Consider the following 55694-nt stretch of genomic DNA (forward strand, 5'->3'; position numbering starts at 1 on the left):
GGCGCCCAAGGGCGGGCAGAGCGACCAGATCACCGCCAACGCCGTCCCCCGCCTCAACCAGGCCGCCGTCGCCGCCGGAACCGCCGACATCGACGCCGTCTCCGGCGCCACCTACACCAGCGCCGGCTACAAGAAGTCCCTCCAGTCCGCCCTGGACAAGGCGAAGGCCGCCGCGCAGACCCCCGCCGCCCCCGCCGACGCCCGCACCCTGACCGGCGCCGTCGCCCAGACCCAGTACGGGCCCGTGCAGGTCCGCGTCACCGTCAGCGGCGGGAAGATCACCGCCGCCGATGCCGTACAGGCGCCCAAGGGCGGGCAGAGCGACCAGATCACCGCCAACGCCGTCCCCCGCCTCAACCAGGCCGCCGTCGCCGCCGGAACCGCCGACATCGACGCCGTCTCCGGCGCCACCTACACCAGCGCGGGGTACAAGCAGTCGCTCCAGTCCGCGCTGGACCAGGCCGGTGGCTGACCCGGGCTCCGGGTCCGCGAGGACTCCCGCCGCGGTGCGCCGGGTGGAGGAGACGATGGGGACCGTCTTCTCCTTCGACGTCCGCGGCGGGGACCCCGGCGCCGTGCGGGCCGCGCTGGACGAGGCGGTCGTCGGCCTGCGCCGGGCCGACGAGGTCTTCAGCACCTACCGGGAGGACAGCGAGGTCAGCCGGCTGGCGCGGGGCGAGCTGACGGTCGCCCGGTGCGTGCCGGAGGTCGCGGAGGTGCTGGAGCTGGCGGCCGAGGCGGAGCGGGTCAGCGGGGGCTGGTTCAGCACGGCCTACCGGGGCCGCCTCGACCCGACCGGGATCGTCAAGGGCTGGGCGGTGGAGCGGGCCGCCCGGCGGATCGCGGCGGCCGGCGCCCACGGCGTCAACCTCAACGGCGGCGGGGACGTGCAGCTCCTCGGGACGCCCGGGACGGAACGGCCCTGGCGGGTGGGGGTGGCGGACCCGCTGCGTCCGGGCGGGCTCGCGGCGGTCGTCTCGGCCGCGGGCGCGGCGGAGCTGGCCGTCGCCACCTCGGGCTCGGCGGAGCGCGGCGCGCATGTCGTCGACCCGCGCACCGGGCGCTCCGCGGTGACCGACCTGGTCTCGGTGACCGTGGTGGCGCCCCGGCTGACCTGGGCGGACTGCTGGGCGACGGCGGCCTTCGCCATGGGCTCGCGCGAGGGCCTGGACTGGCTGGAGTCCCTGCCGGACGTGGAGGCACTGCTCATCACGGCGGGCGACGAGGTCCGCTGCACCGAGGGCCTGGCCGCCTGGCTCGGCTGAGGAGCGGGCGGCCGGGTCCGGTGGGGCGCGGGCGGGCTCAGGTCCCGTTCTGGGCGAGCCGCAGCAGGTGGTCGGCGAGGGCCTGGCCGCCCGCCGGGTCCCGGCTGATCAGCAGCAGCGTGTCGTCCCCGGCGATGGTGCCGAGGATGTCGTGCAGTTCGGCCTGGTCGATGGCCGAGGCGAGGAACTGCGCGGCGCCGGGCGGGGTGCGCAGGACCACGAGGTTCGCCGACGCCTCCGCGGAGATCAGCAGTTCGGCGGAGAGCCGCCGCATCCGCTCCTCCTTGACCGACCCGCCCAGCGGCGCCCGCGGGGTGCGGAAACCGCCCTCGCTGGGCACCGCGTAGATCAGGTCGCCGTCGGCGTTGCGGATCTTCACCGCGTTCAGCTCGTCCAGGTCCCGGGAGAGCGTCGCCTGGGTGACGTTCAGCCCGTCGTCCGCGAGCAGCTTGGCGAGCTGGCTCTGCGAGCGCACCGGCTGCCGGTTCAGGATGTCCACGATCCTGCGGTGGCGTGCGGTACGGGTCTGCGGCACCGCGGGGCCCGCGGTCTGCTCCTGCTCCTGCGCCTGGCTCATCGTCGTCTCATTCTCCGGATCGTCCGTCCCCGTGGGCCGCGAGGGCCTGGTCGAGGATGCCGGGCAGGGCCCCGAGGAAGGCGTCCACCACGTCGTCGCCGAGGATCAGCGGGGGCATCAGCCGTACGACATCGGGGGCGGGCGCGTTCACGAGGATTCCGGCGTCCTGGGCCGACTGCTGCACCGCGGCGGAGGCCGGCCCGGTGAGCACGATACCGAGCAGGAGGCCCGCGCCCCGGACGTGGTCGACGAGCGGGTGTCCGAGGGACTCGATCGCCTCACGCAGCGTCTCGCCCTGCCGCTTGACGTTCTCCAGCAGGCCCTGGTCCGCGATGGTGTCGAGGACGGCGAGTCCGGCGGCGCAGGCGACCGGGTTGCCGCCGAAGGTCGTGCCGTGGTGGCCGGGGCCGAGCAGGTCGGCGGCGCGGCCGAAGGCGACGGTGGCGCCGAGCGGCAGTCCGCCGCCGAGCCCCTTGGCGAGGGTGACGACGTCCGGGAGGACGCCCTCGTGGGCCTGGTACTCGAACCAGTGGCCGGTGCGGCCCACGCCGGTCTGCACCTCGTCGAGGACGAGCAGGGCGCCGGTGGCGGCGGTGATGGCGCGGGCGGCCTTGAGGTAGCCCGGGGGCGGCACGACGACGCCGTTCTCGCCCTGGATCGGCTCGATGACGACGAGGGCGGTCTCCTCGGTGACCGCGGCGGCCAGCGCCTGGGCGTCGCCGTAGGGGACGTGGGTGACGTCGCCGGGCAGCGGCAGGAACGGGTCGCGCTTGCCGGGCTGGCCGGTCAGCGCGAGGGCGCCCATCGTGCGGCCGTGGAAGCCGCCCTCGGTGGCGACCATGTGGGGCCGCCCGGTCAGCCGGCCGATCTTGAAGGCGCCCTCGTTGGCCTCGGCGCCGGAGTTGCAGAAGTAGACCTTGCCGTCGCGGCCGAAGTGGGACAGGAGCCGTTCGGCGAGGGCGACGGGGGGTTCGGCGACGTAGAGGTTGGAGACGTGGCCGAGCGCGGAGATCTGCCGGGTGACCGCCTCGACGACGGCCGGGTGGGCGTGGCCGAGCGCGTTGACCGCGATGCCGCCGACGAAGTCGAGGTACCCGGTGCCGTCGGCGTCCCAGACCCGGGCGCCCTCGCCGCGGACCAGGGGCAGGCGCGGCGTGCCGTAGTTGTTCATGAGCGCGCCCTGCCAGCGCGCGGTGAGTTCCTCGTTGGTCACGACTCCCCCTGTCCGTCCGGCACGACCATCGTGCCGATGCCCTCGTCGGTGAAGATCTCCAGCAGGATCGAGTGCTGGACCCGGCCGTCGATGACGCGGGCGGTGGTGACGCCGTTGCGTACGGCGTGCAGGCAGCCCTCCATCTTCGGCACCATGCCCGAGGAGAGCTCGGGCAGGAGTTTCTCCAGTTGGGACGCGGTGAGACGGCTGATCACCTCGTCGCTGTGCGGCCAGTCCTCGTAGAGGCCCTCGACGTCGGTGAGGACCATCAGGGTCTCGGCGCCGAGCGCCGCGGCGAGCGCGGCGGCGGCGGTGTCGGCGTTGACGTTGTAGACGTGTCCGTCGTCCTCGGAGCGGGCGATGGAGGAGACGACCGGGATGCGTCCGTCGGCGAGCAGCGCCTCGATGGCGCCGGTGTCGATCGCGGTGATCTCGCCGACCCGGCCGATGTCGACGCGTTCGCCGTCGATCTCGGGCCGGTGCCGGGTGGCGCTGATGGTGTGGGCGTCCTCGCCGGTGAGCCCGACGGCGAAGGGTCCGTGCTCGTTGAGGAGCCCGACCAGTTCGCGCTGGACCTGTCCGGCCAGCACCATCCGTACGACGTCCATGGCGTCCTCGGTGGTGACGCGCAGTCCGGCCTTGAACTCGCTGACGATGCCGTGCCGGTCGAGGGCGGCGCTGATCTGGGGGCCGCCGCCGTGCACGACGACCGGTTTGAGGCCGGCGTGGCGCAGGAAGACGACGTCCTGGGCGAAGGCGGCCTTCAGGTCCTCGTCGACCATGGCGTTGCCGCCGAACTTGACGACGACCGTCTTGCCGTGGTGCCGGGTCAGCCAGGGCAGGGCCTCGATGAGGATCTGGGCCTTGGGCAGGGCGGTGTGCTTGCGGGTCGGTCCGTTGCTCATGAGGAGTAGGCGCTGTTCTCGTGGACGTAGTCGGCGGTGAGGTCGTTGGTCCAGATGGTCGCGGTGGCGTCGCCGGCCGCGAGGTCGGCGACGATGTGCACCTCGCGGTAGCGCATGTCGACCAGGTCGCGGTCCTCGCCGACGCTGCCGTTCTTGCAGACCCAGACACCGTTGATGGCGACGTTCAGCCGGTCGGGCTCGAAGGCGGCGGAGGTGGTGCCGATGGCGGAGAGCACGCGGCCCCAGTTGGGGTCCTCGCCGTGGATGGCGCACTTGAGGAGGTTGTTGCGGGCGATGCTGCGGCCCACCAGGACCGCGTCGTCCTCGCTCGCGGCGTTGACGACCTCGACCTTGATGTCCTTGCCGGCGCCCTCGGCGTCCCGGATGAGCTGCCGGCCGAGGTCGTCGCAGACCGCCCGGACGGCCTCGGCGAACGCGTCGTACTCCGGGGTGACGCCGGAGGCGCCGGAGGCGAGCAGCAGGACGGTGTCGTTGGTGGACATGCAGCCGTCGGAGTCGATCCGGTCGAGGGTGACCCGGGTGGCGGCGCGCAGGGCGCGGTCCAGGACCGGGGCCTCCAGGTCGGCGTCGGTGGTGAGCACGACGAGCATGGTGGCGAGGCCGGGGGCGAGCATGCCGGCGCCCTTGGCCATGCCGCCGACGGTCCAGCCGTCCCGGGTCATCACGGACGTCTTGTGGACGGTGTCGGTGGTCTTGATGGCGATGGCGGCCTTCTCGCCGCCGTGCTCGGAGAGGTGGGCCGCGGCGGTCTCGACGCCGGGGAGGAGCTTGTCCATCGGGAGCAGGATGCCGATGAGGCCGGTGGAGCAGACGGCGACCTCGCCGGCGGCGACGGAGAGCGCCTCGGCGGCCTTCTCGGCGGTGGCGTGGGTGTCCTGGAAGCCCTGCGGGCCGGTGCAGGCGTTGGCGCCGCCGGAGTTGAGGACCACGGCGGAGAGCCGGCCGGCCTTGAGGACCTGCTCGGACCAGAGGACGGGGGCGGCCTTGACGCGGTTGGCGGTGAAGACGCCGGCGGCGGCGCGGCGGGGGCCGGTGTTGACCACGAGGGCCAGGTCGGGGTTGCCGTTCTCCTTGATCCCGGCGGCGATGCCGGCCGCCGTGAAGCCTTGTGCTGCCGTCACGCTCACGGCGCAACTCCGATCGTCGTCAGTCCGGTGGTCTCGTCGAGGCCCAGGGCGATGTTCATGCTCTGCACGGCACCGCCCGCGGTGCCCTTGGTCAGGTTGTCGATGGCGCTGATCGCGATGATCCGGTCCGCGGCGGTGTCGTGGGCGACCTGCACCACCACGGCGTTGGAGCCGTGGACGGAGGCGGTGGCGGGCCACTGGCCCTCGGGCAGCAGGTGGACGAAGGGCTCGTCGGCGTACGCCTTCTCGTACGCGGCGCGCAGCGACTCGGCGGTGACGCCGGGGCGGGCGGCGGCGGTGCAGGTGGCGAGGATGCCGCGGGACATCGGCGCGAGGGTCGGGGTGAAGGAGACGGTGACGGGCTCGCCGGCCGCCGCGCCGAGGTTCTGGATCATCTCGGGGGTGTGCCGGTGGACGCCGCCGACGCCGTAGGGCGACATGGAGCCCATGACCTCGCTGCCGAGCAGGTGCGGCTTGGGTGCCTTGCCGGCGCCGGAGGTGCCGGAGGCGGCGACGATCACGGCCTCGGGCCCGGCGAGTCCGGCGGCGTAGGCCGGGCAGAGCGCCAGGGAGACGGCGGTCGGGTAGCAACCGGGTACCGCGACGCGCTTGGACCCCTCCAGCGCGGCGCGGCCACCCGGCAGTTCGGGAAGGCCGTAGGGCCAGGTGCCGGCGTGCGGGGAGCCGTAGAAGCGCTCCCAGGCCGCGGCGTCCGTGAGCCGGAAGTCGGCGCCCATGTCGATCACCAGGACGTCCGGCCCGAGCTGTTCGGCGACGGCGGCGGACTGCCCGTGGGGCAGGGCGAGGAAGACCACGTCGTGTCCGGCGAGGACCTCGGGCGCGGTCGGCTCCAGGACCCGTCCGGCGAGCGGCAGCAGGTGCGGCTGGAGCGCGCCCAGCCGCTGTCCGGCGTTGCTGTTGCCGGTCAGGGCGCCGATCTCGACCTCGGGGTGCGTGAGCAGGAGACGCAGCAGCTCTCCGCCCGCGTACCCGCTCGCACCGGCCACCGCCACACGTACCGCCATGGAAAAACCCTCCTCCTGGATGGCATGACTATACGCATCCCTGCACGTTTATGCAATCCCGTTCGAGCCACGTTCGGGGCCGGAATGGCCGGGTCGCGTCGCCCCGCGCGGGGGTGGGGATCGGGCTACGGGTGGTCGGGGGGCCGTGGGGGCGCGGTGCGGGCGCCGGTGTGGAATGCGGCGGGGCCGGTGGGTAGGTCCGTGCGGGAGGGGGAAATCCGCTTTCCTCCGCCCCGGGCAAGGGTTAGCGTGCGCCCGGTACCGCGGCGGTGAGGAGGGGTGGGCATGGTCGGTCGGTCCGGCGGGCGTTGACGTTCGTGGCCCGCGTGGCCGGTCATCGCGTGCCGCCCCCGGTTGTGGCACGGAGAGCCTTTCCTCTCCGCCGGCCGGGAGGGCCGTGAGCCGGTCGCCGGCAGGCGGTCCCTTCTCCGGTCGTTCGAGGGGTCCTTGTGCCGCCGTCCTCCCCTTCCTCCTCTTTATCCGCCGTGCCTGATTCCAGCCGGGCCGCTTCGGCGGGGCTGTGGCGGGACGGTGACTTCCGCCGACTCTGGTTCGGCCAGACCGTCTCCCAACTGGGCGAGCACACGAGTCTGGTGGTCCTTCCGCTCTTCGCCGTCCTGACGCTCGACGCCGGGGCCGGCCAACTGGGCGCCCTGCGCGCGGTGGGGCAGACGCCGGTCCTGCTGCTGTCGCTCCTCGCCGGCGCGTGGGTGGACAGGTGGCGGACCCGTACGGTGATGGTGCTGACGGACGCCGGCCGTGCCCTGGCACTGGGCGCCGCCGCCGTGGCGGGCCTCCTCGGCGTGCTCGGCCTGCCGGCGCTGCTGGTGGTCGCCTTCGCCGTCGGGGCCCTGTCCGTGTTCTTCGACGTGGCCTACCAGACGTCTCTGGTACGGCTGGTGACCCGCGACCAGCTCGTGCGGGGCAACAGCGCGCTGGAGGGCAGCCGGTCCGCCGCGCAGATCGGCGGTCCGGCCCTCGGCGGCGCGCTCGTGTCCGTGCTGTCGGCGCCGGTCGCCGCCGCCGCGGGTGCCGTGTTCTTCGCGCTGTCGTTCCTGTCGATCCGGCGGATGCGCCGCCCCGAACGCCTTCCGGAACCCTCGGGGACTCCCCCTCGTGTCCGGCGGCGCGTCGTCGAGGGCCTGCGCTTCGTCGCCCGCGACACCTCGCTGCGCACGGTGTGCCTCGCCTCCGCCGCCTTCCAGTTCTCCTTCGCGGCGGTGATGACCGCCTATCTGCTGTTCCTCCCCCGGGACCTGCACCTGTCGGGCACCGCCGTCGGGCTGGCGCTCGCGGCGACGGGGCCGGGCGCGCTCCTGGGCTCGCTGCTCGCCGCCCGCCTCCCGGGCCGCTTCGGACACGGCGCGGTGCTCGTGTCCGCGGCGGCGCTCGGCGACGGCGTGTTTCTATGCGTGCCCGCGCTGCACGGGCCCCCGGCGGTGACGGTCCCGGCGCTCCTCGCGGTCAACTTCGTCTTCGGGGTGGGCGGCCAGTTGGTGAACGTGACCGTCATGGCGGTCCGGCAGACCGTCACCCCGGACGGGATGCAGGGCCGCGTGGCCGCGACCATCACCTTCGCCGGTATGGGGCTGGCCCCGCTCGGCTCGCTGGTCGGTGGCGTCCTCGCGGGCGTGTGGGGGGCCCGTACCGGACTCCTGGTGGCAGCCGCCGGGATGCTGCTCTCCCCGGCGCTGATGGCGCTGTCCCCGCTCGCCCGGCTGGGACGGGCCCTTCCCTCGCCGCCGAGGGCTCCGGCGGATGGGTGAGAATGCCGGGGCGGGTCGGGGAACGGAGGTCGGGTGGTGAGTGGGGAGTGGGCGGTGCCGGACGTCCTGGCGTATCTCGCGGGGCGGTGGCGTACGGAGCGGACCGTGCGGGACCTCGCCGGTGGCGTCGAGGGCCGCTTCGAGGGGGTCACCGTGTTCGCGGCGCGCGAGGGCGGCGGGCTGCTGAGCCGGGAGCACGGGGACTTCACCTGGCAGGGCGTGACCCGGCCCGCCGAGCGCACGCTGCGCTACGAACCGGGGGCCGCGCCGGGCACGGCCGACGTGCGGTTCGCCGACGGGCGGCCCTTCCACGGCCTGGACCTGACCACCGGGCACCACGTGGCCGGCCACCCCTGCGCCGCCGACTTCTACCGCGGCGAGTTCACCGTCCAGGGCGCCGACCGCTGGCGGACGGTGTGGCGGGTGGGCGGACCGGCGAAGGACCTGGTGCTGGTCACCGACTACCTGCGCGAGGGCTGAACCCGCACCGCCTCCAGCCGCAGGTGCCAGCGGCCCGCGCCGCCGGTCACGGTGGTCACCGACAGGGGACGCACGTCGAGGTTCCAGTACGAGGCGGGCGGCGCGTTCAGCGCGTAGACCAGGGCGGCCTGGATCACCGAGGGCTCGGCGACCGCCACCAGCCGGTCGCCGTCGCCGCCGGGCCGGGTGTCGAGCCAGCCGCCGACCCGGGTGATGAGCGCCAGCAGCGATTCGCCGCCGTGCGGGGCGGCCCGGGGGTCGCTGAGCCAGGCGTCCACGGCGGCGGGTTCCCGGGCCATCGCCTCGCCGATCGTCAGCCCGTGCCAGCGGCCCATATCGCATTCGCGCAGGGCGAGTTGGACGAGGGGCGCGTATCCGAGGGCGTCTCCGGTGGCGCGGCTGCGCGGGGTGGGCGAGCAGTAGCGCAGCTCGGCCGCCGCCAGGGGCAGCAGGTCGGGCGCGGCGCGCAGCACCTCGTCCCATCCGGCCTGGTCCAGCGGCCGGTCCTCTCCGAAGCGCTCCCCGAGCAGCGGAGAGCTGCGGGCAGCCGCGACGAACGTGACCCGAAGCGCCATGCGGTGATGGTGGGCCGGGACGGGAAGCCGGTCAAGGGGTGCCCGCCCGGGGTGACCGTGGGTGGAGGGGACCTCACCGACCGCAGGCGGGCCCGGGACCTCCCGGCCGCGGCGCCGGGGGCGTGGCGGCGGGTGTGCCCGGGGAGCGGCGGCGGGTGTGCCCGGGGCGGCCGGTTGCGGCCCGCCCCGGCCGCTGCCCACACTGGTGGCGTCGGTGCTCCGCGGATGGGCACCCGACGGTGGCGGCCCGCCGACGGCCGGTGCGGAACCGGTCCGCGTCGCGGTGGCCCGGCGGGCCAGAGGCCGAGCGGCGGACCGACAGATGAGGAGGCCGCGGACATGCACGCAATCAAGGGTGACCGCCTCGTCCAGCACGGCCGGGTGGTCGGGCAGCAGGACAAGGTCGCGGAGATCGTCGAAGTCATGGGTGACAAGGGCAGTCCGCCGTACCGGGTCCGGTTCGAGGACGGCCACGAGGCCGTCTGCTCCCCCGGCCCGGACGCGGAGATCCGGCCCCGCGAGACACGACGCTAGCCGTATCGGTCGTTCGGCCGGAGGGGGAAGGCCCTCCGGCCGCGCCCACGGCCCGGCGGCCCCGGCCGCCGGGTCGTGCACGCCCGTGGGCGGGAGCGGGCGTACGAGCCCGCCCCCGCGCCCGGAGGTCAGCGCGGGGGTCCGGCCGGGCGGCCGTAGTGGTCCGCCGTCACGCGGGCCATCGCGCCGATACGGTCCTCCGCCAGGTCCCTCGCCGCGAAGAACACGTGGCCGCGGACCTCCGGGTGGAGCCGGGCGAGGGCCAGGTGGCGGGAGAGTTCGGCGGGGTCCTGCCACTGCGCCTCCCGGGCCGGGTCTCCGGCCTTGTAGAGCGCCTCGCCGATGTAGAGGCGGGTACGGCTGCCCCGGGCCGCCCCCGCCCACCAGGCCAGCAGCGTCGCGTAGTCGGCGGCGTCCATGCCGACGTGCCAGTAGAGCTGCGGCACGATGTAGTCGAGCCGGCCCTCCCGCACCCAGGCGAGGGTGTCCGCGTGCAGGTCGTCGTAGGTCTGCACGCCCGCGGTGGTGGCCGAGCCGCGCGGGTCGGAGGCGGCGTTGCGCCACACGCCGAAGGGGCTGACGCCGAAGCGGGCGGCGGGCCGGACCGCCCGGACCCGCTCGGCCATCTCCCGTACCAGCCGGTCGATGTTGTCCCGCCGCCAGTCGGCCCGGGTGGCGAAGCCCGCGCCGTGGGCCGCGTGGCTCGCGGCGTCGTCGAAGTCCTGGCCGGCCACCGGATAGGGGTAGAAGTAGTCGTCGAAGTGGACGCCGTCCACCGGGTACCTCTCCACCGCGTCCACCATCGCGTCCTGCACGAAGGCCCTCACCTCGGGGAGCCCCGGGTCGTAGTGGAGCTGCCCGGCGTAGGGCACCACCCACTCGGGGTGACGGCGGGCGGGGTGGGAGGGCAGCAGGCGTGCCGGGTCCTCGTGGACGGCGACCCGGTACGGGTTGAACCAGGCGTGCAGTTCCAGGCCGCGCGCGTGGGCCTCCGCGACGGCCGTGCCCAGCGGGTCCCAGCCGGGGTCGCGCCCCTGGGAGCCGGACAGGTACGCGCTCCACGGCTCGTACGGCGAGGGCCACAGCGCGTCGGCCGCGGGCCGCACCTGGAAGAAGACGGTGTTGAGCCCGTGGCGGACCGCGTTGTCGAGGTGCCGGAGCAGCTCGGCGCGCTGCTCGCCCGCGCTCAGCCCGGCCCGGCTGGGCCAGTCCCGGTTGGCGACGGTGGCCAGCCACAGGCCCCGCATCTCGGTGGCGGGGGCCCCGCCCCGGCGTCGCTCCTGCTCGGCGAGGGCGGAGGAGGCGGCCGGTGCCGTGGTGAGCGCCGACAGCGCGGCCACGGTGAAGGCCCGGCGGGAGACACGGCCCATGGACGACCTCCGGACGCTGCGGACCGATCCGCGCGGTCACGGATCGGGTACGGCCTCCCAGCATGCCCGACCCGGGCGAGGGTTCCACGGCGCTCCGGGGGTAACGTGCACGATCGGAGCAGGCGCCGGCGACCCCGGCGGGCCTGCCGCCAGAGCGTGGATGAGCGAAAGGGACGATGTGACCGGCATCTCGGGAGATATCGCACGCGTCGGCGTGGTGGGCTGCGGCCAGATGGGAGCGGGCATCGCCGAGGTGTGCGCCCGCGCGGGCCTGGACGTCAAGGTCGCCGAGACCACCGGCGAAGCCCTGGAGATCGGCCGGACCCGGCTGTTCACCTCCCTCGCCAAGGCCGCCGAGCGCGGGAAGATCACCGAGGAGGAGCGGGACGCCACACAGGAGCGGCTCGGCTTCACCACCGATCTCGGCGAGTTCGCCGACCGTGACCTGGTGATCGAGGCCGTGGTGGAGAGCGAGCAGGTGAAGACGGAGATCTTCCAGGTGCTCGACCAGGTGGTGGTGCGCCCGGACGCGATCCTGGCCTCCAACACCTCCTCGATCCCGCTGGTCAGGCTGGCGGTCGCCACCTCGCGTGCCGACCACGTCATCGGCATCCACTTCTTCAACCCGGCCCCGGTGCAGCAGCTCGTCGAGCTGATCCCGGCCCTCACCACCTCCGAGGGCACGATCAGCCGAGCGCAGCTCTTCACGGAGAAGGTGCTCGGCAAGCACGCCATCCGCGCCCAGGACCGCTCCGGGTTCGTGGTCAACGCCCTGCTCATCCCGTACCTGCTCTCCGCGATCCGGATGTTCGAGTCGGGCATCGCCAGCCGCGAGGACATCGACAACGGCATGGAGATGGGCTGCGCCCACCCGATGGGGCCGTTGAAGCTCTCCGACCTGATCGGCCTGGACACCGTCGCCTCGGTCGCGCACTCCATGTACGAGGAGTTCAAGGAGCCGCTGTACGCCGCTCCCCCGCTGCTCCAGCGCATGGTCGACGCGGGCCGTCTGGGCCGCAAGAGCGGCTCGGGCTTCTACACCTACGGCTGAGACACCCGCGCCGGGCCGGGATGTACCGGCTTCGCCCCCAGCGGGCCCGCGGCCGGTCCCGGCCTCAGGCGGTCCGGTCCGGTCCTCAGGCGGTCCGGTCCCGGCCGAGGTGCAGATGGTGCAGGAGGAGCAGCGCGGCGGCCATGCCCGCGGCGGGGACCTCGCCCCGGGCCACCAGGTCCGGCACCAGCTTGAGCGGGACCCAGGCCCGGCGGTCCGACTCGAAGTCGTCCACGGGATGCCCGACGTACTCGCCGCTGTCCGACCAGTAGACGTGGTGGCGGGCGTCGCTGAGGCCGTTGGAGGGCTCCACGCTCATCAGGTGCTTGAGCGGTCCGGGCCGCCAGCCGGTCTCCTCCTCCAGCTCCCGGGCGGCGGCGGCCCGCACGTCCTCGCCGTCCTCGACGACCCCGGCGGCCAGTTCCCACCCCCAACTGTCCGTGATGAAGCGGTGCCGCCACAGCAGGAGGACCTCGTCGGCCGCGTTCACCACCGTGGCGACGGCCACTGCCCGCAGCCGGATGAGGAAGTGGTCGAGACGGCGGCCGTCGGGCAGTTCGACATCGGCGAGATTGACGCTGAACCAGCGATTCGCGTACACAGTCTGCTCGTTCTGTTTCGTCCACTGCACAGCCGCGCCACCTTCCGTCGGGTAGGGGGCAATATCGCAGCCGGGCCGGGGCCCGCAGCAGGCGCACGGCGCCCGCTCACGGGGCACCGCGGGCGCGGGGACGCGCCGGTCCCCGGCCGGTCACAGCGGAACGCGCAGCGCCCCGTCGATCAGCTCGGCCGCCTCCGCCACACCGGCGCAGCCGCTGCGGACCAGGTGTCCGCGGACCGCGCGGAGCCTCTCGCGCAGCCGCTGGGACTCCATTCCCCGGGCCTGTTCCGCCATCCGCACGGCGGTGGCCACCGCCGTGTCGGCGTCTCCCCGGCGCAGGGCGACGGTGCTCAGCATGGCGAGCCGGTGCACCCGGCCGCGGTCGTGCGCCGGGTTGTCCACGGCCGCCGCCGCGTGCTCCCCCGCCGCCGCCAGTTCGCCGAGGCTGAGCAGGGCCTCCGCCACCTGGACGTTGACCAGTCCGGGCTGGACGTAGCCGGTCTCGTCGGGCTCGTGACCGCGCCGGATGCGCTCGGCGGCCCGCTCGGCCCGCCGGATGCAGGCCAGGGCGCCGGCGGCGTCGCCGAGGTGCGCGTACGCCTTGGCCTGCATCGCGTACAGGTCGGAGGCGAGCGCCTGGGTGGTCTGGCCGCCCGCCGCGCGCAGCGCGGCCTCGGCGAAGGCGACGGCCTGCCGGTACTCCCGCAGGTACAGCGCCTGGTTGACGAGGAGCGCGATGACGTAGGCGCCCAGGGCCCGGTCGCCGCTGGCCTTGGCGAGGCGCAGGGCCTGGTGGAAGTAGCGCTGGGCGAGGCCGTGCGCGTCCGAGTCGTACGCGCAGATGCCGGCCACCGCGACCAGTCCGCCGGTGGCCCGGTGCAGCCGGCGGCCGGTGGCGTCGGTGTAGCCGCCGCGCAGCAGCGGGGCGGCCTCGGCGTTGAGGAAGCCGACGACGCGGTCGCGGGTCGCCATGCCGCCGGCCTTGCGGTACATCTGCTCGTAGTGGGCGCGGGCCGCGCGCAGCATCGCCAGGTCGGCCGGGGTGACCCGGTGCCGGCCGCCCCGGGAGACGTCCGTGTCCTCGGGCGGGTTCTCCCACTCCCACACCGGCATCACCGCGGGGGTGCCGGTGAGCGCGGGGGCACCCGGCAGGTGCGGGCGCCGCTGCTGGTCGGAGCGCCACAGGGCGGTGGCGCGGTCCACGAACCCGCCCAGCGGGCCGGTGTGCGCGGCGGCCGGCTCGCCGGGCAGGCCGAGGCCGATGTCGTCGAGGACGACCGGGCGGTTCAGCCGGGCGGCGAGGACCTCGCAGATCAGGTCGGGGACCTGGCCTCGGGGGCGCTGGCCCTTCAGCCACCGGGCGACGGCGGTGTGCTCGTAGCGCAGGGTGAGTCCGCGCGCCCGTCCGGCCTGGTTGACGTGCGCGGCCAGCCCCGCGTTCGAGATCCCCGCCTCGTGGAGGATCGCGTCGAGCAGAGTGTTGGGCTGCATGGAGGCCCCCCGGGTGGCTCGGTGCCGTCAGCGTAGTGTGCCGCTCTTCACACGGGGTGTGAACGAAGTACGCGTATCCGTACGGTGTGCGCGCTGTCGCGCAGGGTGCCGGGGCCGGTTGACTGAGCTGCCTCGAAAGAGGCCGGCCGGGCCGCCGGCTCCCCCTCGTACAGCGGTGGCCCGCCTTCGGCCGCCCGCCCCGCGACCCGCCCGACACTCCTGGCGGGGCGGGCGGCCCCGCCGGCATCACCTGTACGAGGCCCTTCGTCCTGCCCCGGCGCGTCGTGACGGCGGGCGCAACGCGCCGCGCCCCCGCGAGGACGTCGGTGTGACGTCCTCGCGGGGGCGCAAAATGGCCTCCCTGCGTACCGCTAGGCGCGCAGCACGGCGCCCACCCGGTCGCCCGCGAGGGCCACCGCGGCGTCACGCGCCGCCGACGCCTCGTCGACCGTCAGCGTCCGGTCGCCCGCGCGGAACCGCAGCGCGTACGCCAGCGACTTGCGGCCCTCGCCGAGCTGCTCGGCGTTGTCGTAGACGTCGAACAGGCGGATGGACTCCAGCAGTTCGCCGGCGCCCTCGCGCAGCGCCGCCTCCACGTCCGCCGCGGGGACGTACGCGTCGACGACCAGGGCGACGTCCTGCGTGGCGACCGGGAAGGTGGAGATGCCCGGCGCCTGCGGGGTGTCGTCGCCGACCCGCTCCAGGACGTCGAGGTCCAGCTCCATCGCCGAGGTGCGGGCGGGCAGGCCGAGGGTCTTCACGACCCTCGGGTGCAGTTCGCCCGCGTGGCCGACGACGCGCTCGGCGCCGTCCTCGGTGACGACCAGCTCGGCGCAGCGGCCGGGGTGCCACGGGCCGTACTGGCCCTTGCGGACGGTGAGTTCGGCACCGGCCTCGCCGGCCACCGTGCGGGCGGCCTCGACCGCGTCGGCCCAGTCGGCCGGGCGTCCCTTGCCCCACCAGCCGGACTGCTCGCGGGCACCGGCCAGGACCACGGCGACGTGCCGGGGCTGCTCGGGCAGGGCGGCGTCCAGCGCGGCCAGTTCCTCGGCGCCGGGGCGCCGGTCGACGGCCGGGTGGACGGCGGTCCGCTCCTCCTCGCGCGGGTGGAAGACCAGTCCGGTCTCGAAGAGCGCCAGGTCGTGCGAGCCGCGCCCGTCGTTGCGGCGCAGCGCGCCGAGCAGACCGGGCAGCAGCGAGGTGCGCAGCGCGGGCTCCTCGTCGCTGAGCGGGTTGGTCAGCTTCACCACGCGCCGGGCCGGGTCGTCGGCCTCCAGTCCGAGCTGGTCGAAGACCTGCTCGGAGAGGAACGGGTAGCCGGGCGCCTCCACGTAGCCGGCGCCGGCCAGGGCGCGGCCGACGCGGCGGTGCAGCCGCTGGCGGTGGGTGAGGCCGCGGCCCGCCGGGGGTCTGGGCAGGGTGGTGGGCAGGTTCTCGTAGCCCTCCAGCCGGATGACCTCTTCGGCCAGGTCGTTCGGGTCGGTGAGGTCGGGCCGCCAGGACGGGACGGTGACGACCAGCTCGTCCTGCCCGTACACGTCACAGCCGACCTCCTGGAGGCGGCGTACGACGCTCTCCCGGCCGTAGGACATGCCCGCGACCTTGTCGGGGTGGTCGGCCGGGATGGTGATGGTGGTGGGGGCGCCCGGCGCGACGACCTCGGTGACGCCGGCCTCGGCGGTGCCGCCCGCGAGCAGCACCAGCAGGTCGACGGTGCGCTGGGCGGCGGCCGAGGCGGCCTTCGGGTCGACGCCGCGCTCGAAGCGCCGGGACGCCTCGGAGGAGAGCTTGTGGCGGCGGGCGGTGCGCGCGATGGACACGGCGTCGAAGTGGGCGGCCTCGATGACGACGTCGCCGGTGGCCTTGCCGGGGTCGTCGTGGTCGCCGATCTCGGTGTCGGCGCCGCCCATGACGCCGGCCAGGCCGATCGGGCCGCGCTCGTCGGTGATCACCAGGTCCTCGGCGTCGAGGGTGCGGGTGACGCCGTCGAGGGTGGTGAGCTTCTCGCCGGGCTCGGCGCGGCGCACGCCGATGGCGCCCTGGACGAGGGAGCGGTCGTAGGCGTGCAGCGGCTGGCCGATCTCCATCATCACGTAGTTGGTGATGTCGACGGCGAGGGAGATCGGGCGCATGCCGACCTTCTGGAGCCGGCGCCGGAGCCAGATCGGGGAGCGCGCGTCCGGGTTGAGCCCGGTCACGGTGCGGGCGGTGAACCGGTCGCAGCCGGCCGGGTCCGAGACCCGTACCGGGTGGCCGAAGGCGTTCGGGCCGGGGACGTCGATCAGGGCCGGGTCGCGCAGCGGCAGCCCGTAGGCGGTGGCGGCCTCGCGGGCCACGCCGCGGATCGAGAGGCAGTAGCCGCGGTCGGGGGTGACGGCGATGTCGAGGACCTCGTCGACCAGTTCCAGCAGCTCGATGGCGTCCTTGCCGGTCTCGGTCTCCGGCGGCAGGACGATGATGCCCTCGGTCCGGTCATCCCCCATGCCCAGCTCGTCGCTGGAGCAGATCATGCCGTGCGAGACCTTGCCGTAGGTCTTGCGGGCGGAGATGGCGAAGCCGCCGGGCAGCACGGCGCCGGGCAGGACCACGACGACCTTGTCGCCGACGGCGAAGTTGCGGGCGCCGCAGACGATCTCCTGCGGCTCGCCGGTGCCGTTGGCCGAGCCGACGTCGACGGTGCAGAAGCGGATCGGCTTCCGGAAGCCCTCCAGCTCCTCGATGGTCAGCACCCGGCCGACGACGAGCGGCCCCTTGAGGTCGGCGCCGAGGTGCTCGACCGTCTCGACCTCCAGACCGGCCGAAATCAGCTTGGCCTGCACGTCGCGGCCGGTCTCGGTGGCCGGCAGGTCGACGTACTCCCGCAGCCAGGAAAGCGGGACCCGCATCAGATCTCCATCCCGAACGGCCGGGTGAACCGGACGTCACCCTCGACCATGTCTCGCATGTCCTCGACGTTGTGGCGGAACATCAGCATCCGCTCGATGCCGAACCCGAAGGCGAAGCCGCTGTACTTCTCGGGGTCGACGCCGCAGGCGGTGAGCACCCGCGGGTTGACCATGCCGCAGCCGCCCAGCTCGATCCAGCCTTCGCTGGAGCAGGTGCGGCAGGGCCGGTCGGGGTTGCCGACGGAGGCGCCCTTGCAGACGTAGCAGAGCATGTCCATCTCGGCGGACGGCTCGGTGAAGGGGAAGAAGTTCGGCCGCAGCCGGGTCCTCATGCCCTCGCCGAACAGCGACTGGACCATGTGGTCCAGGGTGCCCTTGAGGTCGGCCATGGTCAGGCCCTCGTCGACGGCGAGCAGCTCGACCTGGTGGAAGACGGGGGTGTGGGTGGCGTCCAGCTCGTCGGTGCGGTACACGCGGCCGGGGCAGATCACGTAGACCGGCGGCTCGCGGTCGAGCAGGGAGCGGATCTGCACCGGCGAGGTGTGGGTGCGCAGCACGACGCCGGACTCGGTGCCGCCCTCGGGGCCGCGCACGAAGAACGTGTCGGCCTCGCCGCGGGCCGGGTGGTCCGGGCCGATGTTGAGGGCGTCGAAGTTGAACCACTCGGCCTCGGCCTCGGGGCCCTCGGCGACCTCGTAGCCCATGGCGACGAAGACGTCCTCGATGCGCTCCGAGAGCGTGGTGAGCGGGTGGCGGGCGCCGGCCGGGACGCGGTCGTAGGGCAGTGTGACGTCCACCGCCTCCTCGACCAGGACTCGGGCGTCGCGCTCGGCCTCCAGTTCGGCCTGGCGGGCGGCGAGCCCCTTGTTGACGGCGCCGCGGGCCTGGCCGACGCGCTTGCCGGCCTCGGCCTTGGCCTGCGGGGGCAGGGCGCCGATCTCACGGTTGGCCAGCGCCAGCGGGGAGGTGCCGCCGGTGTGGGCGACCTTGGCCTCCTGGAGCGCGTCGAGGGAGTCCGCGGCGGCGAAGGCGGCGAGCGCCTCGTCCCGCATGCGCTCGATCTCTTCCGGTTTCAACGCCTCGACCTCGACAGGGTCGTACGACTTATTCGGTGCCGACATCTCTTCCCGTGCTTCCGATTGGCTGGCTGATGGTCCCCGTCACCGGCTCGTGGACGAAGCGTCTCCGTCTGCGGGACACAAAGGTGCCAGACGCCGAGTCTAACGGGGCGGGGGAATGCGGATGCGCCCGTGGGGGCCGACGGCTCTCAGGTGAGGTACGCCGGTGCCGCCACGGGCAACGTAAATCGGAACTCGGCCCCGCCGCCGGAGGCCCGGCCGACGGTGATGGTGCCGCCGTGGGCCTCGACGATGCCCTGGACGATGTAGAGCCCGAGGCCGGTGCCGCCGCGCTTGCTGCCCCGCCAGAAGCGGGTGAAGACGCGGTTCATGGACTCCTCCGGGATACCGGGCCCCTCGTCGCTCACGGTGACCGACGTGCCGGCGTCCTCTCCCTCACGGGGGGACGCGGTGGGCGTGATGTCGATGGTGACGGTTCCCTCGCCGTGGCGCACCGCGTTTTCCAGCAGGTTGCTGAGCACCTGGTCGATCTTGTCCGGATCGGCCCACAGGGCGGGCAGCGGCTGGGAGAGGCGGAGCAGGAAGCGGTCGGCGGGCTGGCCCGCGGCGACGTACGCCTGGATGTGGCGGCCTACGGCGGCGCCGATGTCGACGGGCTGGCGGCGCACCTCCAGCCGGCCGGAGTCGATGCGGGAGATGTCGAGGAGTTCGGCGATGAGCCGGGTGACCCGGTCGGCGTCGGCGTCGACGGTCTCCAGCATCAGCCGCTTCTGGTCGTCGGTGAACCGCTCCCACTTGGCCAGCAGCGTCGCGGTGAACCCCTTGACGGAGGTGAGCGGGGAGCGCAGCTCGTGGGCGACGGTGGCGATCAGCTCGGCGTGGCTGCGCTCGGTGCGGCGGCGGGCCTCGGTGTCGCGCAGGGTGACGACGACGCGGTGGACGGGGCCGGTGGGCTCGGTGCGCACGTACCGGGCGCAGACGAGGACCTCCCGGCCGCCGGGCAGCAGCAGGTTCCGCTCGGGCTGGCGGACCCGGATGGCGAGGCCGCCGTAGGGGTCGGTGAGCTGCCACCAGCGTCGCCCGTCGAGGTCTTCTAAGGGGAGGACCTTCTCCAGGGGCTGTCCCAGCGCGTCGGCGGCGGCGACCGCGGTGATGCGGACGGCGGCGGTGTTGAAGCAGATGACGTGCCCGTGCTCGTCGGCGACGACGAGTCCGTCGGGCAGGTCGTCGGGGTCGAGGCCGAGGCCGGTGAGGTCCGCCGGACGGCGCGGCGCGGGGGGACGCCCCGTCCGGCCCGCTCCCGGTGCGCTGCTCGTGCCGACGCTCATCCCCGTACCCCACCTCTCAGCCGCGCAGGGCCCCGCGCTGGTCAGCCTACTAGCTCCCGGTGACGGAGCGGCACCCTCCGGCGGCGCGCTGTGCACGCGCCGACGCGTAGAGACATACGGCGGCGGCGGTCGCCAGGTTCAAGCTCTCGGCCATCCCGTGGATGGGGACGCGGACGACGGCGTCGGCGAGGGCCCGGGTCTCGGCCGGCAGGCCCCACGCCTCGTTGCCGAAGACCCAGGCGGTGGGGCCGCCCATGGTGCCCCCGTCCAGTTCGGCGTCGAGGTCGTCCTCGCCGGCCCCGTCGGCGGCCAGGACCCGGACGCCGGTCTCCCGCAGCCGCTCCACGGCCTCCTCGACGGGGACGCCGACGGCGACGGGCAGGTGGAACAGGGAGCCCACGGAGGCGCGGACGGCCTTCGGGTTGTACAGGTCGACGGAGGCGTCGGTGAGGACGACGGCCTCGGCGCCGGCCGCGTCGGCGCAGCGCAGCACGGTGCCGGCGTTGCCGGGGTCGCGGACGTGGGCGAGGACGGCGACGAGCCGGGGGCGGGCGGCGAGGATCTCCTCGAAGGGGGTGTCGAGGAAGCGGCAGACACCCACCAGGCCCTGCGGGGTGACGGTGGTGGAGATGTCCTCGATGACCTGGTCGGCGGCGAGGTGGACGCGGGCGCCGGCCTCGCGGGCGGCGCCGACCACGTCGGCGTGGCGTTCGGCGGCCTCGGCGGTGGTGAACAGTTCGACGAGGGTGGGGGTGCCGTCGCCGCGGTGTGCCGCCGCCTCCCGCACGGCCTGGGGTCCCTCGGTGAGGAAGAGGCGTTCCTTGCTGCGGGCGTTCCGCTTGGCCAGCCGCCGGGCGGCGGTGACGCGGGCCGAGCGGGGCGAGATCAGCTCAGGGGTGGCGGGGCGCATGTGTTCACCTTCGTCAGCGACTCTCCGCCGCGACGGGGTCGGGCCACGACGGCGGTTGTGGGATGCCGGCGGCGGATCGCCGCCGACGCAGCAGGACCCGCAGGCTTCAGCCTGCGGGTCCTGCTGTCACGTCGGCTCGGTGCGAGCGCAGCGTCACGCGGCCTTCGGCGCGTTGACGTCGCTCGGCAGCGCCTTCTGCGCGACCTCGACGAGCGCGGCGAACGCGCCGGCGTCGTTGACGGCCAGCTCGGCCAGGATCTTGCGGTCCACCTCGATGTTGGCGGCCTTCAGACCCTGGATGAAGCGGTTGTACGTGATGCCGTTGGCGCGGGCCGCAGCGTTGATGCGCTGGATCCAGAGCTGGCGGAAGTCACCCTTGCGCTTCTTGCGGTCGTTGTAGTTGTAGACCAGCGAGTGGGTGACCTGCTCCTTGGCCTTGCGGTACAGGCGCGAACGCTGACCGCGGTAGCCGGAGGCCTGCTCGAGGATCGCCCGGCGCTTCTTGTGGGCGTTGACTGCCCGCTTGACGCGTGCCACTTGTTAACTCCTTGTAGCGGGGCCGCGGTGGTCCTGACGCGGCCCGGAATCGAATGGGTCCCGGTCCTGACGGACGGCGCGCGCGGCCGGGTGGCCGGGCGCCGTCACGTCACTTGCCGAGAAGCTTCTTGATCTTCTTGGCGTCGCCCGGGGCCATCTCGGCGTTGCCGGTGAGGCGACGCGTCACACGGGACGACTTGTGCTCGAGCAGGTGGCGCTTGCCGGCGCGCTCACGCAGCACCTTGCCGGAGCCGGTGACCTTGAAGCGCTTGCTGGCACCGCTGTGCGTCTTGTTCTTCGGCATAGCGCCGTTCTCTCCTCGTCGGTGGCACTCCGGTGCCCGGTCGTGAAACCGGGCACGGTGGAGCGTCGCTCTTGTATCGGATACGACCGGGGGACTCACGCCCCCCGGATCATGCCTCGGCCGGAGCCTCGGTCTCGGCCGGAGCCTCGGCTTCGACCTCGGCGCCTTCCTCGGTCTCCTCGGTCTCGTCGGTCTCCGCGGCGTTCTGCGAGCGGCCGGGGTGGGCCTTCGCCTCCGCCTTGCGGGCCTCCTGCGCCTGGCGAGCCTCGGCCATCGCCTCGGTCTTCTTCTTGTGCGGACCGAGGACCATGATCATGTTGCGACCGTCCTGCTTCGGGTTCGACTCCACGAAACCGAGGTCCTGGACGTCTTCCGCGAGCCGCTGCAGCAGCCGGTAGCCGAGCTCCGGCCGGGACTGCTCACGACCGCGGAACATGATCGTGATCTTGACCTTGTCGCCCTGCTTGAGGAACCGGACGACATGACCCTTCTTGGTGTCATAGTCGTGCGGGTCGATCTTCGGCCGGAGCTTCATCTCCTTGATGACCGTGTGCGCCTGGTTCTTGCGCGCCTCACGGGCCTTCATGGCCGACTCGTACTTGAACTTCCCGTAGTCCATGAGCTTGCACACGGGCGGACGGGCGTTCGCCGCGACCTCGACGAGGTCGAGATCGTACTCCTGCGCAAGCTCCAGGGCCTTGGCAAGCGGGACAATCCCGACCTGCTCGCCGCTGGGACCGACAAGTCGCACCTCGGGAACGCGAATCCGGTCGTTGATGCGGGGCTCGGCGCTGATGGATCCTCCTCGGTAGCACCACGCGGCGGTCTGGCGGACGGCCGCGTTACGTCTGGGTTCTTGGACCTGACCGCACCGACGCACGAAAAATGCCCCGGACGATCACAGGCGGGGCTCCTCGGACTACTACCGGAGCACCGCCGCGATGGCCGCGGGGCGCGATTTCGGGCCGGTCGCCGCCACGAGGACGGAACCGCCTGACCGGTGACCCGCCGCCCCCAAGGACGGCCAGGTGGGAGTTCGGAGCCTCCACTTGTGGGCCGGGCTCGCACTGCCATGGGCGCGCGTGTCCGACCGGTCGTTACACAAGGTTAGCAGTTCGGGAACGCCCGCGCTAACCCGGTCTCCCCCGCCCTCCTGCCGTCGAGGGGGCGGTCGCGGGGCCCTATCGTGTGCGGCATGAGTGAGACCCCGCCAAAGACGCCCGACTTCGATGCCATGACCCGCGACATCGCCGAGGTCCCCGCGGTCGAGGTGATCGTGACGGTCGCCGTCAACCTGATGAGCGCCGCGGCCGTGAAGCTCGGTCTGTCCGACGAGGGCGAGGCCCACAAGGACCTGGACGAGGCCCGCAAGCTGGTGCACGCGCTGGCCGGGCTGCTGGACGCGAGCGCGACCGAGATCAGTTCCTTCCACGCGGCGCCGCTGCGCGACGGCCTGAAGTCGCTCCAGCTCGCCTTCCGCGAGGCGTCCCTGATCCCGGACGAGCCGGGCCAGGGACCGGGCGAGAAGTACACCGGCGCGGTCTACGGCTGACCCGCCCGGGGCCCGGTCCCCCGGGGCCGGGTCCTCCGGGGCCCGGTCCTAGGAGCGGGCCTCTTCCCGTACGTACAAGGGCTCGCCCGGCGGCGTCGCCCCGGCCGGCAGTACCGCCAGGTCGAGGCCGCGCACCAGGCGGGCCCGCAGCGTCTCGTCGGCGGCCATCCGCCCGGCGACGGCGCGGGCGGCCTCGGCGGGGGCCGCGGCCGGGTCGAGGACGAGGGCCAGGGTGCCGTCGGCCTGGCCGGGGCCGAGGTGGGCGCGGAGCACGGCGGGCTCGGCGGCCACGGCCCGGCGCACGGCCTCGACGACGGCCGGGTCGGCGAGCGGATCGGTGCTCGTACGGCCCTCGGCGAGCGCGATCAGGGCCTGTCCGGTCAGTTCGAACGGCACCGGTCCGGCCAGGTCCAGTACGACCGTGTCCGCCTTCTCGTGCGCGGCGGCCTGGAGCGCCTGGTGCAGCGGGACGGCGACCGGACGGGCGGCGGGGTCCCAGCGGGCGAGGGAGTCGGTGGAGGTGAAGGCGGGAAGCGCGGTGCGTCGGCCGGCCTTCAGGGTGGGGACGGCCATGTCGCTGGTCTTCTCGCGGCGCAGCCCGTTCTCGTCCTCCTCCACCTCGCCGAGGACGGCCACGACGGGCACCAGCAGCCGGGTGCCCTTGAGGGCGGTGAGGACCGGTTCGAGCGCGGTGCGGTCCTCGGCCCACGCCGCGAGCGCCGCGCTCAGCCGGGGGTCGGCGGAGCCGTCGTCGTCGGCGTACGGGGAGTCGGGGATGTTCTTGTCGGCCACGGTCCCGACCCTACCGAGGGACCGGCCGTCCCTCCCGCGCGGGCCCGGACGGACCGGGTGTCCGGGGCCGGGCGGACCGGGTCACCGGGCCGGGCGGACCGGGTCACGGTGGCCCGGCGGGTCCTGGTGGCGCGGCGGGTCCTGGTGGGTGTGGTCGTCGGATGTTGTCGTTGGGCGTGGTCGTCGGTGGGGGCGGGGTGGTCGGGGTGCCGCTCGGAGGTGGTCGGCCTTCACGGGATTCTCAGGCGCCGCTGACCGGGTTCTCATCCGGCACCTGGGGCACGCACAGGGACCGGCCGCAGCATCGCCGCCATGGAACCCACCCGTACCGGCCGGGGCCGCCGCCGTGTCGTGCCGTCCGCCGCCCTCGCCGTCGCCGTCGCCCTCCTCGGTGTCACGGGGGCGGGCACCGGGTACGTGACGGCGCCGCTGTCCCTGGCCACCTGGCCCGTATCGTCGTCGGCGTCGGGTGACACGGGTGGGGAGGCCGGGGTGGACGGGGCGGACGGTACGGCGGAGGCTGCCGTGGACCATGACGCGCTGCTGGCGGAGGCCATGACGGCGGTGCCCGTGCCGGACGGCGCCGAGGTGTCGGTGGCGGTGCTCGACCCGGACTCCGGCCGCGCCGCCTCGTACGGGGCGGGCCCCTTCGAGACCGCCAGCATCGTCAAGGTCGACGTCCTGGCGACGCTGCTGCTCCGGGCGGGCGACGAGGGACGTGAGCTGACCGGCGAGGAGACGGCACAGGCCGCCGCGATGATCGAGCACAGCGACAACGACGCGACCTCCGCCCTGTGGCGGACGATCGGCGGCGCGCAGGGCCTCGACGCGGCGAACGCGCGGTTCGGACTGAGGGAGACGACGGCCGGCGAGGACGGCCTGTGGGGGCTCACCCGGACCACGGCGCGTGACCAGATCACCCTGCTGCGGCAGGTGTTCGTGGCGAAGGGCTCCCTGCTGGACGCGGACGCGCGGGCGTACGTACGGACGCTGATGGGGCGGATCGCCGAGGGCCAGCGGTGGGGCGTGTCGGCGGCGGCCGACGGTTCGGCGTGGGCGCTGAAGAACGGCTGGCTGCGGCGGAGCACGACGGGGCTGTGGGTGATCGACAGCGTCGGGCGGGTGACGTCCGGGGGCCGTGAGGTCCTGGTGGCGGTGCTGACCCGGGGCGGGGCGACGCGGGAAGCGGGCATCTCGCTGGCCGAGGCGACCGCACGGGCGGCGGTCGGCGTGGTGGCGTGAGCCTTGTGGCGGGACGGCGTGAGTCCTGTGGCCGTGGTGGCGTGAGTCCTGTGGCCGTGGTGGCGTGAGTCCTGTGGCCGGGGCCCTGGTGCCTTGGGCTCGTGGGGTCAGAAGGGTTCGGGGCGGTTGCGGCGACCCCGCCAGAGGATGACGGCGGTGACGATCAGTACGCCGCCCGCGCTGCCGGCCAGCGGGGCCGCCCACGCCGCGGGCCCGTCGTCGGAGTCGGCGGCTTGCGGTCCGGTGCCGAAGAACTTGTCGCCGTGGGCCGTGGAGTCGACGCCCTCCGGCGTGAGGCGGGCCGCCGCCTCGATGGCCGCCGCGGGGTCCACGAGGCCGAAGCCCCGGGAGTCGTCCCGGCCGCCCGTGGGGGCGTTGCGGGCGGTGTCCTCCAGGAGCCTCTTGACCTGGGCCGGGGTGAGGTCCGGGTGGGCCGCCCTGACCAGTGCGGCGGCCCCGGAGACGAAGGCGGCGGCGGCGCTGGTGCCCCAGCCCTCGTAGTACCGGTGGTCGGGGTCGGCGATGATCACGTCGACGCCGGGGGCGCTGACGGTGGCGTACCAGCGGCGGGTGGAGAAGGCGGCGCGGGTGCCGTAGCGGTCGACGGCGGTCGCGGCGATCACGCCGGGGTAGGCGGCCGGGTAGGAGACGTGGTCGCCCTTCTCGCCGCCGTTGCCCGCGGAGGCGACGACGACCACGCCCTGGCGCAGGGCGTACTGGATGGCCTCGTCCTCGGATGCCTCGGGGTGGGCGGAGTCCGAGTCGTCGCCGAGGGAGAGGTTGATGACGTCGGCCCCGTTGTCGGCGGCCCAGCGGATGCCCTCGGCGAGCGCGTTGCCGCGGCTCTCGCGGGCCTTGGCGCGGGCCGGGTCGCCGTCCTCCAGGATCACCCGGACGGGCAGGATGCCGGCCTCGGGGGCGATGCCCAGGACGCCGTCGCCGTTGCCGGGCCCGTGGCCGTGACCGGCGATGATCCCGGCCATGGCGGTGCCGTGCCGGGCCCACGCCCGGTCGCCCTCGCTCGCGCCGAAGCCGACCAGGTCCTTGCCGGGCAGGACGTTGCCGACGAGGTCGGGGTGGTCGGCCTCGACCCCGGTGTCCAGCACGGCGACGGTGACGCCGGCGCCCTTGGTGGTCCGCCAGACCTCCTGGGTGCGCAGGGCGTCCAGGCCCCACTGCTGGGCGCGGATGCCGTCGGCGTGGGCGGCGGGCGCCGGGACGAGGGCGAGGGCTGCGGCGAGGAAGAGGCTCAGGGCGGCCGTCCGCCGGGTTCCGTTGGTGTTCACGAGGGCTGCTCCGTGGGCGGGCCGACGTTCTTGCGCAGGGCACGTTCGACGCGGTCGGCGAGGCCCCGCGCCTCGTGGCCGAGGCCGGCCTGCGCGGGGGCCGAGTCGGCGCCGGACTCCAGCGCCCGCCCGGCGGGTTCGGGTGTGTCGACGGTGCGGCCGTCGGCCCAGCCGGAGACCGCGTAGACGACGACGGGGGCGTCGGTGAGCACCGAGACGGTCCACGCGGCCCGCTGCCGCGCGCCGAACCCCTCGGCGACGGTGCCCTTCCGCGCGTACGGCAGCGGCACCAGATCGGTGCGCTCGGCCAGGTGCTCCTTCTCGAAGCGGGCCTTGAGCGCGGTCATGGCGGCGGCGTCGCCCCGGGTGAAGAGGAGGCCGACGGTGGTGACGTGGCTGCGGGTGGCGTCGGCGTAGGTGGCGCGCAGCAGGCGGCGGCAGCCGACGGGGGCGAGGACCTTGTCGAGCAGCGGGTCGAGGGCCTTGGCGCAGTCGCCGTCGGGGGCGACGGCGATCCGGGTCCAGGTGCGGTCGGCGCTGCCGGGTCCGGCGCCCTGGCCCTGCACGGTGGGCGGGAACAGCTCGTCGACCGGGACGCTGTGCCACAACTCCGCCGCCTCGGTGAAGGCGCTGCGTTCGCCGCCGTCGCCGGAGTCCCCGGCGAGCCAACTGCCGGTGACGGCGCCGGTGACGAGGCCCATCCCGAGGACGAGGCAGACGGCTGCGGCGACGGCCTGCGGGCCCAGCCGGCCGCCGAGCGGGCGGGGGCGGGCGTGCGCGTCGTACCCCTCGGGCTGCCCGAAGGTCACGAACGGCCGTCCCTCGGGCGCCGGGTGGGCGGACCAGGACAGCGCCGGGTCGGGCGGGGAGACGTCGGGGCGGACGCGCCGCAGTCGCGTGGTCGTCTCCGACGGGCTCTCGGCGGACCGGTGGCCCTGCCGGGCCGCGCTCGCCACGTCGGCGGGGTACGGGGAGACGGGGCGGGGTGCCTCGCCCGGGGGGAAGGGCGGTGCCGGGGAGGGGCTCCGGTGGGGGGCGGGGGCTTCGGTGGTGGTGCTGGTGGGAGCGGTGGGGGTGGTGGGAGCGGTGGGAGCGGTTCCCGTGGGGGTGCCCTCGCCGCCGCTGTCTCCCGGGTACGGGGTGGCCGGGCGGGGCGGGGGCTGGGGTGCCGGGTCGTTTCGCCACGGGGCCCCGGGGCTCGGGGCCATGGGGGACGTCGAGGGACGGTAGGGCGACGGGGGCACACGGCGGGAGGGTGCCGGCGGTACGCCGACGGTGGTGCCGGACGGCTCGCGGGGGGCGCCCGCGGGTGGGGCGGCCGGCGTGCCGCTGCCGTTCGTGGCGGGGCGTCCGACGGTCGGCGGGGCGTCGGGGAAGCGGGTGGAGGCGAGCGGGGGCGCGGGCTCGGTGTCCTGGGGGTCGGCGAGCCGGAACCGCGGGAAACGGTGGGGCGCGTCGGGGCCGCCGGTCGCGGTGTCACGGGGTGCGGCGGAGGGACGGCCGGGGGCGCGCGGTGGCGTGTCGGCACTGGTGCGGGGGTGCGGCGTGTCGGCACCGTTGCGGCGTGTCGGGTCGGCGGGTGACGGCGTGTCGGCGCCCTCGGGGCGGGCGGACGGCGTGTCGGCGCGCGAGGGGGAGGAAGGGCCCGGCTGTGTGCCGTCGGGGCGCGGTGACCAGATGTCGGCACCGGGGCGGGCGCCACGCCGCGGCGGCGCGTCGTCGACCGTGGTGCGCGAAGACGGCGTGTCGGCACCCGGCGGCGTACCGGTGCCCGATGTCGTACCGCCAGGGCGGGGTGACCACGTGTCGGCACCCGGGAGCGCGCCACGCCGAGACGGCGCGTCGCCTTCACCCGGGCGCGACGACGGCGTGTCGCCACGCTCGGTGTCCGCACCCGTGCCCGCGCCACGCCGAGACGGCGTGTCGCCCGCCCCGGTGCGTGTCGACGGCGTGTCGCCACGCGAGGAACCACCGGCCTCCGACGACGAGCCGCCGGACCGCGACGACCACGTGTCGGCACCCGGCAGCGCGCCACGCCGAGACGGCGTGTCACCCTCACCAGCGCGCGACATCGGCGCGTCGCCACCCGACCGCTCACCGGCCCCCGACGACGCGTCACCAGACCGCGACACCCACCTGTCGGCACCCGGGAGCCCGCCACGCCGCGACGGCGTGTCACCGACCGGGGTGCGCGAAGACGGCGTGTCGCCCTCGCCCCGGCGCGGCGGCGCCGCAGCGTCGGCGGAGTCGGCGGAGTCGGCCGGGTGGGATGGGGCCGACGGTATGGAGGGCGGGCCGGAGGGGCGCGGGGGGTGGGGGGCGCGGCGCGCGTCCGTGCTCATGCACCCCCCGTTTCCTCGGGCCCGAGCCGATCCGTCCGGCGCGGGCCGGTCTTCTCCTGCCCTGGCCCCGGCGGACAAGCCGTCCCGGGCACGCATACCCGCACGGGGGGAGCGCCATCCGGCGCGGAGCACACGCCCTTGTCACCAGGGCGGTTCCGCCGTGCGTGCGCGTCACTCTACGGCGTGTCCAGGCATGCGGGGGAACCAGTCCGGCACGGCCGTGGCATTGGCCCGGAACATCCCCCTACCCTCGGGTAATCCGGTCTGGCAGGCTGCGTCCATGACTGCGCGAGCCGCCGACCGGGCCCGTTACGACCGGGCCACCGCCCATCTGGACGCCCCCGTGGCGATCGTGGACCTGGATGCCTTCGACGCCAACGCGGACGATCTGGTCCGCCGGGCGGGAGGCAAACCGGTCCGGGTGGCCAGCAAGTCCGTACGCTGCCGGGCCCTGCTCGAACGGGTGCTGGCCAGGGACGGGTTCGCGGGCGTCATGTCGTTCACGCTGGCCGAGTCGCTGTGGCTGGCCCGCTCCGGTTTCGACGACGTCCTGCTCGCCTACCCGTCGGCGGACCGCGCCGGGTTCGCCGAGCTGACCGCCGATCCCAAGCCGGCCGCCGCCGTGACGGTGATGATCGACGACCCGGCCCAGCTCGATCTGGTGGACGCGGCGCGCGGCGACGGCCGTGAAGTGGTGCGAGTCTGCCTGGAGTTGGACACCTCGCTGCGGATGCTGGGCGGACGGGTGCGGGTCGGGGCGCGGCGTTCGCCGCTGCACTCCCCCGCCGAGGTGGCCGATCTGGCGCGCGCGGTGGCCCGCCGGCCCGGTTTCCGGGTCGTCGGGATCATGGCGTACGAGGGGCATGTGGCCGGAGTCGGGGACGCGGTGGCGGGGCGTCCGCTGCGGTCGCGGGCGATCCGGCTGATGCAGGCCGCGGCCCGCCGTGAACTGGCCGAGCGGCGGGCCGCCGTGGTGCGGGCGGTGCGGGAGGTCGTGCCGGACCTGGAGTTCGTCAACGGGGGCGGGACCGGCAGTGTGCAGCACACCGCCGCGGAGGACGCGGTGACGGAGGTGGCCGCGGGGTCGGGGCTGTACGTGCCGCGCCTGTTCGACCACTACACGTCCTTCCGGGGCCGTCCGGCGGCTCTGTTCGCGCAGCCGGTGGTGCGCCGGCCCGGCGTCGGGTCGGTGACGGTGCTGGGCGGTGGCTACCCGGCCTCCGGTGTGGCCGGGCCCGACCGGCTGCCGGTGCCGTACCTGCCCGAGGGGCTGCGCTACGACCCCCAGGAGGGCGCCGGCGAGGTGCAGACGCCGCTGCTCGGCTCCGCCGCCGACGACCTGCTGATCGGCGACAAGGTGTGGTTCCGGCACGCCAAGGCCGGTGAGCTGTGCGAGCGGTTCGACGCGCTGCACCTGGTGGAGGGGGACGCGGTGACGGCGACGGTGCCGACGTACCGGGGCGAGGGGCACACCTTCCTCTGACAGGCGCACGGGACCGGCACACGGGACCGGCCCTCTGGCACAGGACCGGCATACGGGGCCGACCCCCTGACACGAGATCGGCCCCCTGACGCGGGACCCGCCCCCTGACACAGGACCGGCACCCGCCTCACCCCGCGCTCCGCATCCCCCTCACCGCCGCCGCCTCATCCGGAAGGCCCGATCCCGCTCCCCACGCCGCCGCCCGTGTCCGCGTCGCCCACCGGGCGGATGCCCTTGGTGATCAGGTCCATGTCGGTCAGCGGCGGCCCGTCCTCCCCGGCGTCGAAGACGTACCGCACGAGGATCGGCGACTCGGTGCCGACGGTGGACGGGAAGACCATCGACTGCACGTATCCGCCGGGGCCCTCGGCCGTCGTGACCCGCCAGCGCACGTAGTACCCGGCGCGTCCGGCGACCGCGACCGGGCCGGAGCCGACCGTCTCGTGGGACGTCATGCCGCCGAAGGGCTTGCTGTCGAGGACGTCGTGGTCGTAGGCGGACTCGGCGGCCTCCTCGATGTCCTCGCGGGCCAGCGCCTCCGGGGAGGTCTCGGCGGTGGCGGTCACGGTGCGGGAGAGGACGAGTCCGTGCCGGCACACGCCGCCGTCCGCCGGGCAGCGGTAGGTGCCGTCGGTGGTCATGACGACGTCGGCCCCGGAGACGTTCCGGGGCCGTACCCAGCCGTCGGGGAGCGGGAAGGTGATGCCGTTGAGCTGGTCCTCGACGACGGCCGGATCGTCGGCGGAGGGCGCGGAGGAGGCGGGTGCCGGGGTCGTCGGGTTGCCGCTCGCCGGGTCGGCGGCCGGGGCCGAGGAGACGGGCGGGGTGCGGGCGTCCGTCTCGCCGCCGCCGTCGTCGCGGATCAGGACGGCGGCGGCGACCACCGCGGCGACGAGCACGGCCGCGGCGGTGGTCAGGGCGACCGCCCTGGCCCGCGCGGGCGCCGGGTGCCCGGGGCCGGAGCCGGCGTACAGCGGCACGGTCGACGGCTCGGGCGGGTACGCGGCCGGTCCGGGCGGGTACGTACCCGCGGGCCCGGGGGCCTCGGGGGCGCGGCGGTGCTCGGTCCAGGCCGTTCCGTCCCACCAGCGCTCCTGGTGCGGGGCCGACGGGTCGGGGTACCAGCCGGGCGGAGGCGTCATGCTCATCCCGGCACTGTAAAACGGCGGCCCGTACGGCTGTCACCCCGCCGGGGAATCCCGCCGCCCGCCCGGTGCCGCGGGCCCGCCGCCGCGCCGAGCGCGTGGCCGGGGCCGCCGTGTTGCCGGGCCGGGCGGGGGCGGCGACAGTGGGGCCACGGTCGAGCGCGGGAGGTCGGATGGGCGGCAGACCGCTGATCGGCGTCAGCACCTACCTGGAGCCGGGTGTGCGCTGGGGCGTGTGGGAGCTGGAGGCGGCGCTGCTGCCCGCCGGGTACCCGCGGCTGGTCCGGCGGGCCGGCGGAATCGCCGCGATGCTGCCGCCGGACGATCCGGAGCACGCCGCGGCCACCGTCGCCCGCCTCGACGCCCTGGTCGTCGCGGGCGGGCCGGACGTCGACCCTGCCCGTTATGGTGCCGCGCCCGGCCCGCGCACCGGTCCGCCCGCCCGTGCCCGCGACGCCTGGGAACTCGCCCTCGTCCGGGCGGCCCTGGAGGCGTACGTCCCCCTGCTGGGCGTCTGCCGGGGGATGCACCTGCTCAACGTCGCCCTGGGCGGCACCCTCGTCCAGCACATCGAGGGCCACGCGGACGTCGTGGGCGTCTTCGGCGGCCACCCGGTGACCCCCGTGCCGGGGACGCGGTACGCGGGGATCGTGCCGGAGGAGATGTCCGTACCGACGTACCACCACCAGGCGGTGGACCGGCTCGGCGTGGGGCTCGTCGCGTCGGCGTACGCGGCGGACGGCACCGTGGAGGCGGTGGAGCCGGCGGCCGGGGGCGGAGGCTGGGTGCTGGGCGTGCAGTGGCATCCGGAGATGGGCGAGGACACCCGGGTCATGCGGGCCCTGGTGGACGCGGCCCGGCGGACCCGGCGCCCCGCTCCCCCGGCACCGACGGACGCCCTGGCCTGACCCGCACCCGCACCCGCCACGGCCGCGCGCCGCGCCCCACCCCTCCGCACCCGCCCCGGAGGTCACCGCCCCGGACGTCACCGCACCGGACGGTCACTGCACCCGCCCCGGCGGGAGCCGGGTGAGGGAGAGCAGGCGGCGGGCCGGGCCCGTCGGGCGGTGGCCGGTCGGCCACACCGCGCGCAGGTCGCGGGCGAGCGTGACGTCGGCCATCGGGACGCTGACCAGGCGCCGGGTGGCCAGCTCCTCGCCGACGGCGAGTTCGCTGAGGACGGCCGGTCCGGCGCCGCCGACGGCCGCCGCCTTGACGGCGGTGGTGGACGACAGCTCGATCAGGGGGCGGGCCAGGCCGCCCAGGGCCGCGTCCAGCACCTGCCGGGTGCCCGAGCCCTTCTCGCGCAGGATCAGCGGCGTCGAGGCCAGCTCCGCGGCGGCCAGCGGCCGGCGGCGCCGGGCCCAGGGGTGGCGCGGCGCGGTGACCACGATCAGCCGGTCGTGGGCGATGACGGTGGAGTCCAGGCCCGGCGGCACGCTCACCCCCTCCACGAAGCCGAGGTCGGCCTCGCCGGTCAGCAGGCGCTGTGCCACGGCCGCCGAGTTCCCGGCGAGCAGCGACACCGCCGTGTCGGGCAACTGGGTGCGCAGCGCCACCAGCCAGCCCGGCAGCAGGTACTCCGCGATGGTCATGCTCGCGGCCACCCGCAGCCGCGAGTCCCGGCGGTCCCGCAGCGCCTGCGCGCCCGCGTCGAATGCCTCCGCCGCCTCCACGACCTGCCGCGACCAGTCCGTGACGAGGACCCCGGCGTCGGTCAGCCGGGAGCCGCGGGGAGAGCGGTCCACCAGGGCGACGCCCAGTTGCCGTTCCATGGAGCGGATGCGGCTGCTCGCGGCGGGCTGGGTGATGCCCAGCTCCCGGGCGGCGCCGCCGAGGCTGCCGAGCCGCGCCACGGCGAGCAGCAGTTCCATCGCCCCCAGATCCGGCACCCGGTGCGCCAGGGACCCGGCGGTGTGCGGCCCCGGTTCGCCCTGTTCCTCCCTCTTGCTCATAACCCCAGCTTATGCCCTCATAGCAACGTGATCCCTGGTCGGGGCGGGCCTTCGCGGAGACCGTGGAACCATGGTCACCGCAGCACAGACGCTCCCGCCCGGCACCGCCCCTCCCCTCCGCGCGGCGGCCGTCCGCCACCTCGGCCCGAACTGGTACGCCTCCGTCATGGGCACCGCCGTCGTCGGCACCGCGGGCGCCGGGCTCCCCTGGGACGTCCCCGGGCTGCGCACGGTCTGCGCGGCGGTCTGGGCGCTGTCCCTGGTGATGCTGGTGGTGCTGCTGGCCGCCCGGACGCTGCACTGGCGCCACCACCGCGACCAGGCCCGCGCCCATCTGCTCGACCCGGCGGCGGCCCCGTTCTACGGATGTCTGTCGATGGCCCTGCTGGCCGTCGGCGGCGGCGCGGTCACCGTCGGCAGGGACTGGACGGGCGAGCGGGCGGCCGTCGCCCTGGACGTGGTGCTGTTCACCGCCGGTACGGTGATCGGGCTGGCAGCGGCCGTCGCCGTGCCGTACCTGATGGGCGCGCGCCACCGGATCGAGCCGGGCCAGGCCACGCCGGTGTGGCTGCTGCCGCTCGTCGCGCCGATGGTGTCGGCGGCGCTGGGCCCGCTGCTCGTGCCCCACCTGCCCCCGGGGCAGCCGCGCGAGACGCTGCTGCTCGCCTGTGTCGGGATGTTCGGGCTGAGCCTGCTGGCGACGCTGGTGATGCTGCCGGTGATCTTCGGCCGGCTGCTCACCGGCGGGCCGCTGCCGCTCGCGCTCACCCCGACGCTGTTCCTGGTCCTCGGCCCGCTCGGGCAGTCCACGACGGCCGTCGGCAAGTTCGCGGAGACGGCCCCCGGGACCGTGTCGGAGCCGTACGCGCAGGGCTTCGGCGTCCTGGCCGTGCTCTACGGGGTGCCGGTGATGGGCTTCGCCCTGATGTGGCTGGCGCTGGCCGGCGCGCACGTCGTCCGGGCCCGCCGGCGGGGCATGGGCTTCTCGATGACCTGGTGGGCGTTCACCTTCCCGGTGGGCACCTGCGTCACCGGCGCCGAGGCGCTGGCCCGGCACACCGGACTCGCCGTCTACGAGGGGCTGACCGCCCTGCTCTACGCGCTGCTCGTCACCGCGTGGGTGCTCGCCGCCGCGCACACCGCGCGGGGCCTGTTCACGGGCTCCCTGCTCGCGCCGCCCCGCCCGGCACCGGCCCCCGCCGTCTGACACCCGGCCGCCGTTCCCCGGAAAAACCCCCGGAAAACCCCCGGCAAGACCCCGGAAAGACGGCGGAAAGACCCCGGGAGGACCCCGGGAAGACCGAGGGAAGACCGCACGAGACCGCACGAAACCGCCGGAGACCGCGCCCGAACCGAGACCCGCCGCAGGCCACCCCGCGCGAGGAACGGCGACCGCGCCCGCGCCGGACACCCCGGGAGCCGGTCAGCGCCCGCCCGGACGGTCCCGTACCGCCTCGATGTGCTCGGCGACCGCGACGACGACCACCCGGGTGTCCGGCACCGTCGCCCGCCAGCGGTGGCGGACGCCTCCGGTGAGGTACAGGGTGTCGCCGCGCCCGAGCCGGTAGGCCCGACCCTCGGCCTCGATCTCCACCGCGCCCTCGGCGACGTACATCAACTGGTCGTTGCGGTATTGCAGTTCGCGGCCCGCGTCGTGGTCGCCGGTGAACTCGGAGGCGTGCATCTGGTGGTGTCCGCGCACCAGGGAGCGCACCCGGGGCGCGAACTCCGGGTCGGGGTCCTCGGCGCGGACCACGTCCACGCTGCACGCGGGGTCGGCGGCGGCGAGCAGTTCGACCGCGGTGGTGCGCAGGGCGTCGGCCAGTTTCTCCAGGGAGTTCTGGCTGGGCCGCGCCCGGTCGTTCTCGACCTGGCTCAGGAAGGGCACGGACAGTCCGCTGCGGGCGGACACCACGGCGAGGGTGAGGTCGAGCGCGCGGCGCCGCCGGCGCACAGCCGCGCCCACCCGAAGGGGCTGGTCCTTGTGATCGCCCATCGCTCCGGCTCCCTCCTCCGCGTGTCCCGTGAACCCGGTTTCCCGGTGTCTTCCGCGCCGCTCACCCGGCGCGGCCCCCCATGATGACTTCTCTGCACCCTACGCATGTTCGGCAAACCGTTTCACGCGGCCGTCGCGACGGCGTCACGGTCCGGTGGCGACGACCTCACGGTTCCCGCCAGGCCGCGGGGCCTCCGGCCGCCGTGCGGGGCCCTCACCCGTTCAAGGCGCGACGGCCCCCGCGTGTTCCCGTCAGGGCCGCGGACCGGGGCACGGAGGTGCGCGGAGGGCGCCGTAGCGCTCCGTGGTTGTCCGGATTCCGCCGTGCGCCCCCGGACACGCCCCGAGGGGCGGACCCCGCGCGCGGCGGGGTCCGCCCCTCGGGGACGGACGGTGTCTTCCGGTCGCTCCGCGCTACCGCGGGGTCATCCGGCCGACCATGTCCGGGTGGTCCTTCAGCCAGGCGGTGACCGCGTCGGCCTCGTGGCCCTGGCCGTGCTTCTTGATCACGCTCTCCAGGCTGCCCAGCTCGTCCTCGCTCATCCGGAAGTTCTTGATCCACTCGGTGAGCTGCGGGTACTGCTCGGGGAACTTCTTGTTGGCGACGGTGCGGATGGTGTTGCCCTCGCCGAAGAGCTTCTTGTCGTCCTTGAGCTTGGTCAGCTCGTACTCGCTGTACGCCCAGTGGGGCGACCACAGGACGACCGCGACCGGCTTCTTCTTGGCGTAGGAGCGCTTCAGCTCGGCGAGCATCGCCGGCGTGGAGCCGTCGACGACCTTGTACTCCTTGTCCAGTCCGTAACCGGGCAGGACCTTGTTGTGGAGCAGGCTCATCTGGCCGGTGCCGGCCTCGATGCCGATGATCTTGCCGTCGAAGAGGTCGGCCTTGCCCTTGAGGTCCTCCAGGGACGTGACGTCCTTCACGTACGAGGGGACGGCCACCTCCAGCGACGTGGGCTCGTACCAGGTGCCCAGGTCGGTGAGGTTGTCCTTGCTCTTCTCCCAGTAGTTCTTCTGGGCGTGCGGCAGCCAGGCGTCGAAGTTGAGGTCCAGGTCGCCGCCGGCCAGGCCGGTGTAGACCGGGCCGACCTCCATCTGCTTGAGGTTCAGCTTGTAGCCGCGCTGCTCCAGGACGTTCTTCCACAGGTGGGTGACGGCGATGCACTCGTCCCAGGGGAACCAGGCGACGTTCAGCGGTCGCTTGGCCTCGGCCGGGGCGGCGGCGGGCTCCGCGGCGATCGGCGCGAGCTTCTCGACCAGGCCCGGGTGGTCCTTCAGCCAGGTGCGCACGGCGTCCTGCTGGCCGCCCTTGCCGGCCTGGTTGATCTCGGCCTCCAGGCTGGTGAGCTGCTCCTCGGTCATCGAGAAGTTCTTCAGCCAGCCGCCGACGACCGGGTCGTCGTCCGCGAAGCCCTGGCGGGCGACCGTGTGGACGCCGTCGCCCTCGCCCCAGACGCCCTTGGGGTCCTCCAGCTTCTTCAGGTCGTAGTCGCTGTAGGCCCAGTGCGGCGACCACAGGGTGACGAGGACCGGCTCCTGCTTGGCGTAGGCGCGCTTCAGCTCGGCCAGCATGGCGGGCGTGGAGCTGTCGACGACGCGGTACTCCTTGTCGATGCCGTACTCGCCCATGACCTGGTTCTTCAGCAGGCTCATGATGCCGGCGCTGGATTCGATGCCGGTGATCCGGCCGCCGAAGAGGTCGGCCTTGCCCTTGAGGTCGTCGAGGGAGTCGATGTCCTTCATGTACGCCGGGACGGCCAGTTCGAGGCTGGTCTCGTCGTACCAGGCGCCGAAGTCCTCCAGGCGGTCGCCGTACTTCTTCCAGTACTGCTCGTGGGTGGTCGGCAGCCAGGCGTCGGTCTGGAAGTCGACGGTGCCCTGGGCGAGGGAGGTGTAGAGCGGTCCGGCCTCGAACTGCTTGGCCTCGACCTCGTAGCCGCGCTGCTCCAGGATCTCCTTCCACAGGAAGGTGGAGGCGACGCCCTCGTCCCACGGGATGTAGCCGATGGTGATCTTCTTGCCCTGGCCGACGTTCTTGTCGCCGGCCACGGCGGCGGAACCGCCGTTGCTGCCGAAGACGCCCATGCCTCCCGCCACCAGGGCGAGGGCCACGACGCCGATGACGGCGACCGCGGGACGGGGCCGGTAGGACCAGATCTTGAGGCCCTGGAGGCTGCGGGCCCTCGCGGCGGCGCGGCGGCCGAGCGGGGAGACCTGGGTGCCCAGGGCGTTGGTCATGCGGTCGAGGTAGATCGCCAGGATCACGATGGCGACGCCGGCCTCGGAGCCGAGCCCCACGTTGAGCTGGCCGATGGCCTCGTTGACGTCGCCGCCGAGGCCGCCGGTGCCGACCATGCCCGCGATGGCGGCCATCGACAGGCCGAGCATGATGACCTGGTTGACGCCCGCCATCACCGTGGGCAGGGCCAGCGGGAGCTGGACGCGCAGCAGGGTGTTGCGGGGCGTGGTGCCGAACGCCTCGGCCGCCTCGACCAGGTCCTTGTCGACCTGGCGGATGCCCAGCTCGGTCATGCGCACACCGGGGGCGAGCGCGAAGATCAGGGTGGCGACGATGCCCGCGGAGGCGCCGGTCCCGAAGAACAGGATCGCCGGGATGAGGTAGATCATCGCGGGCAGCGTCTGCATGAAGTCCAGCACCGGCCGGACCACTCCGCTGACCCGGTCGGAGCGCGCGGCCCAGATGCCGACGGGTACGGAGACGACCAGCGCGATGATGGTGGCGACCAGCACGAGGGCCAGGGTCACCATCGCGTTCTCCCACAGGTCCATCGAGTGGATGAACGCGAACCCGAGGAAGGTGAGCACGCCGGCGACGGTGCCGCGCAGCCAGAAGGCGATCACCGCGAAGATGCCGATGAGCAGCAGCGGCTCGGGCGCCTGGAGGACGGCGTTGATGCCCTCGTAGGTGCCCGTGAAGACGGCCTTGAAGAAGTCGAAGAGCCAGGCGACGTGGTGCAGGAGCCAGTCGACGGCGTCGTTGACCCAGGTGCCGAGCGGAATCCTAGGCACGGGTCATCACCTTCTCGCTGCCCGCGTCACCGGGGGCGTCGCAGGCGACGGTGTCGCCGTCCTCCTCGCCGAGGAAGCCGATCAGGCGCCGCGCCGGGACCACGCCGACCATCCGGCCGTCGTCGTCGAGCACCGACACGGGGTGCGGCACGCGGGCGCTGATCGCGCACAGCTCGGTGAACGGGGTGGCGGGCCGTGCGGTCTCGCAACGGCACTGCGGCTCGCCGCCGCTGACGTCGGTGTCCATGACGGCACCCGCGGTGAGCACGCGGGAGCGGTCGACGTCCTGGATGAAGGAGGCGACGTAGTCGTTGGCGGGGCGTATGAGGATGTCCTGCGCGGTGCCGATCTGCACGATGCGGCCGTCCCGCATGACCGCGATGCGGTCGCCCAGGCGCATGGCCTCGTTGAGGTCATGGGTGATGAACACGATCGTCTTCTTCAGGCTCTTCTGCAACTCGATGAGCTGGTCCTGCATATCGCGGCGGATCAGCGGGTCGAGGGCGCTGAAGGACTCGTCCATCAGCAGGAGGTCGGCGTCGGTGGCGAGGGCGCGGGCCAGGCCGACACGCTGCTGCATGCCGCCGGACAGCTCGTCGGGCCAGGACTTCTCCCAGCCGGCCAGGCCACACAGGGCGAGCGCCTCGTCGGCGCGGCGCTCGCGCTCGGCGCGGGGCACGCCCTGCACTTCCAGTCCGTAGCCGGCGTTGTCGCGGACGCTGCGGTGCGGGAAGAGCGCGAAGTGCTGGAAGACCATGCTGATCTTCCGGGAGCGGACCTCGCGCAGTCCTTGGTCACCGAGTTCGGTGAGGTCCTGGCCACCGAAGCGGACGTGCCCGGCGGTCGGCTCCAGCAGACCGTTGAGCATGCGCAGCAGCGTGGACTTGCCGGACCCGGACAGCCCCATGACCACGAAGATCTCGCCGGGCTCCACGGTGAAGGAGGCGTCGATGACGGCGGCCGTGGCGCCGTCCGACCGTAGTTCCTCCCGGTCGGCGCCCTGGCGCAGTCGTTCGACTGCCTGGTCCGGTCGTCTGCCGAACACCTTGTACAGATGTTCGGCTTCTAGCCTTGCTGACACGCTTACCTCTTGGCTCGGGGGCAGGGACACGGGTTCCGAAGCCTCGCTAACTGTTGAACGGCTAAACCAGCTCCGACCCGGCTGCGCGCCTGCCCTGAACCCTTTCGGCCAAACTCAAGAGTGAGCCACTTCACACGGCGTCCACGTCGTCCACGTTTCGCCCACGGGGTCTGCGGCATGATGCGACGCGTGACCGCTCGACTGATGCTCCTCGACACCGCCTCCCTCTACTTCCGCGCCTACTTCGGTGTGCCGGACTCCGTGAAGGCCCCGGACGGCACGCCGGTCAACGCCGTGCGCGGACTGCTCGACTTCATCGACCGGCTGGTCAAGGACCACCGGCCCGACGCGCTGGTGGCCTGTATGGACGCCGACTGGCGGCCGCACTGGCGGGTGGAGCTGATCCCCTCCTACAAGGCGCACCGCGTCGCCGCCGAGCACGCGCAGGGACCCGACACCGAGGAGGTGCCCGACACGCTCTCGCCGCAGGTCCCGGTGATCGAGGCCGTCCTCGACGCGGTCGGCATCGCCCGGGTCGGCGTGGCCGGATACGAGGCGGACGACGTCATCGGCACCTACACCGCGCACGCGACGGGCCCGGTCGACATCGTCACCGGCGACCGTGACCTCTACCAGCTCGTCGACGACGCCCGCGGGGTGCGCGTGCTGTACCCGGTCAAGGGCGTCGGCACGCTCCAGATGACGGACGAGGCGTTCCTGCGCGAGAAGTACGGCGTCGACGGGCCCGGCTACGCCGATCTGGCGCTGCTGCGCGGCGACCCGAGCGACGGGCTGCCGGGCGTGCCGGGGATCGGCGAGAAGACGGCCGCCAGACTGCTGGCCGACTTCGGCGACCTGGCCGGGATCATGGCCGCCGCCGAGGACCCGAAGGCCCGGCTCACGCCCGCGCAGCGGCGGCGGCTGACGGAGGCCGCGCCCTACCTCGCCGTGGCCCCGAAGGTGGTCCGGGTCGCCGGGGACGTCCCGCTGCCGGACGTGCCCACCGAGCTGCCGCGCACCCCGCGCGACCCGGAGCTGCTGGACGCGCTGGCGGCCCGCTGGGGGCTGGGCGGCTCGCTGCGACGGCTGCTGGAGACGCTCGCCGCCTGAGCGGTACGGGCGGGCAAACAATGCTTGCGCCGGGCCGGCGCCGGACGGCCGTAGTCTGCGCGCAACGGCGGGGGCCGTCCGGTATGGGGTGCTCCGGGAGGCCGGGATGCTAACTTAGGTATACCTAACTCAGGCAACAGGGAGGCCGTCATGGCAGACCGTCCGGGCCGCAGGCCGCGCACTCCGCACACCGCGCGGGTCGTCCGCACCGAGCGACTGACCCCCCTCATGCAGCGCGTGGTGCTCGCCGGTGAGGAGCTTGCCGGGCTGTCGGCGGACACCTGCACCGACCACTACGTGAAGCTGCTCTTCGCCCCCGGCGGGGTCACCTACCCCGAACCCTTCGACCTGGAGCGGATCAGGGAGGAGTTCCCCCGCGAGAAATGGCCGGTGACGCGGACGTACACGGTGCGCCACTGGGACGCCGAGAGCCGCGAGATGACCCTCGACTTCGTCATCCACGGCGACGCGGGGCTGGCCGGGCCCTGGGCGAAGCACGTCCGTCCGGGTGAGATCGTCCGCTTCCTCGGCCCCGGCGGCGCCTACGCGCCCGACGCCGACGCCGACTGGCACCTGCTCGCCGGTGACGAGAGCGCGCTGCCCGCGATCGCCCGTTCCCTGGAGGCGCTGCCGGCCGGGGCCCGCGCCTTCGCGTTCGTCGAGGTCGAGGGGCCCGAGGAGGAGCAGAAGATCGACTCCGAGGTGGAGGTCGTCTGGCTGCACCGCGCCGGCCGGCCGGTGGGCCAGGCCCTGGTCGAGGCCGTGCGCGCCCTGGAGTTCCCGGCGGGCCGGGTGCACGCCTTCGTGCACGGCGAGGCCGGCTGCGTGAAGGAGCTGCGCCGGTTCCTCAGGGTGGAGCGCGAGATCGCGCGCGAGGACCTGTCGATCTCCGGGTACTGGCGGCTCGGCCACAACGAGGACGGCTGGCAGGCGTCGAAGCAGGAGTGGAACGCCCGCGTGGAGGCCGAGCAGGAGAGCGCCCGCGCCGCCTAGGCCGCGTCCCGCCCTCGCGCGGGCGCCGCGGCGGCCTGGGGCCTCGTACGCTGGCACCCCATGAGACGACGCACCCCTCCCCCGCCCTCGCCCCTGCCGCAGCGCGACGGGGTGGACGCGGTGCGGGTCCGGCTGCCCGCGGCCGGGGCGTGGCCGACGGTCGGCGCGTACCTGGTGGAGCGGCTCTCCGGGGCGGGCCCCGGCGTGGTCGCGGCGATGCTCGCCGAGGGGCGGGTGGTCGGGGCGGACGGGCGGGCCGTCGGGGCGGACACCCCGTACCGGGCCGGGCTGTACGTGTGGTTCCACCGCGACCTGGCGCCGGAGGTGCCGGTGCCGTTCGCGGTGGAGGTCGTGTACCACGACGAGCACATCGTCGTCGCCGACAAACCGCACTTCCTGGCCACCACCCCGCGCGGCGGCCACGTCACGCAGACCGCCCTCGCCCGGCTGCGCCGGGAACTGGGGCTGCCGGCGCTCGGCGCGGCGCACCGCCTGGACCGGCTCACCGCCGGACTGGTGCTGTTCACCGTCCGCCCCGAGGAGCGCGGCGCGTACCAGACGCTCTTCCGCGACCGGCTGGTCCACAAGGAGTACGAGGCGGTCGCCCCCTACGATCCCGCGCTCGCCCTGCCGCGCACGGTGCGGAGCCGGATCGTCAAGGAGCGGGGCGTTCCGGCCGCCCGCGAGGTGCCCGGCGAACCGAACGCCGTGACCCGTGTCGGCCTGCTCGCGCACCGCGAGGAGCCGGCCACCGGGGCGGTGCTGGGCCGGTACCGGCTGCTGCCCGGCACCGGGCAGACGCATCAACTGCGCGTGCACCTGAGCGCGCTCGGCGTGCCGATCCTCGGCGACCCGCTCTATCCCGAGGTGACCGCCCCCGTGCCGCCCGGCGATTTCCGGCGCCCGCTGCAACTGCTCGCGCGGGAGCTGGGGTTCACCGATCCGGTCACGGGCCGCGAGCACCTCTTCCGCAGCGCCCGCTCCCTCACGTCCTGGTCGGCGTACGGGCGGTGGGCCGCTTCCGCCGCCGCGGGCGTCGGTCAGTAGCCGCGCCACCAGAGCTGGAGACGCTGCCAGGCGCCCGGCGGGTGGTGGCCTTCTCCCGGCGCCCTCGGCGCCCTCGGCTCTCCCGACTCCCCCGGTTCCCCCGCCCCGGGCGCCGGTCCGGCGGGGACCGCGGCGAGCGCGGGCTCGGGTTCCGGGGCCGGTCCGGGCGCCGGGGTCTCCGCCTCGGGGCAGGCCGGCCGGGAGCCGACCTGCCAGCCGGTGCGCTGCTGCGGGACCGGGGTGTGGCTCGGCTGCTGCGTCACGGCCTGCGGCGGCCGGGGCCCGAAGTACACCGGCAGCTCCACCAGGTGCCGGGAGGCGATCGAGGACCGCCAGCGCAGCTCCTCCTCGTCGCAGTCGAGCTGGATGTCCGGCAGCCGCATCAGCAGCGCGTCCACCCCGCAGTCGGCGATGGCCCGCCCGATGTCCTGGCCGGGGCACTCGTGCGGCCCGGCGCCGAAGGCGAGGTGGGAGCGGTTGCCCTGCATCCCGGCGGCCGGGTCGGGGCGGATGCGCGGGTCGACGTTGCCCGGGGCGATGCCGAGGAGCAGTCCGTCGCCCTTGCGGATGCGCCGGCCGCCCAGCTCCGTGTCCTGCTTGGCGAAGTAGGCGAGGACCGTGCTGAAGGGCGGCTCGTCCCACAGGGACTGCTCGACCGCCTCGGGCACGGTCATCTGACCCCCGCTGAGCTGGGCACGGAACCCGGGGTCGGTGAGGACGACGCGCAGGACGTTGCCGATGAGGTTGACGGTGGCCTCGTAGGCGGCGAGCAGCACCACGCGCAGGTGCTCGCGGACCTCGTCGTCGCTGAGCCCGGCCGGGTGGGTGACGAGGCGGCTGGCGATGTCGTCCTCGGGCCGGGCGCGGCGCCGGGCGGTGAGCCTGCCGAGGGCCGCCATGACGAAGGCGTGGCTGTCGATGGCGGTCTCGGTGCCCTTGAGCGTGTCGCGGGCGGCCTCCACCATGCGGTCGCCGTACTCGTTCGGCATGCCGAGGAGTTCGCACATGACGCCCATGGGGAGGTGTTCGGCGAACTCGGCGACGAGGTCGGCGCGGCCCTCCTCGCAGAACCGGTTGACGAGCCGCTGGGTGTGCCGGGTGATGTGCCGGCGCAGGCTGCGGTAGTCGATGGGGGCCATGGCGGAGGTGACGGCGCCGCGCAGCCGCTGGTGCTCGGTGCCCTCGGCGTGGGAGCAGACGGGCTGCCAGGCGATGTGCGGCATGAGCGGGTGGTCGGGCTTGACCAGACCGTCCCGGAGCGGCGACCAGATGCGGCTGTCGCGGCAGAACAGCGCGGGCGTGCTGATCATGTGCAGGTTCTCGGCGTGGCCGAGCACCACCCACATCGGCACGTCGTCGTGGAGGAGGACGGGGGCCACCGGGCCGTGTTCGCGCCGGAGCCGTTCGTAGAGCGCCTCCAGGTCGTCCGCCTCGGCGAGCCGGCCGGGGCCGCCCGCCGCGAGGCCGTGCGCGGGGCAGCCGGGCGGTGGCCCGGTGGGGTCGTCCGGTCCGGTCGGGAAGGGGCGTTCAGGCGTCACGGTGTCGCTCCGGGCGGGGGAAGGGGGTGTCGGGGTGGCGGCGGGCGGCTCAGGCGAGCGCGCCCTTGGCGGCGAGGGAGTGCAGGAAGCGCGTGAGGGTCAGCAGGACGTCGCGGCTGGAGGCCCGGCGGCGTACGTCGCAGTCGACGATGGGGATCTCCTCGGGCAGGTCGAGCGCGGCACGCAGGTCCGCCACCGGGTGCCGGGGGGCGTCGGGGAAGGAGTTGACGGCCACGACGAAGGGCACGCCGCGTTCCTCCAGCCGTCCCATGACGTCGAAGCTGACCTCCAGCCGGCGGGTGTCGACCAGCACCACGGCGCCGAGCGCGCCTTCGAAGAGGCCGTTCCACAGGAACCAGAACCGCTCCTGGCCGGGGGTGCCGAAGAGGTACAGCACCAGTTCGTCGGTGATGCTGATGCGGCCGAAGTCCATGGCGACCGTGGTGGCGGTCTTGGAGGCGGAGCCGTAGTCGTCGTCGACGCCGATGCCGGCCTGGGTCATGGTCTCCTCGGTGGTCAGCGGTCTGATCTCGCTGACCGAACCGACCATGGTCGTCTTCCCGACGCCGAACCCGCCCACGATGACGATCTTCACGGCGGCCTCCGCGGTGTGCGGCAGCCGGTCCTCCGTCCGTGGGCCCGGGAGGGTGTCAGAGCTTTTGCAGTCCATGCATCACCGCTTCGAGGAGGTTTCGGTCGGCGACCGTCTGACGGACGATCGGCGCGCGGGCCTGCACCAGTCCGGCCGCGAGCAGGTCGGTGAGGAGCGCGGTCACCACGCTGAACGGCAGGCGCAGGTAGGCCGACAGCTCGGCGACGGACAGCGGCGCGGCGCACAGCCGCAGCAGCGCCGCCTGTTCGGGCGTGGCGGAGGCCGGCGGGTCGGCGCGGGCCACGATGAGGGTGACCAGGTCGAGGGCGGCGCGTTCGCCGTCCGCGTCGCCGCCGATGACGAAGAGCCGCTCGGGGTTCTGGGTCTCGCCCTCCTTGCGCGCCGCCTCGCCCGCGTCCGGCGGGTCGGGCTGCCGGGAGGTCCGCCGCCGGCGCTGCGGAGCCGTCATACGGGCTGCCCGTTGCGGCGGGCGGGACTGGTCAGGTGGGGGCCGATGCGGGCGACCAGGTCGGCCATGCGGTTGCTCATGCGGCCGGGTTCGCAGCGGACGTCGGAGAGCACCGCCAGATAGGCGTTGGGACCGGCGGCCATCAGGTAGAAGTAGCCCCCGTTGATCTCGATGATGACGAGTTTCATCCGGCCGTCGCTGGTGGGGATCTCGTGGGCGACGGCGGCGGCCAGGCTCTGCAGGCCCGCGCAGGCGGCGGCGACCCGGTCGGCGGCGTCCGGGTCGCCGGAGTAGCGGGCGATGCGCAGGCCGTCGGCGGAGAGCACCACGATCATCTCGATGCCCGGGACTCCGTCGTAGAGATCCTTGAGCATCCAGTCGAACTTGCCTTGCTGCTCGATCACTTGAGGTTCCCCTCGTCGTCGGCCGGAGCGTGGGCCGGCTCGTTGGCGGTCTGCTGCGAGTACAGGTCCGGGTGGCCCTTGAGGCCCTCCCAGAAGGCTTCGACCCACTGGCCGGGCGGCGGTTCCTCGGCCGGCGGCGGCTGCGGCGCGGGCACGAGGGGGGCGCCGGAGCGGGCGTGGGCGGCGGCCTCGCGGGCCTCGCGCTCGGCGTCCTCCCGTTCGTGGGCGGCCTGTTCGGCGAGGCGCCGGCTGAGCGGCATCTTGACCCGGCTGCGCCGCTGCGGCAGTCCGCCGGCGGTCCACTCGGTGACCTCGGGGACGTCGTCCTGGAACGCGGTGGCGGGGACCCTGGGGCTGGTGGGGCGGCGCTTCTTGGGCCGGCGCTTGGGGCCCTCCAGGGCGTCGGGGCCGGGGTGCGGGATCGAGGTGGCGCCGATGCCGTGGGCGAGTCCGACGCCGGGCTCGGTGGTCATCATGGCGCCGGGCACGATGAGGATGGCGCGCACCCCGCCGTAGGCGGAGGCCCGCAGGGAGACCTCCATGTCGTACGCGGTGCACAGGCGGCCGACGACGGCGAGGCCGAGGCGGGGGTGGACGCTGAGGTCCTGGAGGTCGGTGCCGCGCTTGGCGCGTTCCAGCATGCCTTCGATACGGGCGCGGGACTCCTCGCTGAGGCTGACCCCGGCGTCCTCGATCTCGATGCAGACGCCGCTCTGCACCTCGGTCGCGGTGACGTGCACCTTGGAGTGCGGCGGCGAGTAGCGGGTGGCGTTGTCGAGGAGTTCCGCGGCGGCGTGGATGACCGGCTCGACGGCGGTGCCCTTGATGTTGACCTTGGCGATGGAGGCCAGGTTGATGCGGCGGTATTCGAGGATGCGGGACATGGCGCCGCGCAGCACGCTGTAGAGGGCGACGGGCCGGGGCCACTGGCGGCCGGGGCGCCCGCCGCCGAGGACCGAGATGGAGTCGGCGAGGCGGCCGATCAGGGCGGTGCCGTGGTCGAGGCGGAGCAGGTCGTCGAAGACCTCGGGGTTGCGCCCGTGGTCCTCCTCCATCTCGCGCAGTTCCTTGTTCTGCTGGTGGACGATGGCCTGGACGCGGCGGGCGATGTCGACGAAGGAGCGTTCGGCGGACTCGCGCATGGAGTCCGTGTGGTCGACGATGTCGCAGATCATGCCGATCAGCCGGCGCTGGGGCTCGCCCAGGTCGGCGTAGGACGGGTCGAGTTCGGCGAGGTGGAGCAGGACCTCGCGCGGGGTGTTCCCCCGGCGCATGTAGGTCAGCGCCGCGGGGATGATCTCGCCGCCGAGGCGGTCCATCTCCTCGGTGTGGGCGGCGATCCGCCGTTGCAGGAGGGCCGTGCGGCGGGCGTGTTCGGCACGCTGGGCGCGCAGGGCGCCGCCCCGGCGCACCGCCACGGCCGCCACCGTGAGAATCAGGGCGGTGGCGACGGCTCCGCACCAGCCGACCGCGGCCCTGGCCGGCTGGGCCACCAGGGCGACGGCGGTGCCGGTCACCGCGGCCATCAGCAGCGCGGGCGGCAACAGGACGTACGCCTGGGGAAGTTCACGGCGACCTGGAGGGGAATCGACACTCACCATGTAGGCCCTCTGGAATGGGTTCGGCGGGGAATGGGGGAGCTTGCGGCGGGGTAGGACGGGAGCTGTCGGGACCTTGGGCGCGAAAGGAACAAACGCGCGAATCCATCTCAACTCGGTGCGCTGCGGGCGAGCTTAGTCCGGGCGGAACAGGGTCGTGTCATATTCGGCAAGCCCCTGAAAGAGCGACGGCACCGGAGTAGTCTCGGGCCTATTTGCACACTGGGACACCATTCGAACACGATGAGTGACAGTGCGGCGCCGTACGAATACGCCTCACCGGAACAGGTGAGGACGCGGGTCCGCGTCCCGACGCTCCGGCAGGAGCGACGCGCACCCCACGGGCGTCACGGGGGTCGAGGAACATCCGTGTCAGATCGCGCGCCAAGCCTTCTCAGCGTTGACTGGCGCCTTGACCTGGGGTGATTGCGTGCCGGAGCCTTCGCGGGCCGCTGTTGTCGATCTGCGGAGAGTTGTCGTGACGGTCGCGCACGGCCGCGCTGTCGGCCGCACCCCGGCGCTCGGCGATGCCGACGCGCTGACGTACGGGCTGCTCTCGCACGTCCACCAGACGTGCCTGCGGCTCGCGACGTACCGGGCGGCGGGACTGGTCGAGCAACGCCGGTCGGGCCGGGCGGCGGGTGAGGCGGGCGGGGCCGGGGACCGGGGAGTGCCCGGAACGGGCCAGGGCAGCACTCACGTGCGATCAGGCCGAGGAGGGCGCATCCGCCTGTCGTCTACCGGGCTTTCGTATGGGCGCGGATCTGTTCGGCCAGCCGCGCGAGTTCGGCCACCGTCGCGTGCGAGGCGTCGCTGAGTCCGCTGTGTACGGCCGTCGGACTTCGCAGGAAGCGCCGCAGCGTGGCCACGAGCAGCCCTTCCGGCAGGGTCCGCAGCGCGGCGAACCCGCGAGGGACCGGCGGCGCCGGCAGGGCGGCCAGGTTCCGCCGCATGAGGCGGAGCATGCCGCGGACCGCGTCCGGATCGTCGGCCAGCGCCACCGGGCCGCCCGCCGCGCGCACCGCCTGCCCGAGCGGCACCTCGAACGCGGCGTGCGTCTTGAGCCAGGCGTCCATCCTCGGCTCGGCCTTGGCGTTGATCCCGGCGGTCCGCAACGTCCGCACGATCCGTTCGAGTCGCGGGGTGGTCCGGCCGTCCGGTTCGCCGATCGGCATCGCGATCCGGCGGGTCATGAAGCCGGGCGCGCGGTAGCGGACCACGTCGCCGTCCATCGTGCCGCCGGCCATGCCGAAGCCGAGCAGCACCCGCTCGGGGCCGATCACCGCGCCCAGCGGCTCCGGGCCGGCCGCCCAGTTGAGCAGGAACAGCACGTCGCCTTCGAGACCAGCGAGCGACTCCAGCACCGCGTCCACCTGATGGGTGCGGACGAAGACCGCGGTCAGGTCGTACCCGCCGGCCGGGTGCTCGACCACCGGCACCGGTACCCGCCTGACGGCCGGGCTGTCCGCCTCGGCGAGCTGCACGCCGTGCCGGCGCAGGGCGGCCAGGCGCTCGCCCCGGGCGAGGAGCGCGACGTCCTGCCCGGCCTCATGCAGGCGGGCAGCGAACAGGCTGCCGAGAACTCCGGCGCCGTAGACGAGCAGCTTCATGGCAACCCTCTTCGTCCGTTGATTTCAGTCATACGTTCGTTTGAATCAAACGTCTGTAGTGTACGCAGGCATGGCGCCACCTGACACCCGCACCCAGATCCTCGACGCGGCGGAACGCCTCTTCGCCGAGCGCGGTTACCGCGGCACCTCGGTCCGCGCGATCACCGACCTCGCCGGAGCCAACCTGGCCGCCGTCGGGTATCACTTCGGCTCGAAGGCGGAACTCCTGGCCGCGGTCGCCCGCCGCGTGATCGAGCCCATCAACGCCGCGCAGTGCGCCGGGCTCGACCGCCTGCTCGCCCGGACCCCGGACCCGGCGGTCACCGAACTGGTGGAGGCGTTCGCGGGACCGCTGTTCGACGAGATGCCGGCCGGTGACGAGGGCGGTGCCCGGACGTCCCGGCTGATCGTGACGATCCTCAGCGACCCGGCCGAGGAGGTGCGCGGTTGGACCGGTCCGGCCGAGGACACGGTCCGTGAGCGCTACCTGGCGGCCTTCGGGCGCGCACTGCCCGGCCTTTCCCCGGAGGAGCTGCGGTTCCGGATGCGGGGGATGCTCGCCGTGACGGCAGTGGACCGCGTCGAGGTCTACCAGCAGCACTCCCCGGCCTGCCTGTCCCCGGCGGCGGGCGAGGCAGCCCGGCACTGGGCGATCACGTTCCTGACGGCAGCGATGAGCGCACCACCGACGGGGACCTGACAACCCGGGACGGCCCCCGACACACCAGGGCGGGACACACCACGGCCCGGACACGCCACGGCCCGGCGGGAGGCGGACCGTCCGGATCGTCCGGACCACCGCGCCCCGCCGGGCCGTCGTGCGCCGTGCGTCGTGCGCCGTGCGCCGTGCGCCGTGGTGGGCTAGCCCACCGAGGAGTAGGCGACCACCCCGCGCAGCAGCGCGTCGACCGCCTTGCGTGCCGTCTTCGGGACCGTCGAGCCCCCACCGGGCGCGGCGGCGGCGATCTGGCCGAGCACGTCGATGACCTGCTTGCACCAGCGCACGAAGTCGCCGGCCGGCATCTCCGCCTCCCGCAGCACCTCGTCGAGGCCCTTGCCGGAGCACCACATGTAGGCGGCCCAGGCGAAGCCGAGGTCGGGCTCGCGCTGGCCCACGCCCTCGGTCTGGCTGATCCGGAACTCCTCCTCCAGCGCGTCGAGCCGGCCCCAGATGCGGACCGTCTCGCCGAGCGCGGCCTTGGCCTGGCCGGAGGGCAGCTTCGGTGCCATGGCGTCGTCGGCGGCGCGGGACTCGTAGACCAGCGCCGAGACGCAGGCGGCCAGGTCGGCGGGGCCCAGACCCTCCCAGACGCCGGCGCGCAGGCACTCGCTGGCCAGCAGGTCGAGTTCGCCGTAGAGCCGGGCGAGCCGCTTGCCGTGCTCGGTGACCTCGTCGTCGCGCAGGTAGTCCAGCTCGGTCAGGAGCGCCACGATCCGGTCGAAGGTGCGGGCGATGGTGTTGGTCCGCCCGTCGATCCGGCGCTCCAGTTGCGAGGTGTCGCGCATCAGCCGGTGGTAGCGCTCGGCCCAGCGGGCGTGGTCCTCGCGGTCGTCGCAGCCGTGGCAGGGGTGCGCCCGGATCTCCTTGCGCAGCCGGGCGATCTGCCGGTCGTCGGCCGCCTGGGAGCGCTTCTTGCGGTGCCGTTCGGCGTCGATGTGCCCGGCCTTGGTGCGCAGCGCCGAGGCGAGGTCGCGGCGGGACTGCGGGGAGCGCGGGTTGAAGGACTTCGGGATGCGCATCCGCTCCAGCGCCTCCACGGGCACCGGGAAGTCCATCGCCGCCAGCCGCTTGACCTGCCGTTCGGCGGTGAGCACCAGGGGGCGCGGACCGTCGTGGTGGTCGAAGCCCCGGTGGCCGTTGGACCGCCCGGCGGGCAGGCCGGGGTCCAGCACCAGGGCGAGGCCCGCGTACTTGCCGGTGGGGACGTGGATGACGTCGCCCGGCTTCAGCCGCTCCAGCGCCACCGCGGCCTCGGCCCGCCGCTGGGCGGCGCCCTGACGGACCAGCTCGGTCTCACGGTCCTTCAGCTCGCGGCGCAGCCGGGCGTACTCCTCGAAGTCGCCGAGGTGGCAGGTCATGGAGTCCCGGTACCCCTCCAGGCCCTCCTCGTTGCGCTGCACCTGGCGGGAGATGCCGACGACCGACTTGTCCGCCTGGAACTGGGCGAAGGAGGTCTCCAGCAGCTCGCGCGAGCGGTGCCGGCCGAACTGCTCGACCAGGTTGACCGCCATGTTGTACGACGGCTTGAAGCTGGAGCGCAGCGGGTACGTGCGCGTGCCGGCCAGTCCGGCGAGGTGCTCGGGGCTCATGGCGCGCTGCCAGAGCACCACGGCGTGGCCCTCGACGTCGATGCCGCGCCGGCCGGCCCGGCCAGTGAGCTGGGTGTACTCGCCGGGCGTGATGTCGGCGTGCTGTTCGCCGTTCCACTTGACGAGCTTCTCCAGGACCACCGAGCGGGCGGGCATGTTGATGCCGAGGGCGAGGGTCTCGGTGGCGAAGACGGCCTTGACCAGTCCGCGGACGAACAGCTCCTCGACGACCTCCTTGAAGGTCGGCAGCATGCCCGCGTGGTGCGCGGCGATGCCCCGCTCCAGGCCCTCCAGCCACTCGTAGTACCCGAGGACGTGCAGGTCCTCGGCGGGGATGGAGGCGGTGCGCTCCTCGACGAGGGCGCGCACCCGCTCGCGTGCCTCGTCGTCGTTGAGCCGGAGCCCGGCGTAGAGGCACTGCTGGACGGCGGCCTCGCAGCCGGCCCGGCTGAAGATGAAGGTGATCGCGGGGAGCAGCCCCTCGGAGTCCAGCCGTTCGATGACCTCGGGCCGGCTCGGCGTCCAGATCCGGGCGCGCTGGCGGCGCTCGCGCTCCCGGTCGGCCTCCCGCATCGACCGCCCGCGCCGGCGGTCCTGGTACGAGGGGCGGCTCGCCTCCATCCGCGCCATGCGGGTGAGGTCCGGGTTGACGGCCCGTTTGCGGCCCTCGCCCTCCTCGAACAGGTCGTACATCCGCCGCCCGGCCAGGACGTGCTGGAACAGCGGCACCGGCCGGTGCTCGGAGACGATCACCTGGGTGTCGCCGCGCACGGTGTCGAGCCAGTCGCCGAACTCCTCGGCGTTCGACACGGTCGCCGACAGGGAGACCAGGGTCACCGACTCGGGGAGGTGGATGATCACCTCTTCCCAGACGGCGCCGCGGAAGCGGTCGGAGAGGTAGTGCACCTCGTCCATGACGACGTACCCGAGGCCGAGGAGGGTCTGCGAGCCCGCGTAGAGCATGTTCCGCAGGACCTCGGTGGTCATCACGACCACCGGGGCGTCGGAGTTCACGCTGTTGTCGCCGGTGAGCAGCCCGACCCGGTCCGCTCCGTAGCGGCGGCACAGGTCGGCGTACTTCTGGTTCGACAGCGCCTTGATGGGCGTCGTGTAGAAGCACTTGCGGCCCTGCTGGAGGGCGAGGTGAACGGCGAACTCGCCGACGATCGTCTTGCCGGAGCCGGTGGGCGCGGCCACCAGGACGCCCTTGCCCGCCTCCAGGGCCTGGCATGCCTCGATCTGGAACGGGTCGAGGCCGAAGTCGTACATCTCGCGGAAGGAGGCGAGCGCGGTGGCCTGCTCGGCGGCGCGTGTGCGGGCTGCCGCGTACCGCTCGGCCGGGGAGAGATCCTCTGTCATCGTGCTTTCGAGCGTACCGGGCCGCACTGACAACAGGACGATCATTATCGGGATCGGTCCCCGGGCCGCCCGTGACCGGGCGGTGAGGCGGGCGCCCGGACCCGGGCCGCGGGGGCGGCCGGGGTCCGGGCGTGGCGTCAGGTCACGTCGTCGTAGCCGTTGACCCGGTCCGTCGTGGCCTGCTCGGGCAGGGCGCGGGAGGTGGTCACGGCCTCGGCCTCGCCGATGTCCTCGGGGGTGAGGTCCAGCTCGGACGCCTCGTCGTCGGCGGGGCCCTCGGCCTCGCGCCGGCGCTTGCGCCTGTCGTTCATCAGGGCGAAGCCCGTGGCCAGGAAGTACAGCAGGACGATCGGCGTCGCGAGCGACAGCATCGAGATCGGGTCGACCGTGGGCGTGGCGAAGGCCGCGAAGATCGTGACACCCATGATCATGCCGCGCCACCAGCCGAGCATCCGGCGCCCGGAGACCATCCCGGTGAGGTTCAGCATCACCAGCAGCAGCGGCAGCTCGAAGGAGAGGCCGAAGACGATCACCATGCGGGTGACCAGGTTCAGCAGATCGTCCAGGGGGAGCAGGTTGACCGCGCCGACGGGGGTGAACTCGATCAGGACGCTGGCCGCCGCGGGGAGCACGTGGTACGAGAAGAACGCGCCCGCCAGGAAGAGGGGGAAACCGGCCGCGACGAACGCCACCGAGTAACGCTTCTCGTGCTTGTGCAGGCCGGGTGCGATGAAGGCCCAGAGCTGGTAGAGCCAGACGGGGCAGGCGATGACGACGCCGGCGGTCAGCGCCACCTTGATCATCAGCGTGAAGGGACCCAGCAGACCCTCGACCGTGATGTTGCCGCAGGCGCCTTCCTCCTGCTGGGCCAGGTCCATGAACGACTTGGAACATCCCACCGAGCGCTGGATGGGCTCGGTGAGCAGATCGATGATCTCCCGGTAGAAGAAGGCGGCCAGGACCGCGCCGACCACAATGGCCAGGACGGCCTTCGCGAGCCGGTTGCGGAGCTCACGGAGGTGTTCCGCGAGGGGCATCCGTCCCTCGGGGTCCCTCTCCTTGTTGCGGGCAGGCTTAGGCAACCCACGTTCCCATCTCGTACGGCGGGCCGGAGGTCACCGGCCCCGCGTCAGCGCTTGGTGGTGTCCGTCGGCTCGGCGACCGGCCGGGAGCTGGTCACGTCGCCGGGGGCCGCCTGGATCGTGCGCTGCGCCGCCGCCTGCTCGGTGTCCGGCTGCTCGGCCGGGGCGGTCGACTTGTTCTCGTCCTTCATCGCCTTGGCCTCGCTCTTGAGGATGCGGGCGGACTTGCCGAGGGAGCGCGCCATGTCGGGGAGCTTCTTCGCGCCGAACAGCAGGATGACGACGACGAGGATGAGAATGATCTCGGGAGCGCCGAGCTTTCCGGGCATAAGTCTCTACCTTCTCACCGAGGCGGCTGGGTGGGGGTGCTGTCCGACCGCCCGAACACGTGTCCCGGTCGGTGGTGCGGTGCAGCGATCGTAACGCCCGGGGGTGAACGTCAGGCAATCCCCGTGCGCACTTCCGTCGGCGGGCCGGGCCTCGTTCTCCGGCCACGACGAGCAGCGTACCCGCCGGGTGACGCCGGATGACAGGGCACGGCCCGTGAGCCGGGGGCCCCAGGGGGTTCCCGCCGGGAGGGCGCCCGGCGCCGTGGCGGGGTTCACAGGGCATCGGCGGAGCGGGCGGCGCTGCGCGCGGCACTGCCGGCGGCGCGTTCCAGGTCGGCGGCGGCGCGGTCGATACGGCGGGCCGATTCGGCCACCTGCGAGCCCAGCCGCCTCGCCTCGACGAAGACCCGTGTCGCGCAGACGGCGAGGACGGTGAGACCCAGGAAACCCATGGCAACGGCGAACATCGGCCAGAACATGCGGCCGAGCCTAGACGGTGCCGGCGGCCACCCGCCCCTCACCCGCGTCGACAACGCCGAGGGTCAGGACAGCTAGACGGTGGGGTGGAGCCGGAGCGTGCGGACGCCGCCGTCGACGAGCAGTTCCACGATCCGCTCCCCGGCCGGTTTGCGGACGGTGGCCTCGCACTCGGGGCAGGTGAACGAGTAGAAGGTGGTGGTGCTGGTGGCGCCGATGGCCAGGCGCAGGGCGCTCGCGGCCAGTTCGAAGCGGCCCCGGCAGTCGGGGCAGCCCGCCTTGAACACCACCGGGGAGACGCGCCGCATGCCGGCGAACGCGGTCTCCGCCGTCATGCCCGGCGCCCCGGACGTCACCGATTCGCTCACCGTGTCCGCTCCCGCCTGTCGTGCGCTCCGCCGCCGCCGCCGTCGTCCGGCCCGTCCCGCTCCGGCCGCTCCGCCGGGGACGTCCCGGCGCCGACCGGCCCGGGTGAGCCGCCGGTGCCCGTACCGCCGTCGCCGCCGGTCCCGTCGGCCCCTGGGGCTCCATCGGCCCCGTGGGTCCCGTCGGCCCCGTGCGTCCCACCGGCCCCGTCGTACGCCGCCAGTGCCTCGCGGGCGGCCCGCCGGGCGCTGTCGGCCAGTTCGGCCGGGGAGACGATCCGGCCGTCCCGCCCGAGCCGCAGCGCGAGCCGCCGCAGCGAGGCCGGGTCGGGGGTGCGCAGGGTGATCCGCAGCCCACCGTCGTCGAGTTCCTCGGCGCTGTCGTGCGGATAGTACTCGGCGACCCAGCGTCCGCCGGGACCGACCTCCACCACGACCTCGGGGTCCTCGGCGGCCGGCTGCACCAGCGCCTCGGAGAGGTCCCGCAGCTCCACCTCGGGGGGCGCGGACGGCTCGTCCAGCACCTTGATCTCGGCGACCCGGTCGAGGCGGAAGGTCCGCCGGGCCTCGGAGCGGCGGCACCACGCCTCGACGTAGGTGTGCCCGACGCTGACCAGCCGGATCGGGTCGATCTCGCGCTCGGTGAGTTCGTCACGGGCCGGCGAGTAGTAGCGGACCCACAGCCGCCGGCGCTCGGAGATGGCCCGGTCCACGTCGGCGAAGACGCCACCCTCGGACTCGAAGGTGACGGAGAGCCGCGAGCTGGCGCCGGCCGCCTCGCCGGCCGAGGTCTCCACCTTGGCGGTGGCCCGCAGCAGCGCCTGCCGGTCGCCCTCGCGCAGCCCCGGCAGGGTGGCGACGGCGCGGGCGGCCACCAGCAGCGCGGTGGCCTCGTCGGCGGCGAGCCGCAGCGGCTCGGCGGCGTCCGCGCCGAGGGCGGCGGGGTTGTGCCACCAGATGCGCTCGCCGTCGGTGTCGATGTCGAGGAGGTCGCCGCCGCGGAAGCTGGTGCCGCACATGGGCAGCACGTCGAGGTCGGAGACCAGCTCGTCCTCGGTGATGCCGAAGGCGCGCGCCACGTCCTCGATGCGGGCGCCGGGGCGCTCGCGCAGATACGTCACCAGGGACAGCATCCGCCGGGTCTGGTCGATGGCGTTCGCGGGCCTGACCGGTTTGCCTGCCACAGTGTTGTCCGCTCCCCCTCAGCCCTTGGCCACGGCGCGCAGCCGTTCCACCACGTCGGCCCGCAGCTCCGCCGGCTCCAGGACCACCACGTCCGGCCCGAACTCCACGAGCCAGGCGTCCAGCCCGTGTCCGTACGGGATCTCCAGTTCGTCCCAGCCCTCACCGGCCTCCCGCACCTTCGTGGCGCGGGAGCGCAGCGGGTATCCCGCGCCGGTGCGCAGCCGGATCAGGGCAGTGCGGTCGGCCCTCTCCCCGGCCCAGCTCGCGACCGTCTCGCG

The 55694-nt window shown here is 74.0% G+C and carries 52 protein-coding genes (1 of these 52 running past the window's edge); 15 read left to right on the forward strand and 37 right to left on the reverse strand.

The window, feature by feature from the left end; all coding sequences use genetic code 11:
- Positions 1–472 (forward strand): FMN-binding protein (locus J5Y05_RS25200; protein ID WP_210875363.1); only part of this gene is annotated, 472 nt, incomplete at its 5' end.
- A gap of 55 nt (positions 473–527) precedes the next feature.
- Positions 528–1265 (forward strand): FAD:protein FMN transferase, encoded by a 738-nt coding sequence (locus J5Y05_RS25205; RefSeq protein WP_210875364.1) that lies wholly within the window; start codon positions 528–530, stop codon positions 1263–1265.
- Positions 1266–1302: 37 nt separating this feature from the next.
- Here the strand turns inward: J5Y05_RS25205 and J5Y05_RS25210 are convergent, their stop codons facing one another.
- Genes J5Y05_RS25210 through argC form a run of 5 tightly spaced genes read right to left on the reverse strand, consistent with a single transcriptional unit; the run spans position 1303 to position 6133 of the window.
- Complete coding sequence (locus tag J5Y05_RS25210; RefSeq protein WP_210875365.1) at positions 1303–1842, reverse strand: arginine repressor; 540 nt, start codon at positions 1840–1842, stop codon at positions 1303–1305.
- A 7-nt stretch (positions 1843–1849) separates the two neighbouring features.
- Complete coding sequence (locus J5Y05_RS25215; RefSeq protein WP_210875366.1) at positions 1850–3055, reverse strand: acetylornithine transaminase; 1206 nt, start codon at positions 3053–3055, stop codon at positions 1850–1852.
- Positions 3052–3960: an acetylglutamate kinase gene (gene argB / locus J5Y05_RS25220; RefSeq protein WP_210875367.1), complete on the reverse strand. Its 909-nt coding sequence runs from the start codon at positions 3958–3960 to the stop codon at positions 3052–3054. The genes J5Y05_RS25215 and argB overlap by 4 nt, the downstream gene beginning before the upstream one ends.
- Complete coding sequence (gene argJ, locus J5Y05_RS25225; protein ID WP_210875368.1) at positions 3957–5108, reverse strand: bifunctional glutamate N-acetyltransferase/amino-acid acetyltransferase ArgJ; 1152 nt, start codon at positions 5106–5108, stop codon at positions 3957–3959. Before argJ ends, argB begins: the two co-directional genes overlap by 4 nt.
- The gene (gene argC, locus J5Y05_RS25230; protein ID WP_210875369.1) at positions 5105–6133 is read right to left on the reverse strand and encodes an N-acetyl-gamma-glutamyl-phosphate reductase; all 1029 of its coding nucleotides are present in this window, start codon (positions 6131–6133) and stop codon (positions 5105–5107) included. The genes argJ and argC overlap by 4 nt, the downstream gene beginning before the upstream one ends.
- A gap of 485 nt (positions 6134–6618) precedes the next feature.
- On the opposite strand from argC, the gene J5Y05_RS25235 reads away from it, so the two are divergent.
- A complete protein-coding gene (locus tag J5Y05_RS25235; RefSeq protein WP_210875370.1) occupies positions 6619–7899 on the forward strand; it encodes an MFS transporter in 1281 nt (426 codons plus the stop codon).
- Between the two features lie 33 nt (positions 7900–7932).
- Complete coding sequence (locus J5Y05_RS25240; RefSeq protein ID WP_210875371.1) at positions 7933–8379, forward strand: DUF6314 family protein; 447 nt, start codon at positions 7933–7935, stop codon at positions 8377–8379.
- Here the strand turns inward: J5Y05_RS25240 and J5Y05_RS25245 are convergent.
- Positions 8361–8954, reverse strand: a complete 594-nt coding sequence (locus J5Y05_RS25245; protein WP_210875372.1) for a histidine phosphatase family protein — start codon at positions 8952–8954, stop codon at positions 8361–8363. The genes J5Y05_RS25240 and J5Y05_RS25245 overlap by 19 nt on opposite strands.
- A 339-nt stretch (positions 8955–9293) precedes the next feature.
- On the opposite strand from J5Y05_RS25245, the gene J5Y05_RS25250 reads away from it, so the two are divergent.
- Positions 9294–9488 (forward strand): DUF1918 domain-containing protein, encoded by a 195-nt coding sequence (locus tag J5Y05_RS25250; RefSeq protein WP_210875373.1) that lies wholly within the window; start codon positions 9294–9296, stop codon positions 9486–9488.
- 128 nt (positions 9489–9616) lie between these two features.
- Here the strand turns inward: J5Y05_RS25250 and J5Y05_RS25255 are convergent, their stop codons facing one another.
- A complete protein-coding gene (locus tag J5Y05_RS25255) occupies positions 9617–10858 on the reverse strand; it encodes a glycoside hydrolase family 10-like protein (RefSeq protein ID WP_210875374.1) in 1242 nt (413 codons plus the stop codon).
- Positions 10859–11018: 160 nt separating this feature from the next.
- Here J5Y05_RS25255 and J5Y05_RS25260 point away from each other — a divergent pair, with 160 nt between their 5' ends.
- Entirely contained in the window at positions 11019–11909 is an 891-nt protein-coding gene (locus J5Y05_RS25260) for a 3-hydroxybutyryl-CoA dehydrogenase (protein WP_247615282.1), read from the forward strand.
- 85 nt (positions 11910–11994) lie between these two features.
- Here the strand turns inward: J5Y05_RS25260 and J5Y05_RS25265 are convergent, their stop codons facing one another.
- The 9 genes from J5Y05_RS25265 to infC all read right to left on the reverse strand — a co-directional run bounded on the left by J5Y05_RS25265 (position 11995) and on the right by infC (position 21840).
- Positions 11995–12540, reverse strand: a complete 546-nt coding sequence (locus J5Y05_RS25265) for an NUDIX domain-containing protein (RefSeq protein ID WP_210875375.1) — start codon at positions 12538–12540, stop codon at positions 11995–11997.
- A gap of 120 nt (positions 12541–12660) precedes the next feature.
- Entirely contained in the window at positions 12661–14001 is a 1341-nt protein-coding gene (locus J5Y05_RS25270) for an NsdA family TPR-like regulatory protein (RefSeq protein ID WP_210875376.1), read from the reverse strand.
- 371 nt (positions 14002–14372) lie between these two features.
- The gene (gene pheT / locus J5Y05_RS25275; RefSeq protein WP_210875377.1) at positions 14373–16886 is read right to left on the reverse strand and encodes a phenylalanine--tRNA ligase subunit beta; all 2514 of its coding nucleotides are present in this window, start codon (positions 16884–16886) and stop codon (positions 14373–14375) included.
- Complete coding sequence (gene pheS, locus J5Y05_RS25280) at positions 16886–18007, reverse strand: phenylalanine--tRNA ligase subunit alpha (RefSeq protein ID WP_210875378.1); 1122 nt, start codon at positions 18005–18007, stop codon at positions 16886–16888. Before pheS ends, pheT begins: the two co-directional genes overlap by 1 nt.
- Before the next feature lie 146 nt (positions 18008–18153).
- On the reverse strand, positions 18154–19293 hold the full coding sequence (locus J5Y05_RS25285; RefSeq protein WP_210875379.1) for a sensor histidine kinase: 1140 nt from the start codon (positions 19291–19293) through the stop codon (positions 18154–18156).
- Between the two features lie 49 nt (positions 19294–19342).
- On the reverse strand, positions 19343–20203 hold the full coding sequence (locus J5Y05_RS25290) for a TrmH family RNA methyltransferase (protein WP_210875380.1): 861 nt from the start codon (positions 20201–20203) through the stop codon (positions 19343–19345).
- A gap of 153 nt (positions 20204–20356) precedes the next feature.
- The gene (rplT, locus tag J5Y05_RS25295; RefSeq protein WP_019325184.1) at positions 20357–20740 is read right to left on the reverse strand and encodes a 50S ribosomal protein L20; all 384 of its coding nucleotides are present in this window, start codon (positions 20738–20740) and stop codon (positions 20357–20359) included.
- Positions 20741–20849: 109 nt separating this feature from the next.
- On the reverse strand, positions 20850–21044 hold the full coding sequence (gene rpmI, locus J5Y05_RS25300) for a 50S ribosomal protein L35 (RefSeq protein ID WP_055574739.1): 195 nt from the start codon (positions 21042–21044) through the stop codon (positions 20850–20852).
- Positions 21045–21153: 109 nt separating this feature from the next.
- Complete coding sequence (gene infC / locus J5Y05_RS25305; protein ID WP_210875538.1) at positions 21154–21840, reverse strand: translation initiation factor IF-3; 687 nt, start codon at positions 21838–21840, stop codon at positions 21154–21156.
- Positions 21841–22239: 399 nt separating this feature from the next.
- On the opposite strand from infC, the gene J5Y05_RS25310 reads away from it, so the two are divergent.
- A complete protein-coding gene (locus J5Y05_RS25310) occupies positions 22240–22596 on the forward strand; it encodes a DUF1844 domain-containing protein (protein WP_210875381.1) in 357 nt (118 codons plus the stop codon).
- A 48-nt stretch (positions 22597–22644) separates the two neighbouring features.
- Here the strand turns inward: J5Y05_RS25310 and J5Y05_RS25315 are convergent, their stop codons facing one another.
- Positions 22645–23388 (reverse strand): SseB family protein, encoded by a 744-nt coding sequence (locus J5Y05_RS25315; RefSeq protein ID WP_210875382.1) that lies wholly within the window; start codon positions 23386–23388, stop codon positions 22645–22647.
- 312 nt (positions 23389–23700) lie between these two features.
- On the opposite strand from J5Y05_RS25315, the gene J5Y05_RS25320 reads away from it, so the two are divergent.
- Positions 23701–24630 carry a serine hydrolase gene (locus J5Y05_RS25320; RefSeq protein ID WP_210875383.1) on the forward strand — a complete coding sequence of 310 codons (930 nt, stop codon included), beginning with the start codon at positions 23701–23703 and terminating at the stop codon, positions 24628–24630.
- Between the two features lie 107 nt (positions 24631–24737).
- Here the strand turns inward: J5Y05_RS25320 and mycP are convergent, their stop codons facing one another.
- Together mycP and J5Y05_RS25330 are read right to left on the reverse strand one after the other, a co-directional pair.
- The gene (gene mycP, locus J5Y05_RS25325; RefSeq protein WP_210875384.1) at positions 24738–25916 is read right to left on the reverse strand and encodes a type VII secretion-associated serine protease mycosin; all 1179 of its coding nucleotides are present in this window, start codon (positions 25914–25916) and stop codon (positions 24738–24740) included.
- Positions 25913–26872, reverse strand: coding sequence for a hypothetical protein (locus J5Y05_RS25330; RefSeq protein ID WP_307854085.1), 960 nt, complete (start codon positions 26870–26872; stop codon positions 25913–25915). The genes mycP and J5Y05_RS25330 overlap by 4 nt, the downstream gene beginning before the upstream one ends.
- A 1666-nt stretch (positions 26873–28538) precedes the next feature.
- On the opposite strand from J5Y05_RS25330, the gene J5Y05_RS25335 reads away from it, so the two are divergent.
- A complete protein-coding gene (locus tag J5Y05_RS25335) occupies positions 28539–29741 on the forward strand; it encodes an amino acid deaminase/aldolase (protein ID WP_210875385.1) in 1203 nt (400 codons plus the stop codon).
- Between the two features lie 164 nt (positions 29742–29905).
- On the opposite strand, the gene J5Y05_RS25340 is transcribed toward J5Y05_RS25335, so the two are convergent.
- The gene (locus tag J5Y05_RS25340) at positions 29906–30883 is read right to left on the reverse strand and encodes a DUF2510 domain-containing protein (RefSeq protein WP_210875540.1); all 978 of its coding nucleotides are present in this window, start codon (positions 30881–30883) and stop codon (positions 29906–29908) included.
- A gap of 176 nt (positions 30884–31059) precedes the next feature.
- Between J5Y05_RS25340 and J5Y05_RS25345 the strand changes: the two genes are divergently transcribed.
- On the forward strand, positions 31060–31794 hold the full coding sequence (locus tag J5Y05_RS25345) for a gamma-glutamyl-gamma-aminobutyrate hydrolase family protein (RefSeq protein WP_210875386.1): 735 nt from the start codon (positions 31060–31062) through the stop codon (positions 31792–31794).
- 93 nt (positions 31795–31887) lie between these two features.
- On the opposite strand, the gene J5Y05_RS25350 is transcribed toward J5Y05_RS25345, so the two are convergent.
- On the reverse strand, positions 31888–32841 hold the full coding sequence (locus J5Y05_RS25350) for a LysR family transcriptional regulator (protein WP_210875387.1): 954 nt from the start codon (positions 32839–32841) through the stop codon (positions 31888–31890).
- A 70-nt stretch (positions 32842–32911) separates the two neighbouring features.
- On the opposite strand from J5Y05_RS25350, the gene J5Y05_RS25355 reads away from it, so the two are divergent.
- Positions 32912–34048 carry a TDT family transporter gene (locus J5Y05_RS25355; protein WP_210875388.1) on the forward strand — a complete coding sequence of 379 codons (1137 nt, stop codon included), beginning with the start codon at positions 32912–32914 and terminating at the stop codon, positions 34046–34048.
- 216 nt (positions 34049–34264) lie between these two features.
- Here the strand turns inward: J5Y05_RS25355 and J5Y05_RS25360 are convergent, their stop codons facing one another.
- The 3 genes from J5Y05_RS25360 to J5Y05_RS25370 all read right to left on the reverse strand — a co-directional run bounded on the left by J5Y05_RS25360 (position 34265) and on the right by J5Y05_RS25370 (position 38948).
- Positions 34265–34837: a helix-turn-helix domain-containing protein gene (locus J5Y05_RS25360; protein WP_210875389.1), complete on the reverse strand. Its 573-nt coding sequence runs from the start codon at positions 34835–34837 to the stop codon at positions 34265–34267.
- Positions 34838–35251: 414 nt separating this feature from the next.
- Positions 35252–37867: an ABC transporter permease/substrate binding protein gene (locus tag J5Y05_RS25365; protein WP_210875390.1), complete on the reverse strand. Its 2616-nt coding sequence runs from the start codon at positions 37865–37867 to the stop codon at positions 35252–35254.
- Positions 37860–38948 (reverse strand): quaternary amine ABC transporter ATP-binding protein, encoded by a 1089-nt coding sequence (locus J5Y05_RS25370; protein ID WP_210875391.1) that lies wholly within the window; start codon positions 38946–38948, stop codon positions 37860–37862. Before J5Y05_RS25370 ends, J5Y05_RS25365 begins: the two co-directional genes overlap by 8 nt.
- Positions 38949–39152: 204 nt before the next feature.
- On the opposite strand from J5Y05_RS25370, the gene J5Y05_RS25375 reads away from it, so the two are divergent.
- From J5Y05_RS25375 to J5Y05_RS25385, 3 genes are all read left to right on the forward strand, one after another.
- Complete coding sequence (locus J5Y05_RS25375; RefSeq protein ID WP_210875541.1) at positions 39153–40058, forward strand: 5'-3' exonuclease; 906 nt, start codon at positions 39153–39155, stop codon at positions 40056–40058.
- A 150-nt stretch (positions 40059–40208) separates the two neighbouring features.
- Positions 40209–41051, forward strand: a complete 843-nt coding sequence (locus J5Y05_RS25380; RefSeq protein WP_210875392.1) for a siderophore-interacting protein — start codon at positions 40209–40211, stop codon at positions 41049–41051.
- 60 nt (positions 41052–41111) lie between these two features.
- Positions 41112–42098: an RluA family pseudouridine synthase gene (locus tag J5Y05_RS25385; protein WP_210875393.1), complete on the forward strand. Its 987-nt coding sequence runs from the start codon at positions 41112–41114 to the stop codon at positions 42096–42098.
- Here J5Y05_RS25385 and J5Y05_RS25390 read toward each other — a convergent pair.
- The 6 genes from J5Y05_RS25390 to J5Y05_RS25415 form a co-directional block, all read right to left on the reverse strand.
- Positions 42092–43636: a cytochrome P450 gene (locus tag J5Y05_RS25390; protein ID WP_210875394.1), complete on the reverse strand. Its 1545-nt coding sequence runs from the start codon at positions 43634–43636 to the stop codon at positions 42092–42094. The genes J5Y05_RS25385 and J5Y05_RS25390 overlap by 7 nt on opposite strands.
- Positions 43637–43685: 49 nt before the next feature.
- Entirely contained in the window at positions 43686–44306 is a 621-nt protein-coding gene (locus J5Y05_RS25395) for a GTP-binding protein (RefSeq protein ID WP_210875395.1), read from the reverse strand.
- Positions 44287–44697: a DUF742 domain-containing protein gene (locus tag J5Y05_RS25400; RefSeq protein WP_210875396.1), complete on the reverse strand. Its 411-nt coding sequence runs from the start codon at positions 44695–44697 to the stop codon at positions 44287–44289. Before J5Y05_RS25400 ends, J5Y05_RS25395 begins: the two co-directional genes overlap by 20 nt.
- Positions 44694–45071 carry a roadblock/LC7 domain-containing protein gene (locus J5Y05_RS25405; protein WP_247615336.1) on the reverse strand — a complete coding sequence of 126 codons (378 nt, stop codon included), beginning with the start codon at positions 45069–45071 and terminating at the stop codon, positions 44694–44696. The genes J5Y05_RS25400 and J5Y05_RS25405 overlap by 4 nt, the downstream gene beginning before the upstream one ends.
- A 26-nt stretch (positions 45072–45097) precedes the next feature.
- The gene (locus J5Y05_RS25410; protein WP_210875398.1) at positions 45098–46702 is read right to left on the reverse strand and encodes a sensor histidine kinase; all 1605 of its coding nucleotides are present in this window, start codon (positions 46700–46702) and stop codon (positions 45098–45100) included.
- A 734-nt stretch (positions 46703–47436) separates the two neighbouring features.
- Positions 47437–48309: a ketopantoate reductase family protein gene (locus tag J5Y05_RS25415; RefSeq protein WP_210875399.1), complete on the reverse strand. Its 873-nt coding sequence runs from the start codon at positions 48307–48309 to the stop codon at positions 47437–47439.
- A 70-nt stretch (positions 48310–48379) separates the two neighbouring features.
- On the opposite strand from J5Y05_RS25415, the gene J5Y05_RS25420 reads away from it, so the two are divergent.
- Entirely contained in the window at positions 48380–49009 is a 630-nt protein-coding gene (locus J5Y05_RS25420) for a TetR/AcrR family transcriptional regulator (RefSeq protein ID WP_210875400.1), read from the forward strand.
- 161 nt (positions 49010–49170) lie between these two features.
- On the opposite strand, the gene J5Y05_RS25425 is transcribed toward J5Y05_RS25420, so the two are convergent.
- The 7 genes from J5Y05_RS25425 to J5Y05_RS25455 all read right to left on the reverse strand — a co-directional run.
- Positions 49171–52023: a DEAD/DEAH box helicase gene (locus J5Y05_RS25425; protein WP_210875401.1), complete on the reverse strand. Its 2853-nt coding sequence runs from the start codon at positions 52021–52023 to the stop codon at positions 49171–49173.
- Between the two features lie 92 nt (positions 52024–52115).
- Entirely contained in the window at positions 52116–53060 is a 945-nt protein-coding gene (gene tatC, locus J5Y05_RS25430) for a twin-arginine translocase subunit TatC (RefSeq protein WP_210875402.1), read from the reverse strand.
- A 47-nt stretch (positions 53061–53107) separates the two neighbouring features.
- Positions 53108–53389 carry a Sec-independent protein translocase subunit TatA gene (gene tatA / locus J5Y05_RS25435; RefSeq protein WP_210875403.1) on the reverse strand — a complete coding sequence of 94 codons (282 nt, stop codon included), beginning with the start codon at positions 53387–53389 and terminating at the stop codon, positions 53108–53110.
- A gap of 272 nt (positions 53390–53661) precedes the next feature.
- Positions 53662–53868 carry a hypothetical protein gene (locus J5Y05_RS25440; protein WP_210875404.1) on the reverse strand — a complete coding sequence of 69 codons (207 nt, stop codon included), beginning with the start codon at positions 53866–53868 and terminating at the stop codon, positions 53662–53664.
- Between the two features lie 72 nt (positions 53869–53940).
- Complete coding sequence (locus tag J5Y05_RS25445; RefSeq protein ID WP_210875405.1) at positions 53941–54234, reverse strand: hypothetical protein; 294 nt, start codon at positions 54232–54234, stop codon at positions 53941–53943.
- The gene (locus J5Y05_RS25450) at positions 54231–55415 is read right to left on the reverse strand and encodes a helix-turn-helix transcriptional regulator (RefSeq protein ID WP_307854087.1); all 1185 of its coding nucleotides are present in this window, start codon (positions 55413–55415) and stop codon (positions 54231–54233) included. Before J5Y05_RS25450 ends, J5Y05_RS25445 begins: the two co-directional genes overlap by 4 nt.
- A gap of 18 nt (positions 55416–55433) precedes the next feature.
- Positions 55434–55694 carry the 3' portion of a helix-turn-helix transcriptional regulator gene (locus J5Y05_RS25455; RefSeq protein WP_210875406.1) on the reverse strand. Its footprint extends 693 nt past the window's final position, so the window shows 261 of its 954 coding nt (coding positions 694–954); its start codon lies off the right edge, out of view; it ends in the stop codon at positions 55434–55436.

The organism is Streptomyces tagetis, from assembly GCF_018069565.1.
Classification (GTDB): Bacteria; Actinomycetota; Actinomycetes; order Streptomycetales; family Streptomycetaceae; genus Streptomyces; species Streptomyces tagetis.

What these genes read in the sequence shown, in the direction of transcription:
- J5Y05_RS25380 (WP_210875392.1), top strand. Translation starts at nt 40,209, where the DNA reads ATGGCAGACCGTCCGGGCCGCAGGCCGCGCACTCCGCACACCGCGCGG.
- J5Y05_RS25340 (WP_210875540.1), bottom strand. Translation starts at nt 30,883, where the DNA reads ATGACGCCTCCGCCCGGCTGGTACCCCGACCCGTCGGCCCCGCACCAG.
- J5Y05_RS25355 (WP_210875388.1), top strand. Translation starts at nt 32,912, where the DNA reads ATGGTCACCGCAGCACAGACGCTCCCGCCCGGCACCGCCCCTCCCCTC.
- J5Y05_RS25375 (WP_210875541.1), top strand. Translation starts at nt 39,153, where the DNA reads ATGCTCCTCGACACCGCCTCCCTCTACTTCCGCGCCTACTTCGGTGTG.
- J5Y05_RS25290 (WP_210875380.1), bottom strand. Translation starts at nt 20,203, where the DNA reads ATGCGCCCCGCCACCCCTGAGCTGATCTCGCCCCGCTCGGCCCGCGTC.
- tatA (WP_210875403.1), bottom strand. Translation starts at nt 53,389, where the DNA reads ATGCCCGGAAAGCTCGGCGCTCCCGAGATCATTCTCATCCTCGTCGTC.
- J5Y05_RS25245 (WP_210875372.1), bottom strand. Translation starts at nt 8,954, where the DNA reads ATGGCGCTTCGGGTCACGTTCGTCGCGGCTGCCCGCAGCTCTCCGCTG.
- J5Y05_RS25415 (WP_210875399.1), bottom strand. Translation starts at nt 48,309, where the DNA reads ATGAAGCTGCTCGTCTACGGCGCCGGAGTTCTCGGCAGCCTGTTCGCT.
- J5Y05_RS25255 (WP_210875374.1), bottom strand. Translation starts at nt 10,858, where the DNA reads ATGGGCCGTGTCTCCCGCCGGGCCTTCACCGTGGCCGCGCTGTCGGCG.
- J5Y05_RS25270 (WP_210875376.1), bottom strand. Translation starts at nt 14,001, where the DNA reads ATGCAGCCCAACACTCTGCTCGACGCGATCCTCCACGAGGCGGGGATC.
- argC (WP_210875369.1), bottom strand. Translation starts at nt 6,133, where the DNA reads ATGGCGGTACGTGTGGCGGTGGCCGGTGCGAGCGGGTACGCGGGCGGA.
- J5Y05_RS25440 (WP_210875404.1), bottom strand. Translation starts at nt 53,868, where the DNA reads ATGTTCTGGCCGATGTTCGCCGTTGCCATGGGTTTCCTGGGTCTCACC.
- J5Y05_RS25320 (WP_210875383.1), top strand. Translation starts at nt 23,701, where the DNA reads ATGGAACCCACCCGTACCGGCCGGGGCCGCCGCCGTGTCGTGCCGTCC.
- J5Y05_RS25210 (WP_210875365.1), bottom strand. Translation starts at nt 1,842, where the DNA reads ATGAGCCAGGCGCAGGAGCAGGAGCAGACCGCGGGCCCCGCGGTGCCG.
- J5Y05_RS25395 (WP_210875395.1), bottom strand. Translation starts at nt 44,306, where the DNA reads ATGGACTGCAAAAGCTCTGACACCCTCCCGGGCCCACGGACGGAGGAC.
- pheT (WP_210875377.1), bottom strand. Translation starts at nt 16,886, where the DNA reads ATGCGGGTCCCGCTTTCCTGGCTGCGGGAGTACGTCGACCTGCCGGCC.
- rpmI (WP_055574739.1), bottom strand. Translation starts at nt 21,044, where the DNA reads ATGCCGAAGAACAAGACGCACAGCGGTGCCAGCAAGCGCTTCAAGGTC.
- J5Y05_RS25350 (WP_210875387.1), bottom strand. Translation starts at nt 32,841, where the DNA reads ATGAGCAAGAGGGAGGAACAGGGCGAACCGGGGCCGCACACCGCCGGG.
- J5Y05_RS25425 (WP_210875401.1), bottom strand. Translation starts at nt 52,023, where the DNA reads ATGATCGTCCTGTTGTCAGTGCGGCCCGGTACGCTCGAAAGCACGATG.
- J5Y05_RS25400 (WP_210875396.1), bottom strand. Translation starts at nt 44,697, where the DNA reads ATGACGGCTCCGCAGCGCCGGCGGCGGACCTCCCGGCAGCCCGACCCG.
- J5Y05_RS25205 (WP_210875364.1), top strand. Translation starts at nt 528, where the DNA reads ATGGGGACCGTCTTCTCCTTCGACGTCCGCGGCGGGGACCCCGGCGCC.
- J5Y05_RS25250 (WP_210875373.1), top strand. Translation starts at nt 9,294, where the DNA reads ATGCACGCAATCAAGGGTGACCGCCTCGTCCAGCACGGCCGGGTGGTC.
- J5Y05_RS25345 (WP_210875386.1), top strand. Translation starts at nt 31,060, where the DNA reads ATGGGCGGCAGACCGCTGATCGGCGTCAGCACCTACCTGGAGCCGGGT.
- J5Y05_RS25335 (WP_210875385.1), top strand. Translation starts at nt 28,539, where the DNA reads ATGACTGCGCGAGCCGCCGACCGGGCCCGTTACGACCGGGCCACCGCC.
- J5Y05_RS25410 (WP_210875398.1), bottom strand. Translation starts at nt 46,702, where the DNA reads ATGGTGAGTGTCGATTCCCCTCCAGGTCGCCGTGAACTTCCCCAGGCG.
- J5Y05_RS25285 (WP_210875379.1), bottom strand. Translation starts at nt 19,293, where the DNA reads ATGAGCGTCGGCACGAGCAGCGCACCGGGAGCGGGCCGGACGGGGCGT.
- J5Y05_RS25405 (WP_247615336.1), bottom strand. Translation starts at nt 45,071, where the DNA reads ATGCTCAAGGATCTCTACGACGGAGTCCCGGGCATCGAGATGATCGTG.
- J5Y05_RS25260 (WP_247615282.1), top strand. Translation starts at nt 11,019, where the DNA reads ATGAGCGAAAGGGACGATGTGACCGGCATCTCGGGAGATATCGCACGC.
- J5Y05_RS25360 (WP_210875389.1), bottom strand. Translation starts at nt 34,837, where the DNA reads ATGGGCGATCACAAGGACCAGCCCCTTCGGGTGGGCGCGGCTGTGCGC.
- argB (WP_210875367.1), bottom strand. Translation starts at nt 3,960, where the DNA reads ATGAGCAACGGACCGACCCGCAAGCACACCGCCCTGCCCAAGGCCCAG.
- pheS (WP_210875378.1), bottom strand. Translation starts at nt 18,007, where the DNA reads ATGTCGGCACCGAATAAGTCGTACGACCCTGTCGAGGTCGAGGCGTTG.
- J5Y05_RS25310 (WP_210875381.1), top strand. Translation starts at nt 22,240, where the DNA reads ATGAGTGAGACCCCGCCAAAGACGCCCGACTTCGATGCCATGACCCGC.
- J5Y05_RS25385 (WP_210875393.1), top strand. Translation starts at nt 41,112, where the DNA reads ATGAGACGACGCACCCCTCCCCCGCCCTCGCCCCTGCCGCAGCGCGAC.
- J5Y05_RS25420 (WP_210875400.1), top strand. Translation starts at nt 48,380, where the DNA reads ATGGCGCCACCTGACACCCGCACCCAGATCCTCGACGCGGCGGAACGC.